The organism is Hyphobacterium lacteum, from assembly GCF_036330345.1.
GTDB classification, from domain to species: Bacteria; Pseudomonadota; Alphaproteobacteria; order Caulobacterales; family Maricaulaceae; genus Hyphobacterium; species Hyphobacterium lacteum.
Map to the genome: position 1 here is coordinate 341,654 of NZ_JAZDRP010000001.1, position 57,671 is coordinate 399,324.

Annotated in this window: 48 protein-coding genes and 1 tRNA gene (2 of these 49 running past the window's edge); 19 read left to right on the top strand and 30 right to left on the bottom strand. The window is 59.6% G+C overall.

Annotation, left to right across the window (positions count from 1 at the left end):
- The 10 genes from parC to folK form a co-directional block, all read right to left on the bottom strand.
- Window positions 1-340 carry the 5' end (the start) of a DNA topoisomerase IV subunit A gene (gene parC, locus V0U79_RS01640; protein WP_330197714.1) on the bottom strand. 1,934 nt of this gene lie to the left of the window's left edge, so 340 of the gene's 2,274 nt are visible here — the first part of the coding sequence; the start codon lies at window positions 338-340; its stop codon lies beyond the left edge, outside the window.
- Window positions 341-376: 36 nt separating this feature from the next.
- A complete protein-coding gene (gene recO / locus V0U79_RS01645) occupies window positions 377-1,108 on the bottom strand; it encodes a DNA repair protein RecO (protein WP_330197715.1) in 732 nt (243 codons plus the stop codon).
- Window positions 1,108-2,046, bottom strand: a complete 939-nt coding sequence (gene era / locus V0U79_RS01650) for a GTPase Era (RefSeq protein ID WP_330197716.1) — start codon at window positions 2,044-2,046, stop codon at window positions 1,108-1,110. Before era ends, recO begins: the two co-directional genes overlap by 1 nt.
- Window positions 2,039-2,725, bottom strand: a complete 687-nt coding sequence (gene rnc / locus V0U79_RS01655; protein WP_330197717.1) for a ribonuclease III — start codon at window positions 2,723-2,725, stop codon at window positions 2,039-2,041. The genes era and rnc overlap by 8 nt, the downstream gene beginning before the upstream one ends.
- Window positions 2,722-3,129: a holo-ACP synthase gene (gene acpS / locus V0U79_RS01660; protein ID WP_330197718.1), complete on the bottom strand. Its 408-nt coding sequence runs from the start codon at window positions 3,127-3,129 to the stop codon at window positions 2,722-2,724. The genes rnc and acpS overlap by 4 nt, the downstream gene beginning before the upstream one ends.
- A complete protein-coding gene (locus V0U79_RS01665) occupies window positions 3,126-3,881 on the bottom strand; it encodes a pyridoxine 5'-phosphate synthase (RefSeq protein WP_330197719.1) in 756 nt (251 codons plus the stop codon). The genes acpS and V0U79_RS01665 overlap by 4 nt, the downstream gene beginning before the upstream one ends.
- A complete protein-coding gene (gene pyrE, locus V0U79_RS01670; RefSeq protein ID WP_330197720.1) occupies window positions 3,878-4,465 on the bottom strand; it encodes an orotate phosphoribosyltransferase in 588 nt (195 codons plus the stop codon). The genes V0U79_RS01665 and pyrE overlap by 4 nt, the downstream gene beginning before the upstream one ends.
- Window positions 4,465-6,690, bottom strand: coding sequence for a RelA/SpoT family protein (locus tag V0U79_RS01675; protein ID WP_330197721.1), 2,226 nt, complete (start codon window positions 6,688-6,690; stop codon window positions 4,465-4,467). Before V0U79_RS01675 ends, pyrE begins: the two co-directional genes overlap by 1 nt.
- 6 nt (window positions 6,691-6,696) lie before the next feature.
- A complete protein-coding gene (gene rpoZ / locus V0U79_RS13680; RefSeq protein WP_373696417.1) occupies window positions 6,697-7,071 on the bottom strand; it encodes a DNA-directed RNA polymerase subunit omega in 375 nt (124 codons plus the stop codon).
- Between the two features lie 98 nt (window positions 7,072-7,169).
- Entirely contained in the window at window positions 7,170-7,679 is a 510-nt protein-coding gene (gene folK / locus V0U79_RS01685; protein ID WP_330197722.1) for a 2-amino-4-hydroxy-6-hydroxymethyldihydropteridine diphosphokinase, read from the bottom strand.
- Between the two features lie 29 nt (window positions 7,680-7,708).
- Here folK and V0U79_RS01690 point away from each other — a divergent pair, with 29 nt between their 5' ends.
- Window positions 7,709-8,263: a LabA-like NYN domain-containing protein gene (locus V0U79_RS01690; protein WP_330197723.1), complete on the top strand. Its 555-nt coding sequence runs from the start codon at window positions 7,709-7,711 to the stop codon at window positions 8,261-8,263.
- Entirely contained in the window at window positions 8,256-8,918 is a 663-nt protein-coding gene (locus V0U79_RS01695) for a uracil-DNA glycosylase (protein ID WP_330197724.1), read from the top strand. The genes V0U79_RS01690 and V0U79_RS01695 overlap by 8 nt, the downstream gene beginning before the upstream one ends.
- Here V0U79_RS01695 and smpB read toward each other — a convergent pair.
- On the bottom strand, window positions 8,909-9,373 hold the full coding sequence (gene smpB, locus V0U79_RS01700; RefSeq protein WP_330197725.1) for an SsrA-binding protein SmpB: 465 nt from the start codon (window positions 9,371-9,373) through the stop codon (window positions 8,909-8,911). The genes V0U79_RS01695 and smpB overlap by 10 nt on opposite strands.
- On the bottom strand, window positions 9,373-10,245 hold the full coding sequence (dapA, locus tag V0U79_RS01705) for a 4-hydroxy-tetrahydrodipicolinate synthase (RefSeq protein WP_330197726.1): 873 nt from the start codon (window positions 10,243-10,245) through the stop codon (window positions 9,373-9,375). The genes smpB and dapA overlap by 1 nt, the downstream gene beginning before the upstream one ends.
- A 96-nt stretch (window positions 10,246-10,341) precedes the next feature.
- Between dapA and V0U79_RS01710 the strand changes: the two genes are divergently transcribed.
- Window positions 10,342-12,423 (top strand): lytic transglycosylase domain-containing protein, encoded by a 2,082-nt coding sequence (locus V0U79_RS01710; RefSeq protein ID WP_330197727.1) that lies wholly within the window; start codon window positions 10,342-10,344, stop codon window positions 12,421-12,423.
- Here V0U79_RS01710 and V0U79_RS01715 read toward each other — a convergent pair.
- Window positions 12,420-13,400: a threonine ammonia-lyase gene (locus tag V0U79_RS01715; protein WP_330197728.1), complete on the bottom strand. Its 981-nt coding sequence runs from the start codon at window positions 13,398-13,400 to the stop codon at window positions 12,420-12,422. The two genes, V0U79_RS01710 and V0U79_RS01715, sit on opposite strands and share 4 nt — an antisense overlap.
- Before the next feature lie 133 nt (window positions 13,401-13,533).
- On the opposite strand from V0U79_RS01715, the gene V0U79_RS01720 reads away from it, so the two are divergent.
- From V0U79_RS01720 to V0U79_RS01730, 3 genes are all read left to right on the top strand, one after another.
- A complete protein-coding gene (locus V0U79_RS01720; protein ID WP_330197729.1) occupies window positions 13,534-15,186 on the top strand; it encodes a long-chain-fatty-acid--CoA ligase in 1,653 nt (550 codons plus the stop codon).
- A 142-nt stretch (window positions 15,187-15,328) separates the two neighbouring features.
- Entirely contained in the window at window positions 15,329-15,817 is a 489-nt protein-coding gene (locus V0U79_RS01725) for a DUF2165 family protein (RefSeq protein WP_330197730.1), read from the top strand.
- Between the two features lie 102 nt (window positions 15,818-15,919).
- The gene (locus V0U79_RS01730; RefSeq protein WP_330197731.1) at window positions 15,920-16,105 is read left to right on the top strand and encodes a superinfection immunity protein; all 186 of its coding nucleotides are present in this window, start codon (window positions 15,920-15,922) and stop codon (window positions 16,103-16,105) included.
- Here the strand turns inward: V0U79_RS01730 and V0U79_RS01735 are convergent.
- From V0U79_RS01735 to V0U79_RS01760, 6 genes are all read right to left on the bottom strand, one after another.
- Window positions 16,102-16,770: a nitroreductase family protein gene (locus tag V0U79_RS01735; RefSeq protein WP_330197732.1), complete on the bottom strand. Its 669-nt coding sequence runs from the start codon at window positions 16,768-16,770 to the stop codon at window positions 16,102-16,104. The genes V0U79_RS01730 and V0U79_RS01735 overlap by 4 nt on opposite strands.
- Window positions 16,767-17,198, bottom strand: coding sequence for a hypothetical protein (locus V0U79_RS01740; RefSeq protein WP_330197733.1), 432 nt, complete (start codon window positions 17,196-17,198; stop codon window positions 16,767-16,769). Before V0U79_RS01740 ends, V0U79_RS01735 begins: the two co-directional genes overlap by 4 nt.
- Complete coding sequence (gene tdh / locus V0U79_RS01745; RefSeq protein WP_330197734.1) at window positions 17,189-18,220, bottom strand: L-threonine 3-dehydrogenase; 1,032 nt, start codon at window positions 18,218-18,220, stop codon at window positions 17,189-17,191. Before tdh ends, V0U79_RS01740 begins: the two co-directional genes overlap by 10 nt.
- A complete protein-coding gene (locus tag V0U79_RS01750; protein WP_330197735.1) occupies window positions 18,192-18,917 on the bottom strand; it encodes a hypothetical protein in 726 nt (241 codons plus the stop codon). Before V0U79_RS01750 ends, tdh begins: the two co-directional genes overlap by 29 nt.
- Before the next feature lie 55 nt (window positions 18,918-18,972).
- Window positions 18,973-20,172 carry a hypothetical protein gene (locus tag V0U79_RS01755; RefSeq protein ID WP_330197736.1) on the bottom strand — a complete coding sequence of 400 codons (1,200 nt, stop codon included), beginning with the start codon at window positions 20,170-20,172 and terminating at the stop codon, window positions 18,973-18,975.
- 126 nt (window positions 20,173-20,298) lie between these two features.
- Window positions 20,299-21,501, bottom strand: a complete 1,203-nt coding sequence (locus V0U79_RS01760; RefSeq protein ID WP_330197737.1) for a glycine C-acetyltransferase — start codon at window positions 21,499-21,501, stop codon at window positions 20,299-20,301.
- A gap of 196 nt (window positions 21,502-21,697) precedes the next feature.
- Here V0U79_RS01760 and V0U79_RS01765 point away from each other — a divergent pair, with 196 nt between their 5' ends.
- From V0U79_RS01765 to V0U79_RS01775, 3 genes are read left to right on the top strand one after another with little or no spacing between them, the layout of a single operon-like run.
- On the top strand, window positions 21,698-23,503 hold the full coding sequence (locus V0U79_RS01765) for an FAD-dependent oxidoreductase (RefSeq protein ID WP_330197738.1): 1,806 nt from the start codon (window positions 21,698-21,700) through the stop codon (window positions 23,501-23,503).
- The gene (locus V0U79_RS01770) at window positions 23,500-25,335 is read left to right on the top strand and encodes a 2-oxoacid:acceptor oxidoreductase subunit alpha (RefSeq protein ID WP_330197739.1); all 1,836 of its coding nucleotides are present in this window, start codon (window positions 23,500-23,502) and stop codon (window positions 25,333-25,335) included. The genes V0U79_RS01765 and V0U79_RS01770 overlap by 4 nt, the downstream gene beginning before the upstream one ends.
- Window positions 25,335-26,384, top strand: coding sequence for a 2-oxoacid:ferredoxin oxidoreductase subunit beta (locus V0U79_RS01775; protein ID WP_330197740.1), 1,050 nt, complete (start codon window positions 25,335-25,337; stop codon window positions 26,382-26,384). The genes V0U79_RS01770 and V0U79_RS01775 overlap by 1 nt, the downstream gene beginning before the upstream one ends.
- An 83-nt stretch (window positions 26,385-26,467) precedes the next feature.
- Here the strand turns inward: V0U79_RS01775 and hutU are convergent, their stop codons facing one another.
- Genes hutU through hutI form a run of 4 tightly spaced genes read right to left on the bottom strand, consistent with a single transcriptional unit; the run spans window position 26,468 to window position 31,657 of the window.
- Window positions 26,468-28,135, bottom strand: a complete 1,668-nt coding sequence (hutU, locus tag V0U79_RS01780; RefSeq protein WP_330197741.1) for a urocanate hydratase — start codon at window positions 28,133-28,135, stop codon at window positions 26,468-26,470.
- A complete protein-coding gene (gene hutG / locus V0U79_RS01785) occupies window positions 28,135-28,941 on the bottom strand; it encodes an N-formylglutamate deformylase (protein ID WP_330197742.1) in 807 nt (268 codons plus the stop codon). Before hutG ends, hutU begins: the two co-directional genes overlap by 1 nt.
- Complete coding sequence (gene hutH, locus V0U79_RS01790) at window positions 28,941-30,464, bottom strand: histidine ammonia-lyase (RefSeq protein WP_373696418.1); 1,524 nt, start codon at window positions 30,462-30,464, stop codon at window positions 28,941-28,943. Before hutH ends, hutG begins: the two co-directional genes overlap by 1 nt.
- Window positions 30,455-31,657 carry an imidazolonepropionase gene (gene hutI / locus V0U79_RS01795; RefSeq protein ID WP_330197744.1) on the bottom strand — a complete coding sequence of 401 codons (1,203 nt, stop codon included), beginning with the start codon at window positions 31,655-31,657 and terminating at the stop codon, window positions 30,455-30,457. Before hutI ends, hutH begins: the two co-directional genes overlap by 10 nt.
- A 64-nt stretch (window positions 31,658-31,721) precedes the next feature.
- Between hutI and V0U79_RS01800 the strand changes: the two genes are divergently transcribed.
- The 4 genes from V0U79_RS01800 to V0U79_RS01815 all read left to right on the top strand — a co-directional run bounded on the left by V0U79_RS01800 (window position 31,722) and on the right by V0U79_RS01815 (window position 36,510).
- Entirely contained in the window at window positions 31,722-33,077 is a 1,356-nt protein-coding gene (locus V0U79_RS01800) for a formimidoylglutamate deiminase (RefSeq protein WP_330197745.1), read from the top strand.
- An 82-nt stretch (window positions 33,078-33,159) separates the two neighbouring features.
- Window positions 33,160-34,020 (top strand): MBL fold metallo-hydrolase, encoded by an 861-nt coding sequence (locus tag V0U79_RS01805; protein WP_330197746.1) that lies wholly within the window; start codon window positions 33,160-33,162, stop codon window positions 34,018-34,020.
- Between the two features lie 105 nt (window positions 34,021-34,125).
- The gene (locus tag V0U79_RS01810) at window positions 34,126-34,674 is read left to right on the top strand and encodes a hypothetical protein (RefSeq protein ID WP_330197747.1); all 549 of its coding nucleotides are present in this window, start codon (window positions 34,126-34,128) and stop codon (window positions 34,672-34,674) included.
- Window positions 34,675-34,746: 72 nt separating this feature from the next.
- A complete protein-coding gene (locus tag V0U79_RS01815; RefSeq protein ID WP_330197748.1) occupies window positions 34,747-36,510 on the top strand; it encodes a M28 family metallopeptidase in 1,764 nt (587 codons plus the stop codon).
- Here V0U79_RS01815 and V0U79_RS01820 read toward each other — a convergent pair whose 3' ends face one another.
- The 3 genes from V0U79_RS01820 to V0U79_RS01830 form a co-directional block, all read right to left on the bottom strand.
- The gene (locus tag V0U79_RS01820; RefSeq protein WP_330197749.1) at window positions 36,511-37,545 is read right to left on the bottom strand and encodes a hypothetical protein; all 1,035 of its coding nucleotides are present in this window, start codon (window positions 37,543-37,545) and stop codon (window positions 36,511-36,513) included.
- Window positions 37,546-37,917: 372 nt separating this feature from the next.
- A complete protein-coding gene (gene typA, locus V0U79_RS01825; RefSeq protein ID WP_330197750.1) occupies window positions 37,918-39,747 on the bottom strand; it encodes a translational GTPase TypA in 1,830 nt (609 codons plus the stop codon).
- Window positions 39,748-39,823: 76 nt separating this feature from the next.
- Complete coding sequence (locus V0U79_RS01830; RefSeq protein ID WP_330197751.1) at window positions 39,824-41,023, bottom strand: PDC sensor domain-containing protein; 1,200 nt, start codon at window positions 41,021-41,023, stop codon at window positions 39,824-39,826.
- A gap of 129 nt (window positions 41,024-41,152) precedes the next feature.
- Between V0U79_RS01830 and V0U79_RS01835 the strand changes: the two genes are divergently transcribed.
- A tRNA-Ser gene (locus V0U79_RS01835) sits at window positions 41,153-41,240 on the top strand.
- A 248-nt stretch (window positions 41,241-41,488) separates the two neighbouring features.
- Here the strand turns inward: V0U79_RS01835 and V0U79_RS01840 are convergent.
- The 3 genes from V0U79_RS01840 to V0U79_RS01850 all read right to left on the bottom strand — a co-directional run bounded on the left by V0U79_RS01840 (window position 41,489) and on the right by V0U79_RS01850 (window position 48,492).
- On the bottom strand, window positions 41,489-42,511 hold the full coding sequence (locus V0U79_RS01840) for a hypothetical protein (protein ID WP_330197752.1): 1,023 nt from the start codon (window positions 42,509-42,511) through the stop codon (window positions 41,489-41,491).
- A 286-nt stretch (window positions 42,512-42,797) separates the two neighbouring features.
- Window positions 42,798-45,395 (bottom strand): EAL domain-containing protein, encoded by a 2,598-nt coding sequence (locus V0U79_RS01845; protein WP_330197753.1) that lies wholly within the window; start codon window positions 45,393-45,395, stop codon window positions 42,798-42,800.
- Window positions 45,396-45,543: 148 nt separating this feature from the next.
- Window positions 45,544-48,492 (bottom strand): S8 family peptidase, encoded by a 2,949-nt coding sequence (locus tag V0U79_RS01850; RefSeq protein WP_330197754.1) that lies wholly within the window; start codon window positions 48,490-48,492, stop codon window positions 45,544-45,546.
- A gap of 269 nt (window positions 48,493-48,761) precedes the next feature.
- Between V0U79_RS01850 and V0U79_RS01855 the strand changes: the two genes are divergently transcribed.
- The 4 genes from V0U79_RS01855 to V0U79_RS01870 all read left to right on the top strand — a co-directional run bounded on the left by V0U79_RS01855 (window position 48,762) and on the right by V0U79_RS01870 (window position 55,161).
- Entirely contained in the window at window positions 48,762-49,889 is a 1,128-nt protein-coding gene (locus V0U79_RS01855) for an efflux RND transporter periplasmic adaptor subunit (RefSeq protein WP_330197755.1), read from the top strand.
- Window positions 49,886-53,008, top strand: a complete 3,123-nt coding sequence (locus tag V0U79_RS01860) for an efflux RND transporter permease subunit (RefSeq protein ID WP_330197756.1) — start codon at window positions 49,886-49,888, stop codon at window positions 53,006-53,008. The genes V0U79_RS01855 and V0U79_RS01860 overlap by 4 nt, the downstream gene beginning before the upstream one ends.
- Before the next feature lie 87 nt (window positions 53,009-53,095).
- On the top strand, window positions 53,096-53,545 hold the full coding sequence (gene msrB, locus V0U79_RS01865) for a peptide-methionine (R)-S-oxide reductase MsrB (RefSeq protein ID WP_330197757.1): 450 nt from the start codon (window positions 53,096-53,098) through the stop codon (window positions 53,543-53,545).
- Window positions 53,546-53,601: 56 nt separating this feature from the next.
- A complete protein-coding gene (locus V0U79_RS01870; protein ID WP_330197758.1) occupies window positions 53,602-55,161 on the top strand; it encodes a tetratricopeptide repeat-containing sulfotransferase family protein in 1,560 nt (519 codons plus the stop codon).
- Here the strand turns inward: V0U79_RS01870 and V0U79_RS01875 are convergent.
- On the bottom strand, window positions 55,158-56,300 hold the full coding sequence (locus tag V0U79_RS01875) for a hypothetical protein (RefSeq protein WP_330197759.1): 1,143 nt from the start codon (window positions 56,298-56,300) through the stop codon (window positions 55,158-55,160). The genes V0U79_RS01870 and V0U79_RS01875 overlap by 4 nt on opposite strands.
- A gap of 156 nt (window positions 56,301-56,456) precedes the next feature.
- Here V0U79_RS01875 and V0U79_RS01880 point away from each other — a divergent pair, with 156 nt between their 5' ends.
- Window positions 56,457-57,671, top strand: partial view of an exopolysaccharide biosynthesis polyprenyl glycosylphosphotransferase gene (locus tag V0U79_RS01880; protein WP_330197760.1) — the 5' portion only. It continues 291 nt past the right edge of the window; the window shows 1,215 of its 1,506 coding nt (coding positions 1-1,215); it begins with the start codon at window positions 56,457-56,459; the stop codon falls past the right edge of the window.

Consider the following 57,671-nt stretch of genomic DNA (forward strand, 5'->3'; position numbering starts at 1 on the left):
CAAAATTGCCCTGCCCTTCGACCAGCGGATAGCGCGAGGCAAAGTCCTGCGCCAGGCGCACCAGCGCGTCATAAACGGCCTGGTCTCCGTGCGGGTGAAATTTACCGATCACATCGCCGACGACGCGCGCCGATTTCTTGAACGCATCACGCGGGTTCAGCTTCAGAACCCTCATGGCATGCAGGATACGCCGGTGAACCGGCTTCAGCCCATCGCGCGCATCCGGCAAGGCCCGCTGGGTGATGGTCGATAGCGCATAGGCGAGATAGCGCTTGGACAGCGCCTCATCGAAGGGCTCTTCGAAAATCTCTCCACCTTCGGGATCTACCAGATCACCCATGCCATACTCCTGATTCGGGTCAGGAACAGTATGGCGCTAAATCCGCCCTGCGTCCGTCAGAGCGCGGATCAATCGCACACGCGATTCTGGTAAATCCCGGTCGATCGGCCAGAGCACCCGGCGCTGCAGGAAAAACCCGGTCAGCGCCAGACCCTTGGCGATATCTCCGAGTTCGTACCCTGCCTCCGGGTGACGCAGGAAGGGCGGCAAAGGCAACAATTTGTCGATATAGGGCGCAGCCGCTTCCCGGCTGACCGCCCGGCCTGTGCGGGGGCTGACATGCGTCAGGTCTTCCGTATCACCGGTCGCCGCGCACTTGCTGAAGTCCAGCCCGTAACCGAGGTCCTTCAGAAGGCCAACCTCCCACCGGACATAAATCGCCGGCCAGATTTCATCATCGTCCATGGAATCCAGCAGAACTTCCAGCCCACGATAGACAGCCGCATGCTTCTCGCGCTCTGGCAGCGCCTGACAGGCCAGCGCACAGGCGGCATTCAGCCCGGCCAGCGCCATGGCATTTTCCATCACCATGCCGGCGCGGTGGGAATCCGCCTCAATCGCGTAATTGCCCAGATGATCGGCAAGACGGGCCCGCCAGGTCGCCGTGACGGAATTGCCAGGCTGTAAAACCGGCCGCATGCTGCGCGAACGGCCACCTTTGACCAGACCGGCATGGCGGCCATGATCCTCGGTCAGCAATTCGACAATGGCGCTGGTCTCGCCATGTGGCCGGACGGCCAGAACGATGCCTTTGCCGGTCCATTCCATCAGCTGTCGTACTCAAGCCCCATGGCCAGATAGCGTGCCCTGTTCTCATCCCAGCCTGGCTGGACCTGGACCTGCAGGAAGAGGTGAATCCGGCAGCCGAAGACCTCCTCCATTTCCTCGCGCGCGGCGGCCCCGATAGCCTTGATGGTCGCACCGCCCCTGCCAAGAACAATCGGGCGCTGGCTGTCGCGTTCCACGAAAATGCGCTGTTCGATCCGTACCGAACCGTCGTGCAGCTGGCGCCAGGTCTCGGTTTCGACCGAGCTCGCATAAGGCAGCTCCTGATGCAGCCTTTCATAGACTTTTTCGCGGGTGATTTCAGCCGCCAGAACGCGCTGTGGAATATCCGCAGCCTGATCGGCCGGATACAGATGCGGGCTCTCCGGCATCAGGCTGGACAGCTTGGCCTTGAGGTCGGCAACGCCATACCCCTTGGTCGAGCTGACCATGAAAATATCGGAATAAACGCCGGTCTCGTTCAATGATTGTGTCAACGGCAGGAGATGGTCACGTTCGAGCGTATCAATCTTGTTGAGGACAAGGATCGCTGTTTTCCCTGCCGCCTTCAGCCCCTCTATGACACGGTCATCATCTTTCACCGAAAGCTTGTCTGCGCCATCACCGCGCCCGCGCGAAACCTTGTCACGGGCCTCGGCATCAATGACGTGCACGACGGCATCGGCATCATCCGCTCCCGTCCAGGCTGACTTGACCATGGCCCGGTCAAGGCGCCGGCGCGGCTCGAACACGCCAGGCGTATCCACCAGAACGATTTGCGTGTCACCATCCATTGCGATGCCACGAACAGGGAACCGCGTGGTCTGGACCTTGCGGGTGACAATCGAGACCTTTTCGCCCACCAGCGCATTCACGAGTGTCGACTTGCCGGCATTCGGCGCTCCGATGATGGCGGCAAAGCCCGCCCTAGTGTCAGCCATCGGCCTTTATCCTTTGTAACATGGCGATCGCCGCCTCTCTCTGGGCTTCCTGCTTGGAACCACCCTGCCCTTCGCAGGGGTCAAACCGCCCCAGTTCGACCCGCATGATGAAGACCGGCCTGTGTTCGGGACCCGCCTGTTCGAGCAGATCATAGCGCGGCACACCATAGCCGCGTTTGGCCGCTAGTTCCTGCAATTCGGATTTCGGATTGTGCGGTTTCTCTCCGAGATGCTCGACGACCTCGCCCCAACCGCGCCGGAACACGGCCTTCGCGGCGTCCAGTCCACCATCCAGATAGACCGCCGCCATCACCGACTCTGTCGCGTCAGCCAGGATCGACGATTTATCCCGCCCGCCAATGCTTTCTTCCGACGGCGACATCTTCAAGGCTGGCCCCAGTTCGAAAAACCGGGCGACGCGCTCACAAGCCGCCTTATCGACCAGCGAGTTGAACATCGGTGCCAACCGGCCTTCCTTGGCCTTGGTGAATTTTTCGAACAGCGTCTCAGCGGCGATCAGACCCAGAACGCGATCACCCAGAAATTCCAGCCGTTCGTAGTTTTGTATTTTCTTGTTCCCGTCACCGAAACTGGCGTGGGTCAGAGCGCGATGAAGCAGCTCGACGTCCCGGAACTGATATCCGATCAGCTCCTGCACACGATCAACAGCCGCGCTCATGAACCCTCCGCTGGCAACGCCTCGATGATCACGTTGGCCAGCGCATAAGGCGGCTCATCAGTGATCGAAATATGCACGAAAGCCGTCATGCCCTCCGGCGTCAGGCGGGCCAGCCAATCCAGCGCACGGCCCTTCAGCTCCAATGTCGGCTTGCCACCCGGCAGATTCACGACACCGATTTCCTTCCAGGAAACGCCTCGCGCAATACCGGTTCCAAGCGCCTTGGCCCCGGCTTCCTTGGCGGCATAACGCTTGGCATAGCTGGCCGCCCTTTCCTTGCGCCGGTCCGACTTGGCCTGCTCGATCTCTGTAAAACAACGCCGCGTAAAGCGCTCGCCAAAACGGTCGAGCGTTTTCTCGATACGCCGGATATCGATCAGATCGGTGCCGGTTCCGATGATCAAGCGGCCGCCTCGCTCCGGGCATCCGCGATCAGGCCGCGCATCGTCGTGACCGCTTCCCGCAGCCCCCGGAAAATCGCTTCGCCAATCAGAAAGTGTCCGATGTTCAGCTCTTTCACCTGGCTGATGGCCGCAACCGGCTTCACGGTGTCATAGGTCAGGCCGTGTCCGGCATGCACTTCGAGCCCGCGCTCATCCGCCAAAGCACAGGCTTCGCGGATACGGCGCAAATAATCAGCCGTCTTTTCCTGATCACCCTCGATAAAGGCTTCGCAATAGGCCCCTGTATGAAATTCAACGACAGAGGCGCCGATCGCTTCCGCGACGGCTATCTGTACGGGATCGGCCTCGATGAAGAGAGAAACACGGATACCCGCAGCATTGAGCCTGTCGACAAAGGGGGCGATCAACTGGTGCTGACCGGCTACGTCAAGCCCGCCTTCAGTCGTCCGTTCCTCGCGCTTTTCGGGAACCAGACAACAGGCATGCGGCTTGTGCGCCAGCGCGATCGCCAACATTTCATCCGTCGCCGCCATTTCGAGATTGAGCGGCAGGTCAATCTCTGCAGCCAGGCGTTCGATATCCTTGTCACCAATATGCCGGCGATCTTCCCGCAGATGCGCTGTTATGCCGTCGGCACCCGCCTCGGCGGCCTGCCGCGCTGCACGGACCGGGTCAGGATGCAGCCCGCCGCGCGCATTCCGGATCGTCGCGACATGGTCGATATTCACTCCGAGGCGCACGCCAATGGTCATTTCTGCAATCCCCGACTTCCCGGCTTGATCGCCGGCACAGCCGCCAGTTCCGGCGGAAGATCATCGGCGGGGTAAGCCGGGAATTCGACGGTCGCCAAAGCGATCAGCGGCACGCCGACGTCGGCCTTGCCACCCGAGCGGTCAATCAGGCAGGCCTCGGCCAGAACCCTCGCACCCGTTGCCTTGATGGAATCAATGCACTCACGCGACGACAGGCCGGTGGTGACAATATCCTCGACCACCAGCACCTTCTCGCCCTCGGCCAGTTCAAAACCACGACGCAGGCGGAATTCACCGTCCTCCCGCTCGACATAGATGGCGGGCAGTTTCATCTGCCGACCCATTTCGTAACCGGGCACAATGCCGCCAACGGCAGGCGAGACGATGACATCAGGCATTTCGGTCACGGTAGCACGAACCTTGTCGGCCAGCGCCGCGCAAAGCCGGGCCGTGCGTTCCGCATCAGCGAACACCCTGGCTTTCTGAAGGAAAACCGGGCTGCGAAGTCCCGAAGACAGGATGAAATGCCCTTCCAGCAGGGCCCCGGCTCCCCGGAATTCCTCCAGTACGTCTTGCGTGTCCATTAGTCGGCCTCCTCAGCTTCGCCTCGCGCGCGCTCAGCGGATACAACGCTGCCGCACATTTTCAAGGCCGAGATAATGTTTGCGAGGTGCCGCTTGTCGAACACTTCGATATCAAATTGCATTTCAAAGAAGTCCCGCGCGCGTTTCACGGTTTTTACGTTCGCGATATTGCCGCGGTTTTCACCGACTGCCTTGGCGATTTCGGCCAGCGCCCCCGGCGTATTGTGCATGACGGCATTCACGCGTGCCGTCGACACCGCATTTTCCTCGGCTTCTGCCGTCCAGCCCAGGTCGATCCAGCGCTCCATGGCGTCTTCATCGTGTTCGCTCAGCGATTCACAATCGATGGTGTGGATCGTGACGCCCTTGTCAGGCACCATCACACCCACGATCCGGTCGCCCGGCAGAGGCGAACAGCATTCGGAGAAATGGATGGAAATACCCGGCGTCAGCCCACGGCCTCTGACATAGAGCCGCGCCTTTTCGTCCCGGATGAGATCCTTTTCGCTGGCATCTACCTGCCGGCTGTCACGGCGCCCCGGGAACGCCGCGTCCAGGAACTCTCCGGATGTGATCCGGCCACGGCCCAGGGCCTGATAAAGCTCTTCAGGGCTGGAAAAATCCAGCCGCGCCAAGGCATCTTCCAGACCCTTTTCCCGAAACACCTTGCCTTCACGCTCGAAGGCATGCTCGGCCAGCATTCGGCCAATGCCCTCGAACTCCGCTTTCTCGGTGGTCCGGATCAACCGGCGGATGGCCGCTCTCGCCTTGCCGGTCACTGCCAGTTCTTCCCAGCCCGCTGGCGGCTGACGCAGCCCGCCCCGCAAGATCGCGACAACATCGCCATTTTTTAGCCGGGTGCGAAGCGGCCGGTCACGGCCGTTTATCTTGGCGCCGATACAGGTATGCCCGAGCTCGGTGTGAACCGCATAGGCAAAATCCAGGGGTGTCGCACCAATCGGCAGAGCAATGAGTTCGCCTTTTGGCGTGAAGCAGTAGACCTGGTCAGCAAACATTTCGAGCTTGGCATGCTCGAGGAATTCGTCCGGGTCGCCGCCTTGCTCCAGAATTTCCAGAAAAGGCCGCAAACGCTCAAGCGGATCGCCGCCAGCCGATCGCGCGGAATCCGCGTCATAACCGTAGGACTCACCCTTGTAGCGCCAATGAGCAGCCACACCGCTCTCGGCGATAGCATCCATCTCCTCGGTCCGGATCTGGATTTCGACCCGCACATTCTGCGGCCCCACAATCGTTGTATGCAGCGACCGGTAATTATTGGGCTTCGGCGTTGATATGAAATCGCGGAAGCGCTCTGGCACACAACGCCAGTTCTGGTGAATCACCCCGAGTGCCCGGTAGCAGTCATCGGGCTCTTCAACGATCAGGCGGAAGGCGTAGATATCGGCGATTTCATCAAACACCGTGCCCTTGCGTTCCAGCTTTCGCCAGATCGAGTAAGGCCGCTTTTCGCGGCCGAAAACCCGCCCCTGGATGCCGGCTTCTTCCAGCTTCTCCGTGATGACTTGAGAGACTTCCGCGACGGCCTCGGCACGCGACTCCCGCAATTCGGTCAACCGCATGGAGACAGATTCAAACGCCGCCGGATTGACGTGCCGGAACGATAAATCCTCAAGCTCGACACAAATCCGGTTAATACCGATCCGGCGCGCCAGTGGCGCGTAGATTTCCAGAGTCTCGGTTGCGATCCGCTCGCGTTTTTCCGGTTTGGGAATATGGTGCAGCGTTCGCATATTGTGCAATCGATCGCACAGCTTGACGATCAGCACCCGGATGTCGGTCGAGATAGCCACGACCAGTTTTTGAAAATTTTCGGCCTGCTTGGTCCGATTGGAGCCCAACTCCATCTGCCCCAGCTTGGTGACGCCATCGACCAGGGCCGCAATCTCCGGAGAGAATTGTTCGCTCAGATCCTCCAGGGTTGCCGGCGTATCTTCCACAGTGTCGTGCAACAGACCGGTGCAGATCGTAGCGGCATCCATTTTCAGGTCGGCGAGGATCATGGCTACCGACGCTACATGGGCGAAATAAGGCTCCCCGGAATAGCGTTTCTGGGGCGCATGCATTTCCCGCGCGAAATCGTATGCGCGCCGGATCAGGTCCGCATTGACGGTCGGATAGTATTTGGAAATCCGCTCAACGAGATCGTCGGCGGTTGTATAACTTTCAATCGCCTTGGGATCGAGGTCGGGCGCGGCGAGACTCACCTGAGCCTAGAAACGGTTGTCAGGTGCGCCGTCCCGGTCGCTTTGAAGCGCTTTCAGCATGTCCGCCTCATCCGGATCGACCGGCGTCGGCTTGGAAGCGATTTGCGGCAGATCTTCTTGCGGAGACGCGCGCTCTTCTTCTTCCTCATCGCTCGGGATAACCCGCTGCAGCCCCTGAACAAGGCTTTCACCCAGTGCATTCAGGTCCAGTTTTTCTTCGGCAATTTCGCGCAGCGATACGACCGGGTTCTTGTCATTGTCCCGATCCAGCGTCAGCTCGGAACCGGCAGAAATGTTGCGGGCACGATGGGCTGCCAGCAGAACCAGATCGAAACGGTTCGAGACTTTTTCAATGCAATCTTCAACAGTGACGCGGGCCATTCGCGCGAACTCCTAGTAACTGGTCGCAGTCGGACCGGTGTAAGTAACGCCGCTTGCCTCTTACCGCAAGGCCTTTGCCGCATTGCAACACAGCAATTTCAATCAAGTCTCCGGGTTACGTCCCTGTCACGCTGGTCAAGCGTGCTGATGAGCGATGAAATCGCGCGGTCCGAGACCGGATGGCGCCAGTGCGGAGCAATTTCCTGAAGCGGCAAGAGGACAAAGCCTCGCTCGGACGCTCTCGGGTGAGGCAAGGTCAGGGTCTCGCTGCCCATTACCAGGCCGGAAAAATCGATGATATCCAGATCCAGGGTCCGGCTGTCCCATCGTGCTTCGCGCACCCGGCCAAACTGTTCTTCAACCGACTGCAGAATTGCCAGCAATTCAGGCGCACCCTGATCCGTACTGATCTCCGCAATCGCATTGACATAGGCGGGTTTGGCCGGATCGGGCCAGGCTGGCGAAGTCCAGAAAGACGAAAGACGCACAGTGCGCACACCTTTCGCCGCCAGGGACTGCAAAGCAAGACCGAGCGTCTCTTGCGGAGAATGGCCGTTGAAGGGCAAATTGGCCCCCAGAGCGATATATATTGGCCGTTCAGAACTCATTTTTTGACCATTAGCCTCTGGAGCAATCCATGACCTTTTATCCCAACGAACGTATTGGCCTTTTCATCGATGGTGCCAACCTGTTTTCAACCTCCAAGGCGCTCGATTTCGATATCGATTACCGCAAACTGCTGGAAGAGTTCAGGAAACGTGGACGCCTTGTGCGCGCAAACTATTACACGGCATTGCTTGAAAACGAGGATTTCACACCGCTGAAGCCACTGGTCGACTGGCTGGACTACAATGGATTCAACGTGGTCACGAAACCGGCCAAGGAATTCACCGATGATAGCGGCCGGCGGCGGATCAAGGGCGATATGGATGTCGAACTCGCGGTCGACATCGTCATGGCGTCCAAGCATCTCGATCATATCATCCTGTTTACCGGTGATGGCGACTTCCGGTACGCCGTCGAGGCCTGCCAGAAGGCGGGGGCCCGCGTCACTGTTGTGTCGTCCCTGAAATCCCACCCGCCGATGATTTCTGATGACCTCCGCCGGCAGGCGGATGGTTTCATCGATCTGGCAGAACTCAGATCCTTGGTCGGCCGGGACGGCGCTCGCCCGGGCCGCGACGATGAATAATCCGGTCATTGCGGAGCCGCCGCTGGATTGCCCGCTCTGCCCGCGGCTCGTCGATTTCCGGCGCGCCAATGAAAAGCTTTATCCGGACTTCCACAACGCGCCTGTCGCTTCGTTCGGCGATGAAAAGGCGCGGTTTCTGATTGTTGGACTGGCGCCCGGGCTCAAGGGTGCCAACCAGACCGGGCGCCCGTTCACCGGTGATTATGCTGGCGATCTGCTTTACGCGACGCTGGAAAAGTTCGGCTTTACCCGAGGACAGTATGCTGGTCATGCGGCAGATGGCATGACGCTATCGGACGCCATGATCACCAATGCCGTGCGCTGCGTCCCACCGGAGAACAAGCCTACCGGCGCCGAAGCCAATGCCTGCCGGCCATTTCTGGCTGAACGTTTCCGGCAGTTGCCTTCAATGCGGGCCATTCTCTGCCTCGGCAAGATCGCTCACGACAATACGCTGCGGGCCATGGGCGAGCGAGTGGCGGCCTACAAATTCGCCCACCAGGCCCAGCATGCCATCCACTTCGAAGGCCGGGATTTACGGATTTTCGACAGCTATCACTGCTCCCGGTACAACACGAATACCGGCCGCCTGACGGAGACCATGTTCGAGGCCGTGTTCTCTGACATCCGGAAATTCCTGGACGGTCAGCCATAGTCTTTCATCAGGCGGGATTTCTGGCGGTCCCAGTCCCGCCGCTTGATGGTTTCGCGCTTGTCGATCGTCTTCTTGCCCTTGGCCAACCCGATCAGAAGCTTGGCGAGTCCGCGATCATTGAAATAGAGGCGCAACGGAATGATCGTTCGCCCGTCCTGGGCGACCGCTCCGGCCAGCTTCGAAATCTCCTTGCGGTTCAGCAGGAGTTTCCGTTTGCGGCGCGGTTCATGATTGAAACGGTTGGCGCCCTCATAGGGCGGGATGTCCGCATTGATCAGGAAGATTTCATCACCTTCCGGACCGACGTAACTTTCGGCGATATTCGCGCGGCCATTGCGCAGCGATTTGACCTCGCTCCCCAGCAATTGGAGGCCAGCCTCGAATGTATCCTCGATTTCGTAGTCAAAGCGCGCCCGCCGATTGATCGCGATCGCGCCGTCCTTGCCTTTGGCCATCAGATCAGTCCGGCATGTTCCATTGCTGCTTTCACTGCCGCCTGCGTTGCCTCGTCGGGCGGGGTCAGCGGCAGGCGTACATCAGGTAAGCACAATCCCAGCAGACTCAAGGCGTACTTCGCCGGTCCCGGACTGGGCGACATGAACAGCGCCTTGTGCAGAGGCTGAAGCTGGTCGCCAATTTCGAGCGCCTCCTGATAATCTCCCGACAGCGTGGCATTTTGCATCTGTGCACAGAGATCCGGCGCCACATTCGAACTGACCGAGATGCAGCCGACACCGCCTTCGGCGTTATAGCCGATCGCTGTCGGGTCCTCGCCGGACAACTGGACGAATTCGGGACCGATCAGGCGACGGTGTGCTCCAACACGGGTCAGGTCACCGGTGGCGTCCTTGACGCCAACCACCGACGGCAGAGCAGCAATGCGGGCCATGGTTTCCGGCTGAATATCGACAATGGAACGCCCGGGAATGTTGTAAACAACAATCGGAAGGTCACAGCTGGAGGCGATCGCTTCGAAATGCCGGAACAGGCCTTCCTGCGAAGGCTTGTTGTAATAGGGAGCCACAACCAGCGAGGCGTCCACACCGGCCTCTTTCGCCCACAAATGCATGGCAATGGAAGCCGCCGTGCTGTTTGAACCGGTCCCGGCGATAACCGGAACTCTGCCAGCCGCCGCCTCAACGGTCATGGCAATGACCCGCTTCTTTTCATCCTGCGTCAGGGTCGGGCTTTCTCCCGTTGTGCCGACGGGTACCAGCCCATGTGTGCCACCGTCGATCTGACGCTCGACAAGCGCCTGGAAAGCACCCTCGTCCACGGCATCATTCTTGAATGGAGTCACCAGCGCTGTAATGGATCCGGAAAGCATGTCTCTACCGCCTGACACAATTATTGTTGATCGCGAGCCTAATGGACGCCGATTGGAGGGCCAAGCGCGCATGTCGGTGCTGGACAGTGCCTGCACTTGCGCCATGATAGCGACACGTTTGCCGACATGATGGGTACAATGCGACTTCCCGTATTGCTGATTGCAATTGTCTCGACCCTGTTGGCTCTGGCGCCAGCCTGGGGCCAATATCCCGATCCGCGCCTGCGCCCGGAACGCCCAAATCCTTCGCGATATCTGGATGATCAGGATTTCCTGATGCTGGAACGCGGTCTCGATGCGGCCGAGGACGGTAATTGGGAAACGGTGCGCGATGCCCGCCGCCGCATCTCGGACCCGGTCGCCCGCGGCATTCTCCTGTGGCGAATCGCAACTTCGGATGACCGCACCAGCTTCATGGAGCTCGACTTGGCACTCGATGAACTCGAGGGCTGGCCGCAATACGAAATGATCCGGTCCGAGGCGGAATTCAAGATCTCGACTTCTGGCCTGTCGTCGGAGTTTATCGTCAACTGGTTTGAAGGCCGCGAGCCAATCTCCGGCGAAGGCAAGATCGCGCTTGGCGAAGCGCTACGGGATGAAGGCCGGCTGGCAGAAGCCGTGCCCTACATCCGGGACGCCTGGCGGCACCATTCCTTCCGGCGCTACCGCCAGCGGGAAATTCTCGCCGCCAACCGCGATATTCTGACCCTTACCGATCACGAGGCGCGCGTTGACTTCCTGCTCTGGCGGGATCAACGAACGCTGGCGCGAGATCTCCGGGATGAACTCGACAACAGCCAACGCGCTCTTCTGGATGCCCGCATTGCTCTCGCGGCCCGGGCTCGCAATGTGAACTCTGCCGTCGATCGCGTACCCGCCTCGCTTCAGGATCATCCGGGCCTTGTCTATGAACGGGCGCGATGGCGCCGCCGCGCCAATCTGGATGAAGGCGCGCTGGAAATGCTCCTGCAGCTGCCCGATGCCCATGACGACAATGTCGCGCTGGATGATATGTGGCTGGAACGCCGCCTGATGATTCTGAACCTCATCCGTGACCGGGATTACGCCACGGCCTACGCACTGGCATCGTCCCATGGCATGAGCGAGGGCGCTGACTTCGCTGATGCCGAATTCCTCTCGGGCTGGCTGTCTCTGCGGTATCTGGATGAGCCGGCACGCGCGCTGGACCACTTCACCCATCTGGCGGAAGGCGTGTCCTATCCGGTGTCCGTATCCCGGGGCCGATATTGGCAGGCCCGGGCCGCCGAAGCGCTGGGCCAGGAAGAAGAGGCTGAAAACTTCTATCGCCTCGCTGCGGTTCATTCGACGGCCTTTTATGGTCAGCTGGCGATCGCTCGCTTACGCGATACAACGCCGCCCCAGATCAGCCTTCCCAACCAGGCCGTGCCGACCGGGGACACCGAAATCACTTTCGAGTCCCGGCCGATGACGCGTGCCCTGCGTCTGCTCGCCGAGCAGGGAGAAGACTATCTCTTCCGCGTTTTCATCTATCATTTCGACGATGAGCTGGAAGATCCGGCTGAAAGCCTGCTGCTGACGCGGCTGGCGCAGGATTATGGCTATCTTCGGCAGGGCATCCGTGCCGCGAAGGCCGCCAGCTATCGCTGGAATATCCTGTCAGAAACGAGTTATCCGGTGATCGATCTGCCGCCATCGTCAGGCTATGTGGAACCGGAGCCGGGCCTGATCCATTCGGTTATCCGGCAGGAGACCGAATTCGACCCACGCGCCATTTCCAGCGCCGGAGCCCGGGGCATGATGCAGATGATGCCGGCCGTAGCCCGGACCACAGCGCGGCGCATGGGCCTGCCCTATCGCTATGAAGCGCTGACCTATGATCCCGAATACAATATGCGTCTCGGTCGTTATCATTTGCAGGAAGTGATCGACGAGTTTGACGGCAGCTATGTGCTGGCGCTGGCAGCATATAATGCCGGCGGACACCGGGCGCGCCGCTGGATCCAGGATTATGGCGATCCGCGCTCGCCCGATGTCGATCCGATCGACTGGATCGAATCCATCCCGTTCTCGGAGACCCGGAACTATGTCCAGCGGGTGTTGGAGAATCTGCAGGTCTATCGCTGGCGTTTCGGCGATGGCGGCCCGGTGCCACTCGAAATCGAAGTCGATCTGCAGCGCGGCGGGAGCTATTTCTAGACCCGCTCCAGTGCCCGCTGGAAAATCGCCGGATCGACATTACCGCCCGTGATCAGCACCACGGTCGTCTTGTCTTTCAGATCCATCTGACCGTTCAGCAGCGCCGCAAAAGCCGTCGAACCGCCGGGTTCGCCGACCAGTTTCAGATGCTTCCAGATAAAGGCCATGGCCTCCAGCGTATCATCATCGCTGGCGGTCACCGCACCCGTCAGCTGGTGGCGGTTGATCTGGAAAGTCAGCTTGCCCGGCGACGGCGTGATAATGGCATCCTGGATCGAGCCCGAGCGGCGTTCATTGGCGACCCAATCCCCGGCGGCCAGAGATTTCCGGTGATCATCAAAGCCCTCAGGCTCAGCAGCCCAGAGTTCGCAGTCCGGGAAACGCTCGCGAATGGCCATGCCGGTCCCGGCAATCAGCCCGCCGCCACCCGCACAGCACACCAGCTGGTCCGGCGTAATGCCCGCCGCCGACAAATCCTCGGCAATTTCCAGCCCCGCCGTGCCCTGCCCGGCCATGATGTGGAAATTATCATAGGACGGCACCAGCGTCGCCCCGCTTTCCTCGACCAGCTCTTGAGAGATCGCTTCACGGTCACCACTGGCACGGTCAAACTCGACGATCCGGCCGCCCGATCGCTTGACGCCCTCCACTTTGATGGCGGGCGCATCCCACGGCATCACGATCGTTGCGGGGATGCCGAGCAGTTTCGCAGCGAGGGCCACCCCCTGCGCATGATTGCCGGAAGAAAACGCAACGACACCCTTTTCCCGATCCGATTCCGGAATACGTGAAAGCCGGTTATAGGCACCACGGAACTTGAAGGAACCTGTCCGTTGAAGACATTCCGGCTTGATCAGGACACGGCCACCGGCCCGCGCGTTGAGGACATCATTTTCCAGCAGCGGCGTGCGGTACGCCTCGCCGGCAATCTGGCCCGCAGCGCTGCGGATGTCTTCAATCGTGGGCAAATGGTCCATCTGCTGACTCCTTTTCCGGAATGGCCTGTAATCGCTTTCGAAAAATCACGCAAAGACGTTGCGCTGTGGGCGCAATAAAGGCTTGAATGCGGCCAAGTCCGATGACGGGCAAAAAGACCGGGGAGATACCAGTATGATGTTGAAGGGCGAAATGATGGATGCCCCCCTGATGATTTCAGGGATTCTGAAGCATGCCGATAACTGCCATGGCGACCGAGAAATCGTCAGCCGCTTGCCGGAAGACCTTTCGACGCACCGTTATGGCTATTCCGACGCCCACAAGCGTACCCGCCAGCTGGCCAATGCGCTGACAAAGAAGTTGAAGATCAAGGAATCCGACCGGGTTTCGACGATTGCCTGGAACACACATCGCCATTTCGAGCTCTATTACGGGATTTCCGGGATCGGCGCCGTTGTGCACACCGTCAACCCGCGCCTCGATCCGGAACAGATTGTCTGGATTCTCAACCACGCCCAGTCCAAGGCGGTCTGCTTCGACAAGACCTTTGCCCCGCTGATCGATGGCATCGCCAAGCACTGCAAGACGGTAAAGCACTGGGTTCTGATGGCGGATTCTTCGCACCTGAAAGACGTCCAGACCAAGTGCATCGCCTATGAAGACCTGATTGATGATCAGAAGGCCGATTATGACTGGCCGGTCTTCGATGAATATGCCGCTGCCGGCCTTTGCTACACATCCGGTACGACGGGCGATCCCAAGGGCGTTCTCTATTCACACCGCTCCACCATTTTGCACGCCATGGCGAGCTCCGCTGCTGACGTGATCGGCGTCGGTTCGAAGGGCAACATCCTTCCCGTCGTGCCGATGTTCCACGTCAACGCCTGGGGCATCCCTTATGCCTGCCCGATGAACGGCGCCAAGCTGATCATGCCGGGACCGCGCCTGGATGGTCCGGGCCTGCACGAGATGATCACCGAGGAGCAGGTGAATTACGTGGCCGGCGTCCCGACCGTCTGGCTGGGCCTGCTGCAATATCTGCGCGAAAGCGGAAACCGGATCGACAGCGTCCAGAAAGTGCTGATTGGCGGCTCTGCCCTGCCCGAAGCGTTGCTGCGCGCCTTCGAAGACGAATATGGCGTCATCATGCAGCAGGGCTGGGGCATGACCGAGATGAGCCCGCTGGGCACGGTCAATACGCCGCTGGCCAAGCATGAGGGCCTCAGCCGCGATGAAGAGGTCAAGATCAAACTGAAACAGGGCCGCCTCGTCTTCGGCGTCGAGATGCGCATCGTCGACGATGAGGGCAATGAACTGCCCTGGGACGGCAAGTCCTCCGGCCATGTTCATGTGCGCGGTCCATGGATTGCCTCTGGCTATTTCCGCGGCGCCGGCGCCGAGAGCTTCACCGACGATGGCTGGATGAAAACCGGCGATGTCGCCTATATGGACCGCGATGGCTACATGACCATCACCGACCGCTCGAAAGACGTCATCAAGACCGGCGGCGAATGGGTTTCCTCGATCGATCTGGAAAATGCCGCCATGGGGCATCCGGACGTGGCGATGGCCGCCGCCATCGGAATGCGACACCCGAAATGGGATGAACGCCCGCTTCTGATCGTCCAGCTGAAGCCCGGCGCCGAACAGGACAAGGAGTCCATCCTGGAGTATCTGCGCGGCGTCGTGCCCAAACTCTGGGTGCCGGATGATGTCCAGTTCATCGATGAAATGCCGATCGGTGCCACCGGCAAGATCCTCAAGACCAAGCTGCGGGAAATGTTCAAGGACTACCAATTCCCCGGCACGGAAGGCATGGGCGCCTAGGCGCGGCGGCCTCACCCCCCCTGAAACCGAGACGGCCCGGCCTCATGCCGGGCCGTTTTCGTTTGCCCCGGATTTGACAGGCGGGGGCATGATATCCGATGACAGGAAGCCTTCAGTAGCAATGGGGAGCAAGCTGAGGCACATGAATCGCTATCTCAAAATCATTCTTGTCCTGTTCGCATCAATACAGGGCTTCGCCTATGTTGCCGGCAATCTCATGAATTTCGAGAATGCCCGGCAGGTCGTTGGTCTGGTCATTTCCCAGGCAGAACATCTCTACTACCCCAACCACATCATGCCGGTCCTGTCGGGCGATGGGGCCGCAACAATCGCCCTCCTGATAATCGTCACCGGAGAGGCTCTTGTCGGCCTGCTCTGCCTGAAGGGTGCGCTTGACCTGCTGTCGGCGGCCGGTTCGGACGCAGATACGTTCGAAAACCGCAAAACCTTCGCCCTTCTGGGCACGGGCATGGGCATGATTGTCTGGTTCGGAGGGTTTATCGTGATTGGCGCCGGCCTGTTCCAGATGTGGCAGACCGAGATCGGCGACGGATCCTTCCGTGGCGCCTTTATCTATGCGGTCACCAACGGGCTGGTTTATCTGATCGTCAGTCAGCCGGAACGGCGCTGACCGATTAAACGGGACGCGGTGAGGGACAATCCCCCTCACCGCCTCTTGCACCGCGCGCCGGATTCCCATACATTTATCGAAATTCGATAAGGAGTGAGTCCGATGGAAGTTGTGATTGTTGGCGTTCTGATGATGTTCCTGCCGACGCTGATCGCGTTGCTGCGCGGGCATCACAATGCATTCGCCATCTTCCTCACGAATCTGCTGCTCGGCTGGACGGTGATCGGCTGGCTGATCGCACTGATCTGGTCAACGACGGCCCGTGAACAGCGCGTGCGGTCTGCCTAGATAAAGTCGCAGATATCCTTGAGGGATTTCTTGATCATGGCGTGTTCGGGCACGGTGGCGCCGTCGGCCGGATAACCGGCGACGATCAGCATGTAGGGTTTTTCATCCTTGGGCCGGCCGCAAATCTCTGACACGAAGGTCATCGGGTTGGGCGTGTGGGTCAGCGTCACCAGCCCGGCCCGGTGCAAGGCCGTCAGCAGCATGCCGCAGGCAATGCCGACGCTCTCATTGACGTAATAATTCTTCTTGTTCTCACCGACCGTCGCGCCGCCGCGCCTCTGGGCAAAGACCGCGATGATCCAGGGTGCAATCTCGATGTAAGGCTTGTGATCGTCGGTGCCGAGAGGCTCCAGCGCATCCAGCCATTCCTGGCTGGCCTTGCCCTCGTAGAAGGCCTTTTCTTCTGCCTCGGCGGCCTCGCGCAGTTTTGTGCGGATCGGCCCCTTCCCGATCACGGTGAAATGCCAGGGCTGGTGGTTCGCCCCTGACGGTGCCGTGCCAGCCGCCAGAACAGCATTTTCGATGATCTCGCGCGGCACATCGCGATCGGAAAACTCGCGCACCGTTCGGCGCCTGCGGATATCCTCGTAGAAGGCTTTCGCCTCGGCGGTCATTTCGTCGAGCGGCTTTTCGGTGAAGTCGAGCGGATGGCTTGTGTGAGTCATATGGAAATTCCAAATTCATCTCTAAGAATGCCAACGGATACGAAGAAATAGACAACCGAGAACATGATTAACCAGATTGAGCTAGTGGTCACCAAGGCGAACTTGATCCCGCTCAGATTGTCAAAATCAATCCATTTCAAAAGAAACAGGTTTGCGCCGAAAAGTAGCGCGATCGGCCCTACAATCACTCCTACCAAAATGGCGCTATCGCTGACTTCGCTGAGCGATATTGCATAGGTGGCGTATCCAGCTCCGAGAAGCGGCAATAGCGACACAAAGCCGAGCCAAATCGGCCACGCCAAATCCGGAATAAGACCACGAAAAAACGTATTGCCGATTCCGTACATCAACAGGAACACAGGATACAGCAGCGCCATTAATACGGCGACGCCACCCAGTAGCTGCGCGAATGTTGGCGCTAGTTCCACTCCAGCACCACTTTCCCGGACTTGCCCGAACGCATGGCATCGAATCCGGCCTGGAAATCATCGACCGGAAGACGGTGGGTAATCACGCCCGAGACATCGAGACCGGACTGCAGCATGGCCAGCATTTTATACCAGGTCTCGAACATCTCGCGGCCATAGACGCCTTTCAGCGTGATCGCCTTCAGGACCAGCTTGCCGAAATCCACCTCGACCGGTTTCGATGGCAGGCCCAGCATGGCGATCTTGCCACCCATCACCATCGCCTCCAGCATCTGGCTGAAGGCGATCGGCGCACCGGACATTTCGAGGCCGACATCGAAGCCTTCGGTCATTTTCAGACGGGCCATGACGTCTTTCAGCTCTTCCTTCGCCGTATTGACCGGCGTCAGGTGCGGTACAACGCTTTCGGCCAGTTTCAACCGGTCCTCATTGATGTCGGTCAGCACCACATGCCGTGCGCCCACATGGCGGGCAATGGCGGCGGCAAAGATCCCGATCGGACCGGCGCCGGTGACCAGCACGTCCTCGCCCACCAGATCGAACTGAAGCGCGGTGTGAACGGCATTACCCAGCGGATCGAGCACCGCCCCCATCTCGTCCGGCACGTCATCCGGCAGAGGCACGACGTTAAAAGCCGGCAGCTTCATGTATTCGGCGAAGGCCCCAGGAATATTGACGCCGATCCCCTTGGTGTCCGGGTCCAGGTGGAATTTGCCCGCCCGCGCCGCGCGCGAACTCGCACCAACAACATGGCCTTCACCGGAAACCCGCTGCCCCGGCTTCACCCGCGTCACATCCGAACCGACAGCCTCGATCACGCCGGCATATTCATGACCGACCACCATGGGCACCGGGATGTTTTTCTGTGCCCACTCATCCCAGTTATAGATGTGGATGTCGGTGCCGCAGATAGCGGTTTTCCGGATCTTGATGAGGACGTCATCCGGCCCGATCTCGGGCATCGGCGCGTCATCAATCATCCAGATGCCGGTCTCAGCTTTGGACTTGGCGAGGGCTTTCATCTTGGCGCGTCTCCGCTTTGAAACTTTCGCGCAGATATAGCATTGCCGTCAGCAAAATCGTCAAAAAGAACAGCGCCAGCGGTAACATGATCAGTTCGGCAAATTGCGCACCCCCACGCGTCACGGCCGTCGCCAGAATGATCCCTCCACCGGCAAGGCCCGGAACTGCCAACAGGCGTTTCCGGTCAACGATCAGAACCAGCGAAAATACGAGGGAATAGGCGGCAATCAGCCCCCATTTGATCCAGGTGGTCAGTGCTAGGTCCGGTAACAGCGCGGCGGCGGCCTCGCCCTGCCCCATCACGAGCAGAATGTCATTGATCACGGCGTTCTCCGCCCAGTCGGCGGGTATGGTGGCCGCGCTCAGAATGACGCCGAGCCAGGCCAGCTTGCGGCCCATCAGCCCCATGCCCAGAAAACACCAGAAGGCCAGTCCGGCATAGGCAATGGGAAACCAGAAATCGAGCGCCTGAGCGCGCTGCAATTCGGCGCGGAGGGGTGCTCCAGCCTCGCCGGCAATAAAGGCCAGATCATCTTCGCTGCCCGCAAACTCCAGCAGCAGGATGGGGGTTTCATATCCCCGTGTCAGCGGAGCGCCGGGTTCAACATCGGCGCTTCCCATCATCTGCGTCAGAACAATCGTCCAGATCGCAAAGGCGGCTGACAGGCAGAAGGACAGCCTTGCAAAAACAGACATGAAAAAGCCTCCCCGAGCGTGAAGCTTAGGGAGGCCCCTTCATCTTGTGAAGGCGTCAGCCTTCCGCAGCAGAGACCGGCGGGAAAATCCGCGCGATCGGACCGCTGGACGGGACCGGCGCCAGCAAAACGCCGCGCACCGGATTCCAGGCCGCGCCCAGCAGGACAACAATCCCGCCAAGCGTTAGCAACGTGATCGCCACGACGGCCGGAACTTCAAGGCCCGACTGGTTGACGATGACCGCAATCGAGATGCCCGCAGTCAGAAGGCCGGAGACAATCAGCGCCCGGCGATTGATCAGCAGGGATACCAGAGCGAACAGCGCAATCACCGTCAGGGCGACCACAGCCATCTGCATGGCCTGTCCACTATCCGAGGCCATGGCAGCCATCAGGTTCAGGTTTTCCGGATTGGCGAAGTCTGCTTCATCCAGCGTCCAGCCGATTTGCACCACGTTCAGCACCGCCGACAACAGGATCGGCGCGGCAAAGAAGTGCAGCCAGAAGGCCGTTCCCGCCAGGCGGGTTTCCCGGCCCGGGTCGCGCGCATCAAACACGATACCCGCCAGCATCAGCGCGCCACCGATCGCCACCATGACAGTCGGCGCATAAACGCCCACCGTGTAGGGATCAAAGGTGAACAGGGCGAGCGCCACAAGCGTCGCAAAGCCCACGCCCATCAGACCGCCCGCAAACGGCAGGCGGAAGCTGAAATAGAACATGGCCACCGGCAGCAAGGCTGCGATTCCAACGATCAGCGGCGTAATCCGCATCCAGATCGGGATATTGGCCAAAGCGTAATTCACCGCTTCACGGCCGAATTCCATATCATCGGGTGCATTGGCAAACCGGCTTTCAAGGTCAATTTCGGTAATTCCGATCCCGTGCTGCAGGAATTGCAGATAGGCCCAGACCAGCACAATCGTCGCGCTCGCCGAGAAGGCACCGCATAGAACGATGCCTGGCAGGATGCGGCGTTGCCGGCCAACCAGCAGCGCCGACAGCATCCAGACCACGACGGCAAAACCACCGATCATGCCCATCAGCGCCATCTGCCAGCGCAGCGAACCCTCGTCGATACCAAGGCCGGACATCAGCTGGACAATGCCAACAGTCATCCCGCCGAGCAGGATCAGCACGCCAATGGTCGTGAAGATATCGTGGAAATTGTTCAGGAAGGGCAGCATCTCGTCGGACGGACGGGCACTGCTCGCAGGCGGTGAATGAACCGCGTTTTCTGTATTGGCTTCAGACATCAAAACCTCCTCGGCAAAGCCCCTTGCCGTCTTGATGCCCCCCAGCATGAATATGGATGCAATTTCGCTTCCCGGGCGAAACTGCATATCGATTGGTACTAGATTATGGCGGCTCCGTCACGGGGATTAGATGACGCCCAGTCCCTTGCCGACCTTGGTGAAGGCTGCGACCGCCCGGTCGATCTGTTCCGGCGTATGGGCCGCACTCATCTGGGTACGGATCCGCGCCTTGCCCTTGGGCACGACCGGATAGAAGAAGCCGATCACATAGACGCCTTCCCGCATCAGCCGGCTCGCCATTTCCTGGCTCAGAGCCGCATCGCCCAGCATCACAGGGATGATCGGGTGCTCGCCCGGCAGAAGATCAAAGCCGGCGGCACTCATGCCGGCGCGGAAGCGTTTCGCATTGTCGAACAGGCGCGCGCGCAGATCATCGCCATTCGCCACCATGTCCAGCGCCTTAAGCGAAGCCCCGGCAATCGACGGCGCCAGCGAGTTCGAGAACAGATAGGGCCGCGAACGCTGGCGCAACATGTCGATGATTTCCTTGCGCGCAGCCGTGAAGCCGCCCATCGCGCCGCCGAGCGCCTTGCCCAGTGTGCCGGTGATGATGTCGACCCGGCCCATCACGCCGCAATGTTCCGGCGTGCCGCGCCCCTTTGCGCCCATGAAACCATGCGCATGGCAATCATCGACCATGACCAGCGCGCCATACTTGTCCGCCAGATCGCAGATCGATTTCAGATCCGCGATATAGCCATCCATCGAGAAAACGCCGTCCGTAACGATCAGCTTGTGGCGCGCGCCGGCGGCATCCGCCGCTTTCAGCTGGGCTTCCAGATCATTCATGTCGGAGTTCGCGTAACGGAAACGCTTGGCCTTGCACAAACGAACCCCATCAATGATGGAGGCGTGGTTCAGCGCATCGGAGATGATGGCGTCATTCTCGTCCAGTAGCGGTTCGAAAACGCCGCCATTGGCATCGAACGCGGCCGCATAGAGGATCGCATCTTCCTGCCCGGTGAAGTCTGCAATCGCCTTTTCCAGCTCACGGTGAACGGTCTGGGTGCCGCATATGAAGCGGACCGACGCCACGCCAAAGCCGTACTGATCCAGCGCCGACTTGGCCGCCTCGATCAGTTCGGGCCGGTTCGCCAGGCCGAGATAATTATTGGCGCAGAAATTGATGACGTGATCGGTCGAGCCATTCTGTTGCACGTCGATCTCGGAGAATTGCTGGGAGGAGATCACCCGCTCGCGCTTGAAGAGCCCTTCGGCTTCGATCTCACTCAGCGTGTTCCGGAGATGGGCATAGAAAGCGTCAGACATGTCAGGCTCCTGAAGATGAAGGCCGACACATAGCCCCTGCTTTGCTGCGGTTCAATCACCTGTAAATTCCCCTTCAAATGCTGCGGGAATCTGACGGTTTTCCTTGGCAGCCACCCCCAATCTGGTCTTAGGTAATTGACAGTGATTTGCGGGGAAAGGCCGGGAGCGGGAAACCGTCGCCGGGATAGTGGTGGCCATGAAGCCGACGGATACCAGCGATCCGGAATATTTCCATAAAGTCGTCGATTGTCAGTACGCCTGCCCGGCCCATACGCCGGTTCCGGATTATATCCGGCTGATCGCACAGGGCCGATATACGGACGCTTATCTGCTCAATCGCCGTTCGAATGTCTTTCCGGGCATTCTGGGCCGTGTCTGCGACCGCCCGTGCGAACCCGCCTGCCGGCGCACCCGGGTCGAGGACGAACCGGTCGCCATATGCCGCCTGAAACGGGTCGCCGCGGACCATCGCGACGAGGTCAGCCACCTTGTCCCGAAAGGCGGCAAATCGAACGGCAAGAAGATCGCGCTGATCGGCGCCGGCCCGGCCTCGCTGACCGTTGCCAATGATCTCGCCCCGCTGGGATATGACTGCACCGTCTTCGAGGCGCTGGAAAAGCCGGGCGGGCTGATGATCTCCAACATCCCCTCCTTCCGCCTGCCGGAAAAGGTTCTGGACGACGAGATCGGCTATATCCTCGACATGGGCGTCAAGCTGAAGACCGGCCATCGCATCGATTCGATGAAGGATCTGCTGGACGAGGGCTATGACGCCGTCTTCGTCGGCTCCGGCGCGCCCAAGGGCAAGGACCTCAACATCCCCGGCCGGGAAGAAGCCGCTGACAATATTCACATCGGCATCGAATGGCTGGAATCCGTTGCCTTCGATCACATCGAGAAGATCGGCAAGCGTGTGCTGATCATCGGCGTGGGCAATACCGCCATGGATTGCTGCCGCACCTCGCTGCGCCTCGGTTCATCCGATGTGAAGGTGATGGCGCGCAAGCCGCGTGAATTCTTCAAGGCCTCCCCCTGGGAGCTGAAGGATGCCGAACACGAGAATGTCCAGATTGTCGTCAATCATTCGCCCAAGGCCTTTGTGGTCGAAAACGGCAAGCTGACGGGCATGACCTTCGAATTGATGGAATATGACCTCGACGAGAAGGGAAACATTACCGACACCCGCATCACCGGCGAGACCACCATTCCCTGTGACGATGTCATTCTGGCCATCGGTCAGGACAATGCCTTCCCCTGGATCGAGCGCGATATCGGCCTCGAATTCAACAAATGGGATGCGCCTGTCGTCGACAAGACCACCTTCGAATCCACCCGCAAGGGCGTGTTCTTTGGTGGCGATGCGGCTTTCGGCCCGCTGAACATCATCTGGGCCGTGGAACACGGCCATCAGGCGGCGATCTCTATCCACAAGCATTGTCAGGGTGAAGATGTCGCCGACCGTCTGCCGCGCGGCGTCAATCTGGAAACCGTGAAGATGGGCCCGAATGAATGGTCCTATTCCAACGACTATGATCCGGAACACCGGCGCGAAATGCCGGAAGTCGACCTCGCCGAACGTTTCAAGACTCTGGATATCGAGGTCGAGCTGGGTTTCACGCCCGAGCAGATAAAGACCGAGGTCGAACGCTGTCTCAATTGCGACATCCAGACCGTCTTTTCGGCTCTGGCCTGTACCGAATGCGATGCCTGTATCGATATCTGCCCGGTCAACTGCCTGACCATCACCCATAATGGCGAGGAAGCCGACCTTCGCACCCGCCTCGCCGCACCATCGGACAACACCGATCAGGCGCTTTATGTATCGGGCGACCTGCCCCTCACCGATCGCGTTATGGTGAAGGATGAAGACCTTTGCCTGCACTGCGGCCTGTGCGCCGAGCGCTGCCCGACGGGCGCCTGGGACATGCAGAAATCCACCATTTTCCTGCCGCATGCCGATGACGAGCTTGCTGCAGCCGCCAGCCGGAGAGCCGCGGAATGAATATCCAAGCCCAGCCCAATGCGGCCGGATCGCAGGCCGTGAAGGTCAATGACTTCGTCATCAAGATCGGCAATGTGAATGGCACCGGTTCGGCCTCGGCCAACGGGCTTTTGATGAAGTCCATCTTCCGCATGGGCGTGCCGATTGTCGGGAAGAATCTGTTCCCGTCCAACATTCAGGGCCTGCCGACCTGGTACGAGATCCGCGTGTCCAAGGATGGCTGGACCGCCCGGCGCGGCGATGTCGACCTGATGGTCGCCATGAATCTGGAAAGCTATGAGCAGGATCTGAAATCCGTCTCGCCCGGCGGGGCCCTGCTTTATGATTCGACCTGGCCGCGCCCGAAAATGCATGGTCGCGAGGACATCACCGTTATCGGCGTGCCGCTCGCGCGCATGACCAATAGCGAGTTTTCCAACGCCCGTACCCGCGTTCTGATGAAGAACATGGCCTATGTCGGCGCCGTGGCTGCCCTGACCGGCATCGACATGGAAGTGATCCGCTCGCTGGTCGAGGAGACCTTCAAGGCAAAGCCCAAGCTGATCGAGCCGAACATGAAGGCGCTGATGCTGGGGTTTGATTATATCCGCGAGCATTACCCGCCGCTGCCCCTGCGCGTCGAACCGATGGACGAGACGAAGGATCACATCCTGATAGAGGGCAATGACGCAGCGGCGCTGGGTTGTGTCTATGCCGGGGCCACCTTCGGCGCCTGGTATCCGATCACCCCGTCCACCTCGCTGATGGATGGCTTCAAGAAGCATTGCCAGAATTTGCGTGTGGATGAGGAAACCGGCAGGAATAATTACTGCATCATCCAGGCCGAGGACGAATTGTCGGCTGCCGGCATGGTCATTGGTGCCAGCTGGAATGGGGCGCGTTCCTTCACGCCGACTTCGGGCCCGGGCATTTCCCTGATGAGCGAGTTCATCGGCTTTGCCTATTATGCCGAAGTGCCATCGGTCTTCTTCGATATCCAGCGTGTCGGACCGTCCACCGGCATGCCGACCCGCACCCAGCAGGGCGATATCCTGCTCGCCGCCTATGCCAGCCATGGCGATACCAAGCACATCGTTCTGTTTCCGGCCGATCCGAAAGAGTGTTTCGAATTGTCGGTCGATGCTTTCGACATTGCCGAACGGTTCCAGACACCGGTCTTTGTCCTGTCAGATCTCGATATCGGCATGAATGAGTGGATGGTTCCGCGCTTTGAATGGGATGATGCCCGCAGGCCGGACCGCGGTAAGGTTCTGCACGCTGCCGAACTGGAAAATGTCGAGAAGTTCCACCGCTATCTGGATGTCGATGGAGACGGAATTCCCTACCGCACCATTCCGGGTGAACACCCCAAAGGCGCCTATTTCACCCGCGGATCGGGCCATAACAAGTTTGGTGGATACACAGAAGATTCAGTTGCTTATCAGGAAGTTCTCGACCGGATTCTTCAGAAATGGAAGAATTCAGCCGATCAGCTTCCGCGTCCCGTGATCAAATCCGCGAGTGAGCCGACAAAGCGCGCCATCCTGACGGTTGGCGGGTGCGATGCTGCGGTGCGCGAGGCGATCGAGGAAATGGCAGAAAACGGCCTGCATTTCGATTATCTGCGGGTCAAGGCCTTCCCCTTCCACACCGAAATCAAATCCTTCCTGGCCGAACATGACACCATTTTCGTGGTCGAACAGAACCGCGACGGCCAGCTCCGCCAGCTCCTGATCAACGAAACCGATGTCGAGAAAAAGAAACTGATCCCCATCCTCGATTATTCCGGCATGCCGGCAGACACGGAACTGGTCGCGCGAATGATCACGGCCCATTGCGAGGGAGAGGAATAATGACCTCGATCAAGAAACCCCTCGTCGACAAGCATCTGCGCAAAAACAGGCACGGGCTGACACAGCGCGATTATGAGGGCGTGGCCTCCACGCTGTGCGCGGGCTGTGGCCATGATTCCATCACAGCGGCCTTTGTGCGCGCCTTCCACGAGCTGGATCTCGAACCGCACCGCGCGGCCAAGGTCTCGGGCATTGGCTGTTCGTCGAAGACCACCGCCTACTTCCTCGGCCAGTCCAGCGGCATCAACACCGTCCATGGACGCATGCCGTCGGTGGCAACGGGCGCTGCAGCGGTCAATCCGGACCTGCACTATATCGGCGTGTCGGGCGATGGAGACTCGCTCTCCATCGGGCTGGGCCAGTTTGCTCATGCCATCCGCCGCAATCTCAACATGCTCTATGTGATCGAGAATAATGGCGTTTACGGCCTCACCAAGGGCCAGTTCTCGGCCTCGGCAGACGTCGGCACCCGCGCCAAATACGGCGAGGTCAATGAACAGACGCCGATCGATCCGGTCAGCCTGGCCATCAATCTGGGCGCCACCTTTGTGGCGCGCGGTTTCTCGGGCGACAAGGAACAGCTGGTGCCCCTGATCAAGGCCGGTCTGATGCACAAGGGCTTTGCCCTGATCGATGTGGTTTCACCCTGCGTGACCTTCAACGACCATGCCGGCTCGACCAAGTCCTATGCCCATACCTACAAATACTATCACCCGGTCATCCACGCCGATTTCGTGCCGGAAGAGACCGAGATCACTGCCGCCTACAAGGATGGCGAGGCGATCACCGTGCCGATGCATTCCGGCGGCCAGGTCATGCTGCGCAAGACTGATCGCAGCCATGATCCGCGCGACAAGGATGCCGCGCTGTCCGTCCTGCGCTGGAAGGAAGGCGCGGAAGTCCTGACCGGGCTCATCTATATCGATGAAAACCGCCCCACCATGGGCGACATGAACCATCTTCCGGAGACACCGCTGAACGCGGTGGATCACGCCAAGCTGTGTCCGGGTTCGGACAAGCTCAAGGCGCTGATGGACGGGTATGCATGAGAAATATTGTCATCGTCCGGCTTGATCGGGCGATCTCGACGAGAAGGTCCTGCGATCAAGTCGGAGGATGACGGTCGCGTTGGCTAAAGGGACGGCAGATCCAGCCCCTGCTCGCGCGCGCACTCCTTGGCGATGTCATAGCCCGCATCGGCATGGCGCATGACGCCCGTGCCCGGATCATTCCAAAGCACACGCTCGATGCGCTTGGCCGCTTCCGGCGTACCGTCACAGCAGATCACCTGGCCGGAATGGATGGAATAGCCCATGCCGACGCCGCCGCCATGGTGCAGCGACACCCAGGTCGCACCTGAGGCCGTGTTCAGCAGCGCATTCAGCAGCGGCCAGTCGGCCACCGCGTCCGATCCGTCCATCATCGCTTCGGTCTCGCGATTGGGTGACGCCACAGAGCCGGAATCCAAATGATCCCGGCCGATCACCACCGGCGCTGACAGCTCGCCATTGGCGACCATCTCGTTGAACGCCAGGCCCAGGCGATGGCGCTGGCCCAGACCGACCCAGCAGATGCGCGCTGGCAGGCCCTGGAAGGCAATGCGCTCCCTCGCCATATCCAGCCAGTTATGAAGGTGCGGATCATCGGGGATCAGCTCCTTCACCTTGGCATCGGTCTTGTAGATATCCTCGGGATCGCCCGACAGCGCCGCCCAACGGAAGGGACCTATCCCCTTGCAAAAGAGCGGGCGAATATAGGCCGGCACAAAACCCGGGAAATCGAATGCATTCTTTACTCCAACATCCTGCGCCATTTGCCGGATATTATTGCCATAATCGAGAACAGGAATGCCTTGCTCCCAGAAGGCCAGCATGGCCTTCACCTGATCCGCCATGGATTGTTTGGCCGCCGCTGAAACGGCGTCCGGATCGTTCTCGCGCTTCTCGAACCATTCTTCCAGCGTCCAGCCGGCCGGCAGATACCCATTCACCGGATCATGCGCAGAAGTCTGGTCCGTTACCGCATCCGGGCGGATGCCGCGCTTCACCATTTCCGGGAAAATCTCGGCCGCATTGCCCAAAAGGCCGACGGAAACCGCCCGCCCCTCGGCATGCGCCTTTTCGATGATAGCGAGCGCCTCATCCAGCGTGTCGGCGCGCTCGTCCAGATAACGGGTCCGCAAGCGCATATCGATGCGCGAGGGCTGGCATTCCACGGCCAGCATGGAGGCACCTGCCATGGTCGCGGCCAGCGGCTGGGCCCCGCCCATGCCGCCCAGACCACCGGTCAGGATCCACTTGCCCTTGAGATTGCCGCCAAAATGCTGGCGGCCCACTTCGGCAAAGGTCTCATACGTGCCCTGAACGATGCCCTGGCTGCCGATATAGATCCAGGAACCGGCCGTCATCTGGCCGTACATCATCAGGCCCTTTTTATCGAGCTCGCGGAAATGTTCCCAGTTCGCCCAGGCCGGCACCAGGTTGGAATTGGCGATCAGCACGCGCGGCGCATCCGCATGGGTCTTGAACACGCCCACCGGCTTGCCCGATTGCACCAGCAGGGTTTCGTCATCTTCCATGCGCTTCAGCGTGGAAACGATCCGGTCAAACGCCTCCCAGTCGCGCGCCGCCCGGCCAATTCCGCCATAAACCACCAGTTCTTCCGGCTTCTCGGCCACATCCGGATCGAGATTGTTCATCAGCATCCGAAGCGGCGCTTCGGTCAGCCAGGACTTGGCGTCGAGCTCCGTTCCGGTCTTGGCGCGGATAGTGCGGGCATTATCAAGGCGGGTAGAGGCCATCAGGCAGGCTCCCAGTGCAGGTGTTCAGCTGCATCCAGCGCAGCCTGTAGAATGTCTTTCAGCAATGGCTGGAGTTTCGCCGCTGCCGCTTCATCATAGGCGATGGCGGCCTCGTCCATATAGGCGCGCTGCGCCAGCTCCATCTGGAGGGCGTGGATATTGTGACGCGGCAAGCCATAGGTGCGCGTGATCCAGCCGCCCTTGAACCGGCCATTGGCGACGGTCTCGTAATCGTCCTGATCCAGCATCACCTGCGTCACCGCGCGTTCAATGGCGGAACCGCACGATTGGCCATCATTGGTGCCCAGATTGAGCACCGGCAATTCGTCCTCGAACAGGCGCGGCACATTCGACGCGATGGAATGAGCGTCATAGAGCACGCAATAGCCATGAATGGCCCGCACGCGCGCGATCTGCTCGCTCAGCGCCTGATGATAGGGATCGAAGAAATCTGCCCGCCGTTGCTCGATCTCGGCCTCGTCCGGCGCTGCGCCCTCATAGACGGGGGCGCCATCAAACAATTCCGCCGGCACCAGGCCGGTCGTCGCCTGCCCCGGATAGAGCGATTGCCCGCCCGGATCACGGTTCAGATCAATCACAAAGCGCGAATAATTGGCCTTCAGGATGGTCCCATCCATATCGGCTGCGAAGGCGTAGAGCCGATCCACGAACCAGTCCGTATCCGGCAGTCTGCGCGCTTCTTGCGTCATCCGCTCCAGAATGACCGGAGGCACATCTGTACCGGCATGCGGCACATTGATGACCAGCGGACTTTGCCCTTCACGTAAGGAAAAAACCTCGCTCATCACGCCACTCCGGGCAGATCGGCAATGCCGTCCAGTGCGCCTTCAGCAACCATTTCGGTGGCCCTGGCGATATCCGGCGCAAAGAAGCGATCATCTTCCAGCATCGGGATCTCGGCGCGAAGAGCGCTCTTGGCGGTCTCCAGAGCCTGCGAGGAGCTTAGCGGCGCATGAAAATCCATACCCTGAGCGGCCGTCAGCCATTCCAGGGCAATGATCGCCTGCAGATTGGACGTCATCTCCAACAAACGCCGGGCGCCATGGGCGGCCATGGAGACATGGTCTTCCTGATTGGCCGACGTCGGAATGGAATCGACGCTGGCCGGCGCAGCGCGCTGCTTGTTCTCGCTGACCAGAGCAGCCGCCGTCACCTGCGGGATCATGAAACCGGAATTGAGCCCCGGCGCCGGCGACAGGAAGGCCGGCAGGCCGGACAGGTTCGGATCCACCAGCATGGCCTGACGCCGCTCGGACATCGAACCGATCTCGGCGATGGCCAATGCGATCATGTCGGCGGCAAAGGCTACCGGTTCGGCGTGGAAATTCCCGCCCGAGATGGCGTCCGGCCCTTCCGGGAAGATCAGCGGATTGTCTGTGACAGCGTTGGCTTCTGTCTGAAGCGTCGCGGCGGCCTGCCGCAAAACATTCAGCGCCGCGCCCATCACTTGCGGCTGGCAGCGCAGGCAGTACGGATCCTGCACCTTGTCGCAATCAGCATGGGAATCGTTGATGGCACTACCTTCAAGCAATGCGCGATAGGCCGCCGCCGCATCGATCTGGCCCTGATGGCCCCGGCAATCATGAATGCGCGGATCGAAGGGCGCCATGGAACCCTTGGCGGCATCAACACTCATCGCACCCGTCACCAGCGCGGATCGGAAAGCACGCTCGGCCTCAAACAGCCCTGCCAGCGCATAGGCCGTCGAGAATTGCGTACCATTCAGCAAGGCCAGCCCTTCCTTCGGGCCCAGCTCGACCGGCTTGATACCGGCCTTCGCAAGGCCGTCGGCAGCCGACATGCGATCACCGGACAAATAGACCTCTCCCACACCCATCAGGGCGGCCGCGAGCTGCGACAGCGGGGCCAGATCCCCTGAAGCGCCGACCGACCCCTGTGATGGAATGACGGGGATCACATCCGCCGCCAGCATGGCCTCCAGCGTTTCGATAACGATCCAGCGGACCCCGGAAACACCACGGCCCATGGACGACATCTTCAGCGCCACCATCAAGCGCACGATCCCGCGCGGCATCGGATCGCCAATTCCTGCGCAATGTGACAGGACAAGGCGCTTTTGAAGTTCGGCAAGCTCGGCATCGGCAATGCGGCTCTGCGCCAGCTTTCCGAAGCCGGTATTGACGCCATAGACGGCGCGACCCGAATTCAGGAGCTCCTGAACCGCTTCCGCGCCGCGTTCGATTTGCCCCTTGCAGCCGCGGTCCACGCTGACAGCCCCACCGCGATAGATGTCTCGCCAATCAGCCAGCGCCATGGCGCCGGGTCGCAGCGTCACGCTCATGCCCATTCTCCGGATAGGATGCGGCCATGAAGCGGCCGCGCGCCAACCCATTGGACCAGCTGCGCCAGATTGTCGACCTCCCAGACGGCCAGATCACAGCGCTTGCCAACTTCGATCGTGCCGATCTCGTTTTGCAGACCGAGGGCTCGCGCACCCTGGCGCGTGATGCCGGCCAGCGCTTCCTCCACCGTGAACCCGAACAGCGTGCACGCCATGTTGGCCGTCATCAGCAAGGACAGCACCGGCGATGAGCCGGGATTGGCGTCGGTGGCGAGCGCCATAGGCACACCCGCCTTGCGCAGCGCCGCAATCGGCGGCTTCTGTGTCTCGTTCAGCATGTAGAAGGCGCCCGGCAGGATGACCGCGACCGTTCCCGCCTCCGCCATCGCCGCCACGCCGGCATCATCGGTGTATTCCAGATGATCCGCGCTCAACGCACCGAATTCGGCGGCCAGCGCCGCGCCGCCCAGATTACTGAACTGGTCGGCATGCAGCTTGATCATCAGGCCGGCCTCCCGCGCAGCCTCGAATACGCGCCGCGTTTGCTCCGGTGAAAAAGCAATCTTTTCGCAATAGGCATCCACGGCATCCGCGAGCCCTTCACGCGCCGCTTCCCGGATCAGCGGTATACAAATCTCGTCGACATAATCGTCGGCCCGCCCAGCATATTCCGGTGGGATGGCATGGGCGGCGAGAAGCGTGGATTGCACCCGCAAACCGGTCACCAGACCCAGGCTGCGAATGGCCTTCAACATGTTCAGTTCCGACTCGAAGTTTAGCCCATAACCTGTTTTAATTTCTATGGTTCCTAGACCTTCTTGATGCAACGGATCGAGTCTGGACAGGGTCGCTGCCGCCAGGTCGGCTGCACTGGACGAGCGCACTGCTTTCACTGTCGAGACGATGCCGCCCCCGGCTTTGGCAATCGCTTCATAGCTTTCACCCGCCAGCCGCTTTTCGAACTCCAGCGATCGGTCGCCTGCAAACACGATATGCGTATGGCAATCGACGAGGGCGGGGGTCACCCACCGGCCTTCTAGATCGACGATTTCCGCTGCGTCCGGCGCGTCGGTGACGTGCCCCACGAAAGCAATGCGGCCATCACGGACGCCCACCGCCCCGTCTTCCATGGCACCATAAGGCTCGGAACCCGCCATTGTGGCCAGCCGGGCATGGGTAAAGATGCGATCAAGGCGCACGGCGCTCTCCCCAAGGCGAACAGAATCCCTAGACTGCATAATGTCATGTCAGAGGATGCCCCGCATGCGCAAGCTTCACGCGAAGTCCGCCCTACTCCCTGAAGGCTGGGCAAAGGACGTTCTGATCAGCCTCGACGCTGATGGACGGATTGCCTCTGTCACCGCCAATCAAGCGCCGGGAGCAGACGCGGACACGGTCGCTATCCTTCTGCCGGCGCTATCGAATCTGCACAGCCATGCTTTCCAGCGTGCCCTCGCTGGTCTGACCGAAAAGCGGGGGGCGGGAGACGATGATTTCTGGAGCTGGCGGGAAGCCATGTACGCCTTCCTGCCCAAGCTGGGACCGGATGAGGTCGAGGCCATCGCCGCCATGCTGTATGCCGAACTGGCAGAAAGCGGTTTCGCGTCGGTGGCGGAATTTCATTATTTGCACCATCAACCCGATGGCACGCCCTTCGCTGATTTGGCGGAAATGGCAGGAAGGATTGTAGCGGCAGCGCAATCGACAGGCCTTGGCCTGACATTATTGCCGGTGGCATACGCCCGCAGCGGCTTTGGAGGCGCAGCGGTCCATGACGGTCAAAAACGCTTTGCCAATACGCCGGATCGGCTTTTGGCGCTGCGTGAGGCCGCCCGGCCCCATCTGACGCGCGTCGATGATGGTCTGGGTCTGGCGCCTCACTCATTAAGGGCCGTGACACCGGAAGACCTTGCTGTGCTGCTGGAAGCCGCAACCGACGGCCCCATCCATATCCATATCGCCGAACAGATCAAGGAAGTGGACGATTGCCTCGCCTGGTCAGGACAGCGGCCTGTCGAGTGGCTGCTCGAAAATGCAGAAATCGATGGCCGCTGGTGCCTCATCCACGCCACGCACATGACGTCAGAGGAAACCCGGCGCCTTGCGGCCTCCGGCGCCGTCGCGGGCCTTTGCCCGACAACCGAGGCCGATCTCGGCGACGGCATCTTCCCCGGCAGCGCCTATATGAGTTCGGGTGGCGTTTGGGGCGTCGGCACGGATTCCCATGTCAGAACCGATGCTGCCGAAGAACTGCGTCTGCTGGAATGGTCACAACGCCTGTCGCACCGCAAGCGCACGGTTCTGGCGGAGGCCGGACAATCAAATGGCACTGCCTTGCTGCGTCAGGCACTGGCGGGCGGTGCACAGGCCATGGGCCGCACGTCTGGCCGGATTGCCAAGGGCTATTGGGCGGACCTCGTCAGCCTGGACCAGGGACATACAGTTTTGTGCGGCAAGACGGGCGATCAAATCCTCGATAGCTGGATTTTTTCCGGTGACCGGACCTGCGTGCAGCATGTCTGGTCTGCCGGGCGGGCTATCGTAAGAGATGGCCGTCACAAGGATCGGGAAGCCATCGCCAACACCTTCGGCAGGACGATGAAGAAACTCCTGATCTGACCGAGAGCGCGCTGCGCGAAATTGTCTCTTTGCATCGACAGCGATCATCACCATATCAGAAGGCAACAAAGGAGATTGCGGCATGAATCCGGAAGTTCTCAGCTTCTTTCATGATGATACGAACACGATATCGCATATCGTCATTGATCCGGCGACGAACCATGCAGCCATTATCGATTCCGTTCTGGATTACTGCGCCGCATCCGGTCGCACCCACACCAAAAGCGCCGATGAACTGATCAGCGTGGTCAGGGATCGCGGCCTGACGATCGAATGGATCATGGAGACCCATGTTCATGCCGACCATCTGTCCGCCGCGCCCTATCTGCATGAAAAGCTTGGCGGCAAGATCGTAATCGGCAGCCATGTCCAGGACGTGCAGAAGGTTTTCACCAAGCTTTTCAATACCAATGGTGTCGCCATCGACGGTTCCCAGTTCGGGCATTTGCTGGAAGATGGCGAAACCTTCAAAATCGGAGAGCTGGAAGGACGGGCCATCCACACGCCGGGTCACACTCCTGCCTGCATGTCCTATCTGATCGGCGACGCCCTGTTCGTCGGAGACACGCTTTTCGCCGCCGACTTCGGCACGGCCCGGTGTGATTTCCCAGGCGGCGATGCACGCGCCCTCTACAATTCCGTCCAGAAACTGTTCGAACTGCCCGACGAGACCCGCGTTTTCCTTTGCCACGACTATCTCCCCGAAGGGCGCGACGAATATGTCATCCAGACCACAATCGGTGAGGAAAAGGCCAGGAACATCCATGTGGGCCATGGCGCCAGTGAAGAACAGTTCGTGAAGATGCGGACCGAACGCGACGCCCAGCTGGCCATGCCAAAACTCATTCTGCCGTCTGTGCAGGTGAATATGCGGGCCGGCCACCTGCCGGAACCCGAGGACAATGGTGTCAGCTACATCAAGGTCCCGCTTAACGCCGTTTAGCAGTCGCTAAGCCCGCTTTCAGGTTTACCTCCACGCGTTTTCCGTCGCATGATATGACGAGTCATGCGGCGGGTTCGGCCTGCTGCCAAGCGTGCGGGGAGTTCCATGTTGAAAAAGCTTCTGGCCGGTACCGGCCTGGTTCTGACGATTGGTTTGAGCGCTTGCCAGACGGCGGGGCCAACAACTCTGGCCTGCCGGGCACCGACGGGCGAGGAGTTCGACATTTTCCGCGCTGTCGTGTCCCGTGATCGGGCCACTCTCTCACGCTACACCTCTGTCGGGCCGGCCCGTTCCGCTCTGGAACGCCGCGATCCCTATGTGAACAATCACCTCTGGGGCAATCAGGGCTATACCGGCGGCACCATCGTCGGCGTCCTGACCCAGCCGCCGCCCTGCGTCATTGATCTGCCGCGCCCGCTGGACGCTAACGGTAATCCTTCAACGACCCGGCGGACCATCGCGGTCTATCAGCAGAGCCGGTTCCAGGCTCTGGCCGGCAGTACAAGCATGACATTCCAACCGGAACAGGTCGTGCGGCTTCCCGGTAATAGCGGCCATGACTATTTCCGCTGTGATTTCGTTCAGACCAGTGCGGGCTGGCGAATGACGGATCTGTGCGGCTTGCCGACGGTTAGCGGTGCGGTCGGCGGGTAGCGTCTGCAGGGCGATAATTGATTTCTGCTGCCGAACCGCCACTATCCCCGGCTTCAGCAACGGGGAAGGCTAATGCGGCTGACATCTATTCTACTGACATCCACGATAGCGCTCGCAGCATGTAGCGAGCCGGCGCAGGACACTGACACCACACATGACGCGGCGATGACCGATGGCCAGGAGGCCATGGAATCCGCCTCATCAGACATGCCCGCAGAGCGCATTGATCCGAATGCTCGACCGGCACAGCGCGACACGTCGCCGGAGATTTCCGGCGCCGATCTCGCCTGGCGCATCCAGACCCTGGCCTCCGATGAGTTCGAAGGCCGTGCACCGGCAACCCCGGGCGGCATTGCAGCCAGTCAGTGGATAGCCGATGAGATGGCCCGCGACGGGCTGGAGCCAGGCGGCGAGGACGGCACCTATTTCCAACGCGTCCCACTGGTCGAGGCCACGCTCGACACCGAAGCGTCCGGCTTTGATATCTCGATCAATGGCGAGCCCATGGGGCTCGAATATCTGACCGACGTCGTTTACGGCACACGCCGGCTCGACGAGACCGTCGAAATCGCCAATTCCGACATGGTGTTTGTCGGGTATGGCATTGTTGCCCCGGAATATGGCTGGAACGATTATGAGGGTCTTGATGTCGAGGGCCGCACCGTTGTGATGCTGATCAACGATCCCGGTTTTGCCTCCGGTGATCCGGACCTCTTCAACGGTAATGCCATGACCTATTATGGCCGCTGGACCTACAAGTATGAGGAAGCTGCGCGCCAGGGTGCGGCGGCTGTCATCATCATTCACGAGACCGAAGCGGCCAGCTACGGCTGGAACGTGGTCTCTGGATCCTGGTCAGGCCCGCAATTCGACCTTCAGCGCCCAGAAGGCTCGATGCCATTCGCTGGCGCCGAAAGCTGGATCACCAATGAACGTGCGCGCGAATTGTTCGGTGCAACAGGGCTGGATTTCGACGCCCTGGTCGAAGCCGCCCATCAGCCAGGCTTCCAGCCAGTTGAAATTCCGGGGGCCGAGGTCAATGCAACCCTGGTCACCAGCCACGACTTCCTGGATTCCCGTAATGTAGCCGGCATTGTTCGCGGAACGGAACGGCCAGACGAGTTCGTGCTCTACATGGCGCACTGGGATCATATCGGCATGCGCGAGAGCGACGATCCGGAAGCCGATACGATCTATAACGGCGCTGTCGACAATGCGACAGGTACCAGTTCCATCCTGGAAATCGGTGAAGCCTTCGCCGCCAATCCGCCGGAACGCTCTGTCATCATCGTTGCGGTGACCGCTGAAGAATCCGGCCTGCTGGGCTCGGAATATTACGCGACTGACCCTCTGATCCCGTTCGAGCAGACGGTCGGCGGACTGAATATGGACGGCATGCTGCCGACAGGCCCGACCAGCGACATCGTTGTTATCGGATATGGCGCCTCGGAACTAGAGGAACACCTGGCCGCCGTCGCCGAAACTCAGGACCGGACCCTGTCACCGGACCCCAACCCGGAGGCCGGTTATTTCTACCGCTCCGATCACATCTCGCTGGCCAAACGCGGCGTACCGATGATCTATGCCGACACCGGCTCGGTGAATACCGAACTCGGGGCCGGCCATGTCGAAGAACTGAACGCGGCCTACCGGGCGACCGCCTATCATGGCCCGGCAGACGAGTTCAGTTATGACTGGGATTTCGACGCGCTCGCACGCGATGCCACCCTGCTCTATCTGCTGGGTGAGCGCATCGCCAATACTGACGAATGGCCGAACTGGTATGAGGGCAACGAGTTCCGCGCGCTGCGCGACGCTCAGCGTCCGGCCGAGTAATCAGGCGCGGAAGAGGCACCGGAAAAACGGTGTCTCTTCCATCGCCGAAAAGGCCATTTCGAGAAACTCAAAATGGGCGTCGACATGGTCGGCGCCCTTTTCCTTTTCCCGCATGGCAACCATGGCCGTAGCCAGATCACCGGTCAAAGCGGCCTCACCCAATGCCTGCAGCAGCGCTTCGGGCGCACCATTATTGCCCTGGTCGTCAATCAACAGAGCCGCAAGCCCTTCGCCCGCCGCAAGCACAGGCTCTCCGTGACCGGCAATTCGCAAGGCCTCGGCAAGCTCCCCTCGCCCGTCACTATGAAAAATCGCGCAAATTACATCGCGTACCACCGGCACCTGATGCTCACTCAACAGCTCACGCGTCTTGTCACTGCGCTCTATATCGTCCAGCGAAGCCAGCGTCTTCATACCGCCCGGCAGCGCCCCCGCAGCCAGATCGACAACCGGGTCCGGTAATTCGAGTCCATCGAACGCCGCAGCATCGAGAAGGCGAAGCAGTCCGGCGTCATCCAGTTGACCGGCCATGCCCATAAAACGCTCGGCATAGACGTCATCACCCAGCTGCCGGGCTTGGGCCAGAAGATCCAGCTGGGCGGCACTGTTGCCTCTGCGCCGATAGGAGGGGCACCGCAGCCCCGGGCGAAGATACTCCATCGCCCCGGCAGGGTTCTCGCTCGCCACACGCAGGCTGACAGCCAAGCCCGGTTTACCGGAATAGACCACGCTGTGGATCAAACCATCGCCTGCGGTAACCGGCTGGATATGCCCCTGCGTAAAAATCTCGAGGCCGGTCCGATCCAGCTGACCGAGACCGAACTCCTCGAGCGTTCCTTCCTGCCGGAATGCGAAGCGGGCATTGAAGGAGCGTCCTTCGATAACCTGAAAGGCGCCAAACCAGTCATGCTGATGAAGCCGGTCTGCGGCGTCGGCCCAGAGATGCGCGAATATGCTGACATTCTCGCCGGAATAGAGCGGAATCAGCCCGGGTCTCGACAAATCTCCTGCCAACCCGTCCACAGCGGCGGCCACGAGCGTATCAATCGACAGCCACCCCGGCAGATCCCATTCTGCCAGCAGTTCCGTTGCGATCCTGGCGAACGCCTCCGGACCCGACGCCCGCGAGAAGCGGTGTTCAGCCTGCTGTCCAAATTTTTCAAGCTGAGTGACCAGGTCAGTCTCCCTGAAACAGAAAACGCCCCGCAGCCGGGTGGGGGACTGCGGGGCGCTTCAGTCAGCAAACGCTAGTCCCAATAAAGGACGCGCTTGGCTTTCGGAGCGGATTTCCGCAGATTCTTGAGCTTGAGCATAGCTGTCTCCTCCAAACAAGCGTCCGGCCAACAGGACCGGCACAACCACTGCTTGCTTTGATTCGGAGGTGCCCGTAAACGATTTGATTACAATTCAGGCCGCGGATGCCCGGCTGGCCTTCTTTCGTTCATGCTCTTTCAGCCAACGCTTGCGAATACGGATCGAGTCCGGCGTCACTTCGACAAGCTCGTCATCGTTGATGAATTCGAGCGCGAATTCCAACGTGGTACGGATCGGTGGCGTCAGAATGATCGCTTCATCAGCTCCAGCGGCGCGAATATTCGTCAATTGTTTGCCCTTGGTGGGGTTCACAGCCAGATCATTGTCCCGGCTGTGAATGCCGATGATCATGCCTTCATAGACATCGGTTCCGTGACCGATGAAAAGCTTGCCGCGCTCCTGCAAATTCCAAAGCGCAAACGCCAGAGCCTTGCCATCCACCATTGAAACCAGCGAACCGTTGTGGCGCTGGCCAATCTCGCCTGCCGCCCGCGGAGCATAATGGTCAAAGGTGTGGAACATCAGACCGGCACCGGATGTCGCGGTCATGAATTCTGACCGGAAACCGATCAGGCCACGCGTTGGAATTTCATAGTCGAGCCGGACACGCCCCTGCCCATCCGGCGTCATGTTTTTCAGCTGACCCTTGCGTTCGCCCAGCTTCTCCATGATCGCGCCTTGCGAGTCTTCGGGAAGGTCGACGACCAGCGTTTCCCAGGGCTCGCAAACCACGCCGTCGATTTCCTTGGTCAGAACCTGAGGCCGAGAAATGGCAAGCTCATAGCCTTCACGGCGCATATTCTCGATCAGGACAGACAGGTGCAGCTCGCCACGGCCGGACACTTTGAACTTGTCGGCATCACCCGTCTGTTCGACACGCAAGGCGACGTTATGGATCAGTTCGCGCTGCAGCCTTTCGCCAATGTTCCGGCTGGTGACATATTTACCCTCGCGGCCGGCAAAGGGGCTGTCATTGACCTGGAAGGTCATTGCGATCGTCGGCTCGTCCACGGTCAGAGGCGGCAGGGCTTCAACAGCATCCTGAGCACAAACCGTGTCGGAAATATTGAGCGGGTCCAGCCCTGTAAAAGTGATGATATCGCCGGCTGAGGCTTCTTCCATTTCCACGCGCTCCAGGCCGTGAAAGCCGAAGACCTGCTGGATCTTGCCGCGACGCGTCTTGCCTTCCGGGTCCACCACCGTGACTTGCTGATTGCGTTTCAGCTTGCCCCGGCGGATACGGCCAATGCCGATGACGCCTGTATAGCTTGAGTAATCGAGCGCACTCACTTGCAGCTGCAGCGGGCCATTCAGGTCCACTGGCGGAGGCGGCGTATGGTCGACAATCATCTGGAAGAGATCGGTCATATCCTCGCCCGGCGCGTCGGCATCGAGCCCCGCATAACCGTTCAGAGCTGAGGCATAGACAACCGGGAAATCCAGCTGTTCGTCCGTCGCACCGAGGCGGTCAAAGAGGTCGAATGTCTGATCAATCACCCAGTCCGGGCGAGCGCCCGGCCGGTCGATCTTGTTGACCACCACTATCGGACGCAGGCCGCGCTCCAGTGCCTTGCGGGTCACAAAAGCGGTCTGCGGCATGGGGCCATCCACTGCATCCACCAGGAGCAGCACGGAATCCGCCATCGACAGAACACGTTCGACCTCGCCGCCGAAATCCGCGTGCCCGGGCGTATCGATGATATTGATGCGCCAGTCGCGCCAGGTCACAGCCGTATTCTTCGCCAGAATCGTGATCCCGCGCTCTTTCTCGAGATCGTTGGAATCCATCATCCGTTCAGCGACCTCGGCGCGATCGCCAAGCGTTCCGGACTGCTGCAGCAACTGGTCGACCAGCGTTGTCTTGCCATGGTCGACGTGAGCGACGATGGCGATATTGCGGAGTTTGTCCGGAGAGACGGCCATGATGATACTCTGAAGCTAAGAGGCGATGCGCGCGCCTCTTAGCTCTGTCCGGCCGTTCCGGCTAGTCCCCTTGGCTTCAGGCTCGCGCGAAATGACCGGCCTTGCGGCCCTGATCGATGCGCCAGCGGCGCTGCCAGCGATAAAGACCCACCACGATGTGCTGCAGGAAAACGCCAAGGAAAGAGAAGACGAAAATCATTCCCGCAATTTGCGATGCCCGCGAGTGGATCAGCCAGACCGGCCGCGTTGTCACGAAATACCAGCCGGGAGTTTCAATTCGCGCGTAAGCGACGATCCGGCCATCATCGCTGGTTACAACGCCGGTACTGCGTCCATCATGCCGGATAATTTCTGCCAGATGTCCTGCACGCGCTTCCTGATTGGCTGCACTGACAGCGTCGGCGGTCAGTACGTCGAGGAAAAGCAGATCCCGGTGGGCAATGAGGTCACCCTCACGCGACAGGATCATGTTCTCGCTATTCGGCTCGGCGTCGACAATCGCATTGGCCAGATAATTCTGCATGGAAATTGTGATACCGAAGGCGCCGACATGATGCCCGCCATGACGCACTGGGGTATGACACCCTGTTGTCAGGGCCGATCCATCCGCGACATACATCAACCGCGACAGGCTCGTACACGCCGTTTGTCCGGTCGGATTATTCTGAGGTTCAACGATCTGGGCCAGCTGCTCGGACTGGAAATCAAAGTCAGCCGGTGCCTGCATGCGGTAATATTCGAGATGATCGTCCCGCTGCGGCGCAAATATGATCAGATCATTGAATTGCGTAACAAAATTCAGATTGTCGAACCGCGGATTGATCGCTTCACCATGTTGACGCACGGTGTGAAAAGCGGCCAGCAGGCGGCGCTGGCGCTCAACCGGCACGTCGACATCGGAAATGAAGGCGCCTAAGCCATAGACATAGTCGCCATTTTCCAGCGTCAAACCGTCGTAGAGTGCCGGATCGGACCGGCGTGTACCATCGCCATAAGGTGGAAACAGCCGGTTGAACTCTTCCGATACATCGGCATCCGCGATCGCATTATAGCGGCGCAGAAAGCTACGCTCTGCGGCGTACGAGATGGCCCGCACATCGTCGAACAACACGTTTTGGCGCGCGACACGTTCATTGATCTGATACGCACTGTCGTCACGCAGCTTATCAGCGAAGTACTCACGAGCGGTGACATAGCCACCGATCGCAGCAATAGAGGCGATTCCCACCGCGACCAGGAATGTGATCCCGGCCGACTTCCAGTTGATCTTGGTCATTGGCTTCCCGGAGTATTTTTTAGTTATCCCCGAAGCCTGCTTAGCCTATCCCGGTTAATATCTGGCGAATGCAGCGAGGCCGCTTTCGGTGCTTGATCCCGACCAGTGCCTGCGGCTAAACCCGGCAGTGGAGACGTGGCCGAGTGGTCGAAGGCGCTCCCCTGCTAAGGGAGTATACCGCAAGGTATCGAGGGTTCGAATCCCTTCGTCTCCGCCACTATTTCAGTCTCATCAGCAGAGATATTCCCTGATCGGAAATACCCACGAAGTTCCGCGGGTTAGCGGCTAACGCTGATGCTTATAGCCGGAGCGTGGCCGGGATTCCGCGCGCAAATCTGCGAAAGTCTCAAACCGGTGCAGCTGGCGCTCCGGTTGTCGGAAATTTGGCCCTTATCTCCAGCGCATAATATCGATTATGGGATCGAGCAGCTATGAGCACGCGCTCAAATTTCGCCCAGCCTGGTGCTAGCAATCGTCAGTTGGATCATCGTGTGTAATAGCACAGATCATCAACTCAGCCCTGGCTGATCCATACTCAGATTCCAGTGCGTGCTGGAAAGTCTGCCATTGATGAGCGCTGTCCTCGATAGCGGCGATAACCGCGCGTTCGAAATTATTGCCAATCATGCCCCGGCGAGTGGTGGGGTTGGCAATTTCCGGATCAATCTGACCGGTATCCTTGTTCAGATCGAGGTGCCGAACCCGGTGGGCGCCGCTTTCACTATATATACAGCCGCGCTCTTCCCCCAGGAATGATTCATTATCGAAACAACCGGATATCAGCCCCTCAGGGAAGTCCGGATCCTCTGTCCGAAGATCCAGCCAAGCTGCCCGCCCCGTCCGACCAAGGCCTGGCGGGTTTTCTGCGCTAATAGGTTCGCTGGGGTCAGCCTGATCAACCCAATTACTGTGGGAATAAAAATCCTGACCTGCATGCAAAATCCGCCCGAGATGGGCGAGCACGTTGCACTTTGCCCGGCCATGCTCTGAACCTGCATATATGCAAGAAATAATTCCGGGCAGCTGGCTGGATCTAATATCGCCATCGTCATCGAGCAATTCTGCGGCGTCGATGACTGCATGGAGAAGGTTTTCGCGCATATAGTTCCGGCATTCTGTCAATGTGGCTTGCGCCTCTTCCTGCGTGTGTGGGTATTCGGGCACATCGAAGTAATCGCCGCCGCTGCAATGGGCAAAAGAGGTCAGCATTCCTCGGCCCCTGTCGGGTGCGCCTACAGCACCGAAATCGCCACGCGAACCGGCTAGGCTGTCGAGTGTATCCGGCTGAAAACAATTAATAGGCGCTGTACTGCTTTCGCACCCAAGCGCATGTCGGGTTATCCGGCCATGTTCGGCATCCTGGCCCATACCCCTCACCGTTCCAAAGCCGCTTAGGGCTGCGGCCATGCAAATAAAAACTAAGCCCAAAATAGCCAAGCCGGAAGCGCGAGGAATATTCATACCTAAATCCTTTTTGGCGTTTCTCACGAATGCTCTGGGCGGGGCGAATTCGTGTGAACCGATTAACCGCCAAATTGGCGGTGCGAGCAAGAGCCCATTTAGCCTTTCTGGAGGCCCCGCCATTGGCACCCAACCTGCGACCTACACCACAGGGAAGGTTCAAGGACCAGGTCTGAATAGAACTGAGTCCGAATGAGAGATACCAAGTTGGTGACAAGCTTGGCGAAAACCCACCCGCACAAAGATGAGAGCACTTCGCTTTCGTCGGACAGCACCGCCACTATTCCGGGCATTGCGGATTGAGGCGGCCAGTTTAGTTCCGGCTTTTCAGCCAGATCGTCTGGCTGTCACCGGCCTCGGGCCGCGGGCGCAACTCGGACGGGTCCTGGTTTCTCAGGAATTCCAGCAAATCCGGCAACGAAATGGCCTTCGCAATCAGATAACCTTGCGCATGGTCGCAGCCCATCGCCTGCAATGCCGCCAGGACCAGTTCGTCCTCAACACCCTCTGCGGTCAGTGTCATGCCCAGATTATGTGCGAGATCGACGGTCGACTTGATCAGCGTGCGATCCTTCGTTGAAGTCTGGGCCCCCATGACAAAGGCTTTGTCCAGCTTCAACTCATTGCAAGGTAGCCGCTTCAGATAGGACAAGGACGACAGGCCTGTGCCGTAATCATCGATCGCAATCTTGCAACCCGCGTCCACCCAGAGATCGAGATTATGCAACGCGGTTTCGGGCTGATGCATCATCGCCGTCTCGGTAATTTCCAGAGTGAGCCCGACACTGCCGAAGCCGATGATGTCCAGCACCCGCTGACCGAATGTCGGATCCGACAAGAGACGCCCGGAAATATTGACCGCGATATCGATCGGGAACCCGGCCTGGGCGAGCTGAGCCTTCTCCCGAATGGACTGGTGGATCGTCCATTCCGTCAACTCGCGGATTTTACCGGTTTCCTCGGCCTGCGGAATGAAGTCATCCGGCGGGATGTAGCCGCGCTCCGTATCCGTCCAGCGGCACAGCGCCTCCGCAGCCGTTACACGGCCGGTCCGGATATCCAGCTTGGGCTGGTAATGAAGAACCATGTCACCGGACAGAAGCGCTGATTTCATGCGCGTCATCAGGCTGAGATTCTCGGTTGGATCACCCAGCTGACGGGCATTGAAGAAGGCGTGATAGGCCTGTTTGCTCTCGGCCTGACTGGTCGCAATGATCGCGTTGCGAACCGCGAGATCGCTTTGTTCATCAGCTGCAAGACCAACAACAACGCTGACATCGAGATCCACACCGTCCAGATTCAAAGGCCGGCAGAAATCCTGTATGAGTTCGCCGATTTCGTCCTCAAGCAGGAGTTCATCATCGGTATCCAGAATGGCACCGAACAATCCCGGTCCGATCAGACCGAAACCGGTAACGCCCTGGGCTTCGGCGAGTCTTTGACCGAGTTGTTTCTGAAGTTCGATGAAGGACTGAAAGCCGAGAAGGGTTTCGTAATTCGATGCCCGGTCAAGCTTGATCGCCGCGAAATAGACCTCCGCCCCGCCCTTCTCGATGGCCTTGTTCCGGTCCCGGACAAGAGCGTGCTTTGTCGGCAGTCCTGTTTCGGTATCCACGAACAGAAGATTCTTCATCATCCGGTTGCGCGCTTGCGCGGCGACAACAAAAACACCGGCGATGATCAGCAGGACAAGCAGCAGCCCCCCTGCTCCGATCGCCAACATTGTGCGCTGACGCGCTTCTGACTGGGCAAGGGCCAGATCCCGTTCCAGCCCATCCGTTCGCAGCTGTTCGATCTCCAGTTCCTGAGCCGCAAAGTCGAATTGCGCGCCCACCAATGCAGAATTGGCGGAGGCCGCAAAATCACGGCTGTCATCATCCAGGCGCTTGAACGCCTCGAAATGTTCGAGCGCAAGTTCGTAATCGCCCACAGCCTCATAGATCTGCGCTGCCGTTTCGTGGAAATCGGTAAAGTGCTGGTTGGTCTGATCAAGCGGAATTCCGTTGAAAACCAAACTGATATAGCTGCGGGCAGCCTGATAATCGCCGCGGCCAAAGGCGGCCTGCGACCTTACGCCATATAAGAAGCGTCCCCATTCTGCATCGGCCGCATCGCCAGCCGCCTCGAAGGCTTCAAGGATCGACTCGTCAGCCAACTCCCATTGTTCCGCGGCAATGTGCAGCGATGCGATATTGTTGAGGATACGCGCCTGCAAGAGGCCACTTTGCATGTCTTCGGCAATCGACAACGCCTGATCATAATAACTGAGCGCTGAACCATAATCTTCCAGCGCAGTATAGGCATTACCGAGATTGTTGAAGGCCGCCAGATCCAGATTGGCGTCATGATGGCGCTCTGCGGCATCGGTGTAATATTCAACAGCGCGATCATATTGGCGCGCATCATTATAGATCGATCCGATCGACTGGAGGACGATCGCCTGGCTGCGCGTCTCGCCGATCTCCACATAGACATCAAAGGCCCGCCGGAAAGTTTCCAGCGCCGCGCCGTGTTCGCCGGTCAATTTCTGGGTCCTGCCGAGTGACAACAGAATATCGGCAAAGAGCTTTGATGCCGGCGGGTTGGCACCAAGCAGCGTCAGAGCGGATTCGGCCACCGGACGGGCCTCTTCCGGACGGCCAAGCCGGGTCAGGGCTTCCGATTGCAACCAGCGTGCGGTCGCTACCGATATGCTCCCGGATGTCCCGTCCATGGTCGCGGGCACCAATTGCTCGGCCCGCTGGGCACTTTCCAGCGCAGCGGCGGGGTCCCGCATCATGTTCGTGCGGGCTTCTTCAACAGCTGTTGTGTAAGGCGTTTGCGGTACCTGGTTATCCTGCGCCCATGCGGCAGCCTGCAGCATCGTGGCTGCAGAAACGAAGGTGACCAGAAAGCGCCAAAATACAATCATGAATTGAACCGGCAATCTTTGGCGTTACGACGTTCAAATACATCCATAGATGCCGTTAAAATTTAAAGAATCCGGATGACCGCCTGAACAAAGAAAAACCGCCTCCCCGGGGTCAGGGAGGCGGCCAGTTTGTGGTTGCGGTTGGTAACTAGAATTCGAGGGTCAGACGGCCACCGGCGGTTACGCCGCTGAAGTCCTCGTACTGGCTGTCACCCGCCAGCTCCACGCGGGAATAGAGGCTGAACCCGGCCAGGCCGTCGAACAGCGTGTTTCCATACATGGCTTCCGCATACAGCGGACGCTCGCCGCCCAGGCGCCAGGTCTCGGTCGACGCGGTCATTTTACCGGTCTCGCGATCGGCTATCCGGGCCGTCGAGTATTGCAGTGCACCGCTTTCGATGTGCAGCGGCTGGATGACGCTGAAGCGCAGCGCATCGCGGCCATTGAACACACCCTGGCGGGTCATCGTCACCTGGAAGGCGCTGGAGATGGCGTCTTCCGACAGGCTCAGCGTCTCGCTGCCAAAGCCACCCGTGCGGGTCCGGCCCACAGTCGCCGAAGCATCGAAGTTCAGTTGCATCGGAAGCGCGGCCGAGACGCCGAAGGTCGCCGCATCAGTCAGGGCGCCACCGGAGAAGTCGAGCGGGCCCGTACCCTGAGCGCCGAGGAAGCCTGTATCTTCGCGCAGCAGCGTGTAAGACACATTCAGATCCAGACCGTCGCGGACCGTATGGGTCGCCGTCAGGCTGAAGGCAGCCGCATCATAGGCACCCAGGCCCGGAGCCACGCTGCGCTCCTCGCCGGAATAAGGCAGGATCGTCGTCTGCTCGTCATGGCTGGTGGTTGCACCGAAGGTTACGCGGGTATTCTCCGAGACCTCATAGCCGGCCATGCCGTAGACACCGCCCGAAGCAAAACCGAGAACCGGGTTCACACCGCCGGTTTCCGGACGATGGTCGGAGAAGAGACCGAAGCCTTCCTGGGCCGACAGAGCCAGAGCACCCTCACCGTGACCGAAGCGCAGCTCGCGGCCAGCCTGATCGTCGGCGATACGGACGCCGACCTGGAAGCCCAGCTCGTCATTACCCACGCGGTCCTGCGGATCCAGCGTCGAGGCAAAGGCGCTGACGCGCAGATTGCCACGGGCCGACATGGCGACCGCGAACTCGGTCGTGTCGCGGAAGTCCGCCGTGCCATCGCGATCGCTGTCAGCGAGATTGTTGCGTTCCAGCAAATAGGCTTCGGCATCCAGCGAGGCATCCAGTTCTTCCTGGGTCATCTCGATATTGAGATCATCCAGTGACACCACGAAGTCACGGAAGGTGTCGTTGATATCCTCGAACAGAACGACGCTGTTTTCGTCGCGCGAGTGGAAGGTCAGACGACCGCGGCTATAGGCTATAGCACCGGCCGATTGGCGGCCCATATCGCCCGTCACAAAATAGAGGCTGTCAGCATCCAGCGGCGACATGGCAGCACCGATGTCCAGCATGCCGCGGCCATAAACGGCATCCGTTCCCGGCTCACCCAGATCACGGGCCGAACGCAGGAGGACGTCAGCGACATCATTCGATTGCAGCCAACCCCAGCGGCCCTGAACCAGGGCAGCGGCTCCCGACACCAGCGGTGCGGCAAAGGACGTGCCCGACTGACGGACAAACCCGCCCTCACCGTCGGACACCATGATCAGTTCGCCCGGAGCCACCAGGAAGCGGTCCATCAGGCGGTTACCCTCCGTGCACCGGCCATTGACGGTGAAGCAGGCCTCACCCGGGCGGTTGGAGAAGAAGGAGATATTGCTGGCCGGATCGACAGAGCCAACGATGATCAGGTTGGACACATTCCCCACGCTGGACCAGTCCACATCGAAGGTTTGTGTGTGTCCATCATTACCAGCCGCGACCACAAACAGGGCCTGACGGGAGAAACGCGCAACGCGATCGCTGGAAAAGACATCCGCCCATTCTTGCGAGAAGGTCGTGCCCGGCACACCCAGCGACATGTTGATGACGCGGGCATTGCTTTGCAGCAGCGTTTCGAGACCGGTCGTCACCGCATCGAAATTGGTCGACAGGGTTTCATCGAACGGATTGTAGGTCACCAGCATGGCGCCCGGCGCGATACCCATAACGCCCTTGCCATCCAGCGGCGCATTGATCAGGCCGGCGACGGCCGCACCATGATTGAAGTTCAGATAGTCACGCTCACCGGCCGAACGGCGGACATTGAGCGCTTCATCTGCGGTAAAGCTGAAGTCCAGAAGGCCGACAACGACGCCCTCACCTGCACCGGCAGCCTGCGACAGCGCCGGCGTCCAGTTCACATGCGGCATCCAGTGATCGACACGGTCGAGGCCGGTATAGCCCATCAGCCCATCATAGAAGTCCAGGAAGAAGGCTGACCGGTCAGCCGCGCTCAACTCGGAAAGGCTTTCCGGATTGCTGAGATCGAGACCGTATTTGGCCAGCAGGTCTGCGAGGACCACCTCTTCGAGAGATTGTCCGGTCTGGTGTTCAACAGACGCGCCAAAGACGGCATCGGCCTGGGCGAAGATTTCCAGAAGGTGATTGACGACGCTCTGGTAATCATCTGCGGCCGTTTCGGAGAACGGATCGATATCACCCCAGAACGCGTTGATGTCGCCCCAGAACGGACCGATATCGCCCCAGAACGGTGCGATGTCACCGTAGAACGGATTGATATCGCCGTAGAAGGGATCAATGTCGCCATAGAAAGGAGAGATATCGCCCCAGAACGGCGAGATGTCGCCATAGAACGGGTTGATGTCCCCATGGAAAGGATTGATGTCGCCCCAGAACGGCGAAATGTCTCCCCAGAATGGAGAGATATCGCCGTAGAACGGGTTGATATCACCACGGAAGGGATTGATGTCGCCGTGGAACGGATTGATGTCGCCATAGAAGGGCGAGATGTCTCCGTAAAACGGATTTATGTCCCCGTGATAGGCAAACAGGAAAGTCTGTTCACCTGCGTTTTCTTCGCTACCGCCATCCGCGAAAGCCGTGCTGGCCGTCATCGGTGTGATAACGCAGGCCAGAGCCGAAAGGGCGACGGTGGTCTGCAGAAACTTTTTCATGTGATCCCCCATGAGGATTACCCAACATGAGGATCGTTTTCGGGCATTTTATTCAAATTCGAACTAATATTGTTGGTTTCCAAAGCCTTAACTGAGCCAATGGTTTCCAGATTGATAACCTTTTGGTTCAAATTGCGCATATGTTTGCCGTCACAGATCACCTTGCTTTAAAGTTGAGTCCGGGCTGATCCTTTCCCCCTGCATAAAGTCCGCGGCAATTCGCTTGATATTGTCGAGGTTCAGATCATGTTTGTCGCCGGAGGCTGTTCATGAGACGTGCTGCTACTTTGCTGGTCGTTGCCGGCGTATTCATTGCCATGACGGCAATCGTCATCTTCCGCACCATGACAGGTGACAACGCCGAGGAAGGTGGCGGATGGGGCGGTGCCGTCACTGTCGCCGCCTACACTGTGGAGCCATCGACCTTCGCGGATATTGTGGAAGCTCTGGGGACAGCCCGGGCCAACGAGACCGTCACCGTCACGGCACGGGTCTCGGACACTATTTCCCGTGTGGATTTTGATTCTGGCCAATCGGTCGAAGCTGGCGACATTCTCGTCGAGCTGACGGACACAGAAGAAGCCGCCAGCCTGGCCGAGGCCCGTGCAACCTTGCGGGAAGCACGGCGGGAATTTGACCGGGTCGATGGTTTGATCGAGCGCGGGATCGCTCCGCGCCAACGTCTGGACGAAGCGCGGGCGGCGGTTGAGCGCGCTGTCGCGCGGGTCAATTCCATTGAGGCCCAACTGGCCGACCGTATCATCCGCGCGCCGTTCTCCGGCCTGGTAGGTTTGCGAGAAGTGAGCGTCGGCAGCCTGGTCCGACCGGGCGACCCGATCATCACGCTGGATGACACCAGCATTATCAAACTCGACTTTTCGGTACCCGAACGCTTCATAGCAGCCTTGGAGTCCGGACTGGAAATTGCCGCGCGCACCTCGGCCTATCCGGACGAAATCTTCTTCGGTCAGATTGCCCAGATTGATAGCCGCATCGATCCCATCACGCGTACCGTCGCTGTGCGCGCTGAGATCAACAATGAAGATTCACGTCTGCGTCCGGGCCAGTTGATGACCGTTGAAATCCGCCGCGACCAGCGAAACAGCCCCTCCATTCCGGGGTCTGCCATCACCCGCTATCTGGACACGAGCTATGTCTTCGTCATCGAGGAGACCGGAAACGGAACAAGTGTCCGTCAGCAGACGGTCGAGCTCGGCCGGCGAAACGGCAATTATGTCGAAGTCCGCGACGGCCTCGAAATCGGAGACATGATTGTTGCAGAGGGCGTGCACCGCGTGCGTGATCGCATGCCGGTTGTGATCAGCGAACGCTGGCCGGCGCGCGCCGGGACGATGATGAACGCCGGAAATGTTTCCAGCCTGACGAGCCAGCCATGACACTTTCGGAAGTTGCTGTCCGCAGACCCGTTCTGGCCTTTGTTGCCAGCGCGCTGATCATCGTCTTCGGCGTTTTGGGCCTGCAGCAACTTCCGCTGCGCGAGCTGCCGGATGTCGACCAGCCGATTGTGTCGGTCTCCATCCAGTATCCGGGCGCCAATGCCGAAGTCGTCGAGAACCGTGTTACCCAGGTCATCGAGGATCAGCTTTCCGGCATAGACGGGATTGATCTGATCGAGTCCTCTTCGCGCGACGGCAATGCGCGTATCTCCGTGACTTTCGACCTCAGCCGGGACATCGAGGCGGCGGCCAATGACATTCGCGACGCCGTTTCCCGGATCTCGGACCGGTTGCCTCCTGACGTAGAAGAAATCGAAATCCAGAAACAGGATTCCGATGCCCGCCCCTTCATGTGGTACGCGCTGATGTCCGACCGCATGACCTCGGAAGAATTGTCGGATTTCGCCGCGAGAGCCCTGATTGACCGGCTCAGCGTGATTGACGGAGTTGCCCGCGTCCGTATCGGCGGCGAGCGCCGTTATGCCATCCGCATCTGGCTGGATCCCCAGGCCATGGCCGCTCGCGGCATTACCGTTGCCGATATCGATGGCGCCCTCAGAACCCAGAACGTCGAGGTGCCGGGCGGCTCCATCGAAACCGCGGACACACAGATCGTGGTGCGGGTCGAGCGACTTTTCGAAGAACCTGAAAGCTTCGAACGCCTGCCCATCGGTCGAGGCGAAGGTGGCTATACCATCCGCCTGGGTGAAGTGGCCGATGTTTCGCTCGAAGCTGAAGAACCGCGCACCCTCTTTCGGGGCAATGGCAACAACATGATCGGGCTGGGCTTCGTCCGCCAGAGTCAGGCGAATTCTGTTCAGGTCGCCGAGGATGTTGCCGAGGAAATGGAACAGATCATCCCGACGCTGCCAGAAGGCATGACGGTGATTGTAGCTTCGGATGATACTGTCTTCATTGAGGAGTCCATTCGCGAAGTCTGGCGGACCCTGTTTATCGCGGCCACTCTGGTGGTGTTCGTCATCTATCTGTTTCTCGGCAGCTTCCGCGCAGCCATCATTCCGGCCGCTGTTGTACCGGTTTGTCTGATCGGCGTTTTCGCCGCGCTCGCGGTCGCCGGCTTCTCGATCAACATTCTGACCTTGCTCGCACTTGTTCTGGTGATCGGCCTGGTCGTCGACGATTCCATCGTTGTCCTGGAAAACATCCAGCGCCGGGTCGATCTGGGCGAAGGCCGTGCACTTGCCTCACTTCGTGGTGGTAACCAGGTCTTCTTCGCGGTGATCGCAACAACGGCTGTTCTGGTCGCTGTCTTCGTGCCACTGGTTTTCCTGCCGGGCTTCATCGGCCGCATGTTCAACGAGCTGGCGCTGACCATCGCTGTCGCCGTCATGATCTCGAGCTTCGTGGCATTGACCCTGTCGCCGATGATGGCGTCCAAGCTTCTGAAGCCGTCTGCCTCGGCCAAAGGGCCGGCGAAGTGGGTGAACGCGATCGTCCGAGTGCTCCGGCGGAACTACCGGTCAAGTCTGGAAATCGCGGTGCGCGCACCATGGATCGCTTTGCCGATCATTCTGGTGGCCCTCGCCGGCTCCGGCTTTCTTCTCAACAAATTGCCGGGCGAATTGACGCCGCCGGAAGACCGCGGTGCCTTCTTCGGCTTTTTCTCCGGCCCCGAGGGCGCCAGCTTTGATTACATGCGCGACCAGGCCGCCGAGGTCGAAGATATCGTATTGGAGTATGTCGAGAACGGTGAATTGCGCCGCATGCTGGTGATCTCTCCCGGCTGGGGCGGCTCCGGCTATAATTCCGGCATCGTCATCGGCACGATGGTGCACTGGGATGACCGGCGTGATGGCACCGAGATCATTAACGAGATCAACGGGCGGTTCGGCCAGCTGACCGGGGTTCGTGCTTTCACCTCGATGCGCTCGGCGATCCGCGGAGGTGGTGGCGGTGATGACATCCAGTTCGTTTTGCAGGGGCCGGATTACGGCACACTGGACGCGGAGGCCGAGCGTTTGCTGGCCGCGATCCGGACCGGCAATCCGAACCTGCTGCGCGCGCGCAAGAACTATGAACCGACGAGTCCTCGTTTCGTGGTGCAAATTGACCGCGAGCGGGCCGCCGATCTCGGTGTTTCCGTTGCCGATATTGGTCAGACGCTTCAGACACACCTCGGCTCACGCCGTGTTGGACAGTTTGTTGAGGGCGGCGAGGCCTACAATGTCATCATGGAAAACCGGCGGGATGCGCGGTCGAGTTCGGAAGATCTTGAGTCCCTCTATGTCGAGGGCCGCGAAGGTCGCCTGATCGCTCTGTCCAACCTCGTCTCCCTGTCAGAGGTCGGTGAAGCCTCGTCGCGTAACCGGGTCAACCGGCAACGCGCCATTACCATCTCGGCGACGCTGGCAGACGGGTATACCCTTGGCGAAGCCGTTGAATGGCTGGATGGCTGGGCAGAACAGGAGCTCGCGCCGGGCCTGTCGACCACCTATCTCGGTGGCGCAAAGGAATTCCTCGAAGCCAATGCCGCTTTGCTCTTCGCTTTCGGCATGGCGCTATTGATCGTCTTCCTTGTGCTGGCGGCCCAGTTCGAAAGCTTTATCCAGCCTTTCATTATCATGCTGACTGTCCCTCTGGCGGTGACGGGCGGGCTATTCGGCCTCGACCTGATCGGCTCCAGCCTCAATATCTATTCGCAGATTGGCCTGGTCATTCTCATTGGTTTGGCGGCCAAGAACGGCATCCTGATTGTCGAGTTCGCCAATCAGCTGCGAGAGGACGGGCGTGGCTTGCTGGAGGCGACTCTGGATGCCTCGGAAATCCGTTTCCGTCCGATCCTGATGACGGGTCTGTCGACAGCGATCGGCGCAGCCCCGCTGATGATGGCCGATGGCCCGGGTTCAGAAAGCCGGATTACCATCGGCGTCGTGATCTTCACAGGCGTGGCAGTCGCCACACTTTTCACCCTGTTTGTCATCCCGGTCGTCTACAGCGTTCTGGGCCGGTTCACCAAGACGCCGAACTGGATGACGAAGAAGCTGAATGCTGAGGCCGAGGCCGCCGGCGGCGAGCCGATAACAGACGTTCAGGGCTGACCCCTTCGGCAGGCTCACATCTTTGCGAGATCGCTTTCCGTCCGGCTTCTGAATGCCCATATCAGCGGGAAGAAAAGGACTGGAACGATGACCCGCACATACAAAAAGGATGCCGACAAAATCGCGAAGCTGACGCCGGAGCAATACCGCGTCACGCAGGAAAACGGCACAGAACGGCCTTTCACCGGCGAGTTCAATGATCACACCGATGTGGGACTCTATGTCGATATTGTCTCCGGCGAGCCGCTTTTTACATCCATGGACAAGTTCGACTCCCATTGCGGCTGGCCCAGTTTCACGCAACCGGTCGACTCCGATCATATCAACGAGCTCCGCGACACAACCCACGGCATGATCCGGACGGAAGTCCGCTCGGCTCATGGTGACAGCCATCTGGGCCATGTCTTTCCCGATGGTCCGTCAGACCGTGGCGGGCTGAGATATTGCATCAACTCCGCTTCATTGCGGTTCGTGCCTGTCGAAGACCTGGAAGCTGAAGGCTATGGCGAATATCTGAAACTGTTCCAGAAACGCTGAGGGTAAAGTCCCCGCCTGCAGGTACAGGCTTGCCTGCTGGACGGGGCGTCGTCTTTATGACGGTTGTGATCGAAGAAACCCTGAAATCCCTGCCGCGCCTCCTGAGCCGCGGTGACTGGACGGGCGCCCGCCATATGGCGGCGGATGCCTTGCGCGCGGCGCCAGGGCATCCTGACCTCAATGCCTTTGCCGCTTTCATTGCCTTGCGGATGGATGACCGGGATTCGGCGATCGATTATGCACGGACGGCTGCAAAAGCGGGCAATACCTCGCCGCGCGCCACCGCACAGGCCGCCAACATTCTCGCACAATTGCGCCTTTTCGATAAGGCCCTCAAAGCCGCCCGCGCGCTGGACTTGCAGACAGTCCGGGATCCGGTAGTCCTTGATCAGGCTGGAGCCGCCTTTACGGCCTGTGAAGCCCATGAGGAGGCGGAACATGCCTATCGGCTCCTCGTGGCCCTCGCCCCGGGAAATCCGCAATGCCTGTTCAATCTGGCCGCCGCGCAGCGCTTTACAGGCAAAAGCGATGAAGCCGCCTGCAATTTCGATCAGGTAATCGCAGCCCAACCCGGGCGTGGCGAAGCCTGGTATGCCAGAGCCCTTATCCGCAAGGCGACACCATCAGACAATCGTGTTGACCGTATCCGGAAAGTGCTTTCCCAGGGAAAAGCCCTGCCAGGCATGGAGCGAGCCTCACTCGCCTTTGCGCTCGGGAAGGAGCTGGAGGATATCGGCCGTTATGACGAGGCGTTTGAGGCCTGGGGTATCGGCGCCAGGCTGATGCGGGAATTGCGCCCCTATTCGCCGTCATCGGAAATACAGGCGATTGATGAAACCGTGCGGCAGTGGGCCGGGGCAAAACAGACCCGCAAAGACGCCGGCCTGGCACCTGTCTTCATCGTCAGTCTTCCCCGGTCCGGCTCGACACTTGTCGACCGGATCCTGTCATCACATCCTTCCGTGACGTCCCTGGGGGAGACAGAGGACTTCATCGTCAGCCTTCTCGGAGCACCGGAAATGGCGGGCGCTCATGATGCCGTCACCCTCGCCCGCAAGACGGCTGAAGTAGACATTGAGAAGGTCGGCCAGCGTTATCGCGAAGCGCTTCTCAAGCGCGGCCATAAAACCGGTGTAGTGATCGACAAGACACCGACCAATTTCCTCTATGCCGGGCTGATTGCGGAAGCGCTCCCCGAAGCGCGGATCATCCATGTCACGCGGGACCCACGGGATTCCGCCATCGCCACTTACAAGACGCTGTTCCGTGACCGTTATTTCTGGTCTTACGACATCGGTCATATCGCCGATTATGTCGTGGCAAAGACCCGGCTGACCGAGCACTGGTGCACGAACTGGCCGGAGCGCATGGTCACGCTCTCATATGAGGATCTTGTCGCCTCTACCGAGGCTGAAGCCCGGCGGCTGGTTGCTGCCATCGGACTGGAATGGAATGCCGCCTGTCTCGACTTTGCAGCCAACCGCACCGCTGTTTCGACGGCCAGCGCCGATCAGGTTCGCCAGCCCGTCTACGATTCATCGGTCGGATACTGGAAAAATTTCGAGCATCACCTCGAACCTGCAATCGAGATCTTCACGGCGGCCGGCCTCGTCTAGCTTTCGCCAGGCTCCAGCGGGCCTTCGACATGAACGCGCGGATTCTGGCAAAGATCGTGTGCCAGATAACCCATCAACTCACCCGTCGCGCTGCGAATACTTTCATAGCTGCGGCAATTGTCGGCGCTTTGGAAACGCTCACGCATGAAAATCGTCCGCCCCTCATTCAGGTGAACCTCCGTGGCATCAAGCTCCCTGACCGAGGCGAGCCGTTGACCGCTATTGACGATCAGGCACTCAAATCGGGATTGATCAACAGTCAGTACCCGAATGGCGGTGTTTTCCGGCGACGGGGCATAGGCATCGAGGACACCAATCGCATTCTCGACTTCTTCAAGGCAGACAAGGATTTCCGTATATCGGCTTAGAAGATCCCGGCTCCAGTCCCACTGCCCGCCAGTCTCCCGCGCGCAGCCTTCAAATATGGAACCATCGACCTGTATTGACGCAAAATACTCCCGTTCAACACCGAGCGCATCGACACACGGTCCGGCCTGATAATTGGCGGATACGCGCGGCCCATCGGCATCCACTGATACATAACTTCTGAATCCGTCCACCAGATTGCCCGGCGCCTCTCTCAAGGTCACGCCAAGTTCACCGGCATCAGCTGCAACCAGTGAGAAACGTGCCAGAATTTCCCCGTCGAGCTCATAGAATTCCGCATCCGAGCGCCAGTACGGTGCTTCGCCATTGGCCTGCATCGCATAGGGCGTTTCCGGGCGGGCGGTAGCAAATGCCGAGCCCATCGCCGGATAAATGAAGCCGCTGCCCGCTGAGCCACCACCGCCCGATCCTATGGCTCCCATATTACCGATACCGATTGTCCCTTCACCACTGCCGCCACCGCCGGCGCCTATGCCGCTCAGGTCCAGCTCGATATTGCCTTCCGGGCGCTGCATGCCTCCGCCGCGGCCGGTGCCGTGCAAGACAATTTCACCGGACGAGGTATCACCGACCGGCTCTCCCATCAGCTCGGCCAGCTCGTCCATATCGTCGGCTTCCATGCCTTCTGGAGGCGGTGCCGGAGAGGCCGTAACGGTGGAGATCAGCTCTTCGCTGGTCAGGCCCGATGGTGACGACGCACAGGCAGCCAGCAGAAGACTGCCGAGCCCGAGTACAAGAATATTCCGGATCATCACCACCCCCAATTTCACGTTTCGCAGTGAATATACTGGCTTTTTCCGGACAAGCGAAGCCACGCTTTCAAACTTTGCTAACCATAGCTGACAACCGAATCTTTTCGTTATTGGGGCATTATCCGGCTTGAACCAATTTGATCGGAGCCGGTCATCATGTCTGATCGTCGCCAGAATTCAGCGCCTCTTTCGCCTGCAAACGATGTTTCGCCGGGGTTTGCCGGCATGGAAAATGGCCGCGGTCGAATTCATCTTGCCGAGGCAACCCGGGCAAGCCTCGAGCCGCCCGCCAACCGCATTGACCGGCCAACGCTTAGCCGCGCCCTGCAAATGGTCGATCTGGCTTTGATGGGCATTCTGGCAACGACAGCCTTTATCAATTTCTCGTCAGGCTTCTGGCCGATCCTTGTCTTTCTTGGAGCATCGCTGGCTCTTTTCCACATGACCGGCGTCTATCAGGTACGGGCAAGGCGTCCGGCCTGGCGCCACATGGCCGGGGCCATCATTTCCCTGTCAGTGTCAGGCTCCGCTGCCATCAGCCTGGTGCAATGGTCGGACACCTCGCTGTCCCTGGCCGCTGTTCAGCAGGCCGGAGTTGCAGCTGCAGCCATGTTTGTGGCGCACGGGATCTATGCCTTTTTTATCGAGCTGTGGGCCAGCCAGGGCCGGTTGGCATCGAATGATGTAATTGTCGGCGCAACGGCCAACGCACGACGGCTGATCGAAACCAACAGCCATAGCAAGTCGGTCAACATTCTTGGCGTCTTCGACGACCGTCAGACTCGCAGCCCCTCTTCTCTGGCTGGCGCCCCCTATCTGGGCTCCATCAACGATCTCATTGGCTGGCCGCACCTGCATGAGGTCGACCGTATTGTCGTGACCGTTACGCCGCATGCAGTCCAACGCGTACAGGCGCTTCTGGCTCGCCTTTCCAGCCTGCCGCAACCGGTCTGCCTGCTGCTGGATTTCGAGCATTTCAATTCGCGTCAGCATAAGCTGGAAGACATCGCCAACTCTCCCGCCGCCCGCCTTTCGGGTGCCGCAAGCTCGCCGGGTTGGATCATCGCCAAGCGCTTGGAGGACCTGCTGATTGGATCGGCCATGCTTCTGGCCGCTCTGCCTGTCATGGCGCTGCTGGCCATCCTCATCAAGCTCGACTCACCGGGGCCGGTCCTTTTCCGGCAGAAGCGTGAAGGCTTTAACGGCAAGCTCATCGAAGTTTTGAAATTCCGCTCCATGCGAAATGATCCGCTACCTTCGGATGGCACTGTTCGGCAAGTGGAACGCGACGATCCCCGGGTTACGCGTATCGGCAGGCTTATCCGCAGCACATCGCTCGACGAACTTCCGCAGCTCTGGAACGTTTTGAAA

What these genes read in the sequence shown, in the direction of transcription:
- V0U79_RS01690 (WP_330197723.1), top strand. Translation starts at nt 7,709, where the DNA reads ATGACCTTTTATCCCAACGAACGTATTGGCCTTTTCATCGATGGTGCC.
- V0U79_RS01695 (WP_330197724.1), top strand. Translation starts at nt 8,256, where the DNA reads ATGAATAATCCGGTCATTGCGGAGCCGCCGCTGGATTGCCCGCTCTGC.
- V0U79_RS01855 (WP_330197755.1), top strand. Translation starts at nt 48,762, where the DNA reads ATGAGACGTGCTGCTACTTTGCTGGTCGTTGCCGGCGTATTCATTGCC.
- typA (WP_330197750.1), bottom strand. Translation starts at nt 39,747, where the DNA reads ATGGCCGTCTCTCCGGACAAACTCCGCAATATCGCCATCGTCGCTCAC.
- V0U79_RS01755 (WP_330197736.1), bottom strand. Translation starts at nt 20,172, where the DNA reads ATGTCTGAAGCCAATACAGAAAACGCGGTTCATTCACCGCCTGCGAGC.
- hutG (WP_330197742.1), bottom strand. Translation starts at nt 28,941, where the DNA reads ATGAGCGAGGTTTTTTCCTTACGTGAAGGGCAAAGTCCGCTGGTCATC.
- V0U79_RS01730 (WP_330197731.1), top strand. Translation starts at nt 15,920, where the DNA reads ATGGAAGTTGTGATTGTTGGCGTTCTGATGATGTTCCTGCCGACGCTG.
- V0U79_RS01665 (WP_330197719.1), bottom strand. Translation starts at nt 3,881, where the DNA reads ATGACCATTGGCGTGCGCCTCGGAGTGAATATCGACCATGTCGCGACG.
- V0U79_RS01800 (WP_330197745.1), top strand. Translation starts at nt 31,722, where the DNA reads ATGCGCAAGCTTCACGCGAAGTCCGCCCTACTCCCTGAAGGCTGGGCA.
- V0U79_RS01750 (WP_330197735.1), bottom strand. Translation starts at nt 18,917, where the DNA reads ATGTCTGTTTTTGCAAGGCTGTCCTTCTGCCTGTCAGCCGCCTTTGCG.
- V0U79_RS01870 (WP_330197758.1), top strand. Translation starts at nt 53,602, where the DNA reads ATGACGGTTGTGATCGAAGAAACCCTGAAATCCCTGCCGCGCCTCCTG.
- V0U79_RS01735 (WP_330197732.1), bottom strand. Translation starts at nt 16,770, where the DNA reads ATGACTCACACAAGCCATCCGCTCGACTTCACCGAAAAGCCGCTCGAC.
- tdh (WP_330197734.1), bottom strand. Translation starts at nt 18,220, where the DNA reads ATGAAAGCCCTCGCCAAGTCCAAAGCTGAGACCGGCATCTGGATGATT.
- folK (WP_330197722.1), bottom strand. Translation starts at nt 7,679, where the DNA reads ATGAGTTCTGAACGGCCAATATATATCGCTCTGGGGGCCAATTTGCCC.
- era (WP_330197716.1), bottom strand. Translation starts at nt 2,046, where the DNA reads ATGGCTGACACTAGGGCGGGCTTTGCCGCCATCATCGGAGCGCCGAAT.
- rnc (WP_330197717.1), bottom strand. Translation starts at nt 2,725, where the DNA reads ATGAGCGCGGCTGTTGATCGTGTGCAGGAGCTGATCGGATATCAGTTC.
- V0U79_RS01760 (WP_330197737.1), bottom strand. Translation starts at nt 21,501, where the DNA reads ATGTCTGACGCTTTCTATGCCCATCTCCGGAACACGCTGAGTGAGATC.
- V0U79_RS01725 (WP_330197730.1), top strand. Translation starts at nt 15,329, where the DNA reads ATGAATCGCTATCTCAAAATCATTCTTGTCCTGTTCGCATCAATACAG.
- hutU (WP_330197741.1), bottom strand. Translation starts at nt 28,135, where the DNA reads ATGGCCTCTACCCGCCTTGATAATGCCCGCACTATCCGCGCCAAGACC.
- V0U79_RS01805 (WP_330197746.1), top strand. Translation starts at nt 33,160, where the DNA reads ATGAATCCGGAAGTTCTCAGCTTCTTTCATGATGATACGAACACGATA.
- V0U79_RS01850 (WP_330197754.1), bottom strand. Translation starts at nt 48,492, where the DNA reads ATGAAAAAGTTTCTGCAGACCACCGTCGCCCTTTCGGCTCTGGCCTGC.
- pyrE (WP_330197720.1), bottom strand. Translation starts at nt 4,465, where the DNA reads ATGGACACGCAAGACGTACTGGAGGAATTCCGGGGAGCCGGGGCCCTG.
- V0U79_RS01770 (WP_330197739.1), top strand. Translation starts at nt 23,500, where the DNA reads ATGAATATCCAAGCCCAGCCCAATGCGGCCGGATCGCAGGCCGTGAAG.
- V0U79_RS01875 (WP_330197759.1), bottom strand. Translation starts at nt 56,300, where the DNA reads ATGATCCGGAATATTCTTGTACTCGGGCTCGGCAGTCTTCTGCTGGCT.
- smpB (WP_330197725.1), bottom strand. Translation starts at nt 9,373, where the DNA reads ATGGCCAAAGGCAAGGACGGCGCGATCGCGATCAATCGGCGGGCGCGC.
- V0U79_RS01715 (WP_330197728.1), bottom strand. Translation starts at nt 13,400, where the DNA reads ATGGACCATTTGCCCACGATTGAAGACATCCGCAGCGCTGCGGGCCAG.
- dapA (WP_330197726.1), bottom strand. Translation starts at nt 10,245, where the DNA reads ATGCTTTCCGGATCCATTACAGCGCTGGTGACTCCATTCAAGAATGAT.
- hutH (WP_373696418.1), bottom strand. Translation starts at nt 30,464, where the DNA reads ATGGGCATGAGCGTGACGCTGCGACCCGGCGCCATGGCGCTGGCTGAT.
- V0U79_RS01830 (WP_330197751.1), bottom strand. Translation starts at nt 41,023, where the DNA reads ATGACCAAGATCAACTGGAAGTCGGCCGGGATCACATTCCTGGTCGCG.
- V0U79_RS01720 (WP_330197729.1), top strand. Translation starts at nt 13,534, where the DNA reads ATGATGTTGAAGGGCGAAATGATGGATGCCCCCCTGATGATTTCAGGG.
- msrB (WP_330197757.1), top strand. Translation starts at nt 53,096, where the DNA reads ATGACCCGCACATACAAAAAGGATGCCGACAAAATCGCGAAGCTGACG.
- V0U79_RS01815 (WP_330197748.1), top strand. Translation starts at nt 34,747, where the DNA reads ATGCGGCTGACATCTATTCTACTGACATCCACGATAGCGCTCGCAGCA.
- V0U79_RS01845 (WP_330197753.1), bottom strand. Translation starts at nt 45,395, where the DNA reads ATGATTGTATTTTGGCGCTTTCTGGTCACCTTCGTTTCTGCAGCCACG.
- V0U79_RS01860 (WP_330197756.1), top strand. Translation starts at nt 49,886, where the DNA reads ATGACACTTTCGGAAGTTGCTGTCCGCAGACCCGTTCTGGCCTTTGTT.
- V0U79_RS01775 (WP_330197740.1), top strand. Translation starts at nt 25,335, where the DNA reads ATGACCTCGATCAAGAAACCCCTCGTCGACAAGCATCTGCGCAAAAAC.
- V0U79_RS01765 (WP_330197738.1), top strand. Translation starts at nt 21,698, where the DNA reads ATGAAGCCGACGGATACCAGCGATCCGGAATATTTCCATAAAGTCGTC.
- V0U79_RS01810 (WP_330197747.1), top strand. Translation starts at nt 34,126, where the DNA reads ATGTTGAAAAAGCTTCTGGCCGGTACCGGCCTGGTTCTGACGATTGGT.
- rpoZ (WP_373696417.1), bottom strand. Translation starts at nt 7,071, where the DNA reads ATGGCCCGCGTCACTGTTGAAGATTGCATTGAAAAAGTCTCGAACCGT.
- recO (WP_330197715.1), bottom strand. Translation starts at nt 1,108, where the DNA reads ATGGAATGGACCGGCAAAGGCATCGTTCTGGCCGTCCGGCCACATGGC.